55 protein-coding genes and 2 tRNA genes (2 of these 57 cut by a window edge) are annotated in these 57,671 nt (G+C 43.6%); 29 read left to right on the forward strand and 28 right to left on the reverse strand.

Annotated features, from left to right (window positions below; translation table 11 throughout):
• A protein-coding gene (alr, locus tag NLG07_RS10750; RefSeq protein ID WP_254855448.1) for an alanine racemase crosses the window boundary here: on the forward strand, positions 1-812 show its 3' portion. It extends 322 nt beyond the left edge of the window; 812 of the gene's 1,134 nt are visible here — the last part of the coding sequence; its start codon lies beyond the left edge, outside the window; it ends in the stop codon at positions 810-812.
• Between the two features lie 109 nt (positions 813-921).
• Entirely contained in the window at positions 922-2,697 is a 1,776-nt protein-coding gene (locus tag NLG07_RS10755; RefSeq protein ID WP_254855449.1) for a choice-of-anchor I family protein, read from the forward strand.
• A gap of 72 nt (positions 2,698-2,769) precedes the next feature.
• Here NLG07_RS10755 and rpsO read toward each other — a convergent pair whose 3' ends face one another.
• The 8 genes from rpsO to NLG07_RS10795 all read right to left on the reverse strand — a co-directional run bounded on the left by rpsO (position 2,770) and on the right by NLG07_RS10795 (position 9,767).
• A complete protein-coding gene (gene rpsO / locus NLG07_RS10760) occupies positions 2,770-3,039 on the reverse strand; it encodes a 30S ribosomal protein S15 (protein WP_254855450.1) in 270 nt (89 codons plus the stop codon).
• Between the two features lie 103 nt (positions 3,040-3,142).
• Positions 3,143-4,063, reverse strand: a complete 921-nt coding sequence (gene truB, locus NLG07_RS10765; RefSeq protein ID WP_254855451.1) for a tRNA pseudouridine(55) synthase TruB — start codon at positions 4,061-4,063, stop codon at positions 3,143-3,145.
• Between the two features lie 2 nt (positions 4,064-4,065).
• The gene (gene rbfA / locus NLG07_RS10770; RefSeq protein ID WP_254855452.1) at positions 4,066-4,479 is read right to left on the reverse strand and encodes a 30S ribosome-binding factor RbfA; all 414 of its coding nucleotides are present in this window, start codon (positions 4,477-4,479) and stop codon (positions 4,066-4,068) included.
• Between the two features lie 60 nt (positions 4,480-4,539).
• A complete protein-coding gene (infB, locus tag NLG07_RS10775) occupies positions 4,540-7,140 on the reverse strand; it encodes a translation initiation factor IF-2 (protein ID WP_254855453.1) in 2,601 nt (866 codons plus the stop codon).
• 23 nt (positions 7,141-7,163) lie between these two features.
• A complete protein-coding gene (gene nusA / locus NLG07_RS10780) occupies positions 7,164-8,648 on the reverse strand; it encodes a transcription termination factor NusA (RefSeq protein WP_254855454.1) in 1,485 nt (494 codons plus the stop codon).
• Positions 8,649-8,677: 29 nt separating this feature from the next.
• Positions 8,678-9,139, reverse strand: a complete 462-nt coding sequence (gene rimP / locus NLG07_RS10785) for a ribosome maturation factor RimP (protein ID WP_303049206.1) — start codon at positions 9,137-9,139, stop codon at positions 8,678-8,680.
• A gap of 126 nt (positions 9,140-9,265) precedes the next feature.
• Positions 9,266-9,342 (reverse strand) — tRNA-Met (locus NLG07_RS10790).
• 122 nt (positions 9,343-9,464) lie between these two features.
• Positions 9,465-9,767: a 4a-hydroxytetrahydrobiopterin dehydratase gene (locus NLG07_RS10795; RefSeq protein ID WP_254855455.1), complete on the reverse strand. Its 303-nt coding sequence runs from the start codon at positions 9,765-9,767 to the stop codon at positions 9,465-9,467.
• 113 nt (positions 9,768-9,880) lie between these two features.
• On the opposite strand from NLG07_RS10795, the gene NLG07_RS10800 reads away from it, so the two are divergent.
• Positions 9,881-10,795, forward strand: a complete 915-nt coding sequence (locus NLG07_RS10800) for a LysR family transcriptional regulator (RefSeq protein WP_254855456.1) — start codon at positions 9,881-9,883, stop codon at positions 10,793-10,795.
• Here the strand turns inward: NLG07_RS10800 and NLG07_RS10805 are convergent.
• From NLG07_RS10805 to NLG07_RS10815, 3 genes are read right to left on the reverse strand one after another with little or no spacing between them, the layout of a single operon-like run.
• Positions 10,792-11,298, reverse strand: a complete 507-nt coding sequence (locus NLG07_RS10805) for a DUF3106 domain-containing protein (RefSeq protein WP_254855457.1) — start codon at positions 11,296-11,298, stop codon at positions 10,792-10,794. The two genes, NLG07_RS10800 and NLG07_RS10805, sit on opposite strands and share 4 nt — an antisense overlap.
• Positions 11,295-11,645 (reverse strand): hypothetical protein, encoded by a 351-nt coding sequence (locus tag NLG07_RS10810; RefSeq protein WP_254855458.1) that lies wholly within the window; start codon positions 11,643-11,645, stop codon positions 11,295-11,297. Before NLG07_RS10810 ends, NLG07_RS10805 begins: the two co-directional genes overlap by 4 nt.
• Positions 11,629-12,168 (reverse strand): RNA polymerase sigma factor, encoded by a 540-nt coding sequence (locus NLG07_RS10815; RefSeq protein ID WP_254855459.1) that lies wholly within the window; start codon positions 12,166-12,168, stop codon positions 11,629-11,631. Before NLG07_RS10815 ends, NLG07_RS10810 begins: the two co-directional genes overlap by 17 nt.
• A gap of 176 nt (positions 12,169-12,344) precedes the next feature.
• Here NLG07_RS10815 and hemN point away from each other — a divergent pair, with 176 nt between their 5' ends.
• Both hemN and NLG07_RS10825 read left to right on the forward strand, forming a co-directional pair.
• On the forward strand, positions 12,345-13,691 hold the full coding sequence (gene hemN, locus NLG07_RS10820) for an oxygen-independent coproporphyrinogen III oxidase (RefSeq protein ID WP_254855460.1): 1,347 nt from the start codon (positions 12,345-12,347) through the stop codon (positions 13,689-13,691).
• 73 nt (positions 13,692-13,764) lie between these two features.
• Positions 13,765-14,418, forward strand: coding sequence for a dUTP diphosphatase (locus NLG07_RS10825; protein ID WP_254855461.1), 654 nt, complete (start codon positions 13,765-13,767; stop codon positions 14,416-14,418).
• Between the two features lie 22 nt (positions 14,419-14,440).
• On the opposite strand, the gene NLG07_RS10830 is transcribed toward NLG07_RS10825, so the two are convergent.
• Together NLG07_RS10830 and NLG07_RS10835 are read right to left on the reverse strand one after the other, a co-directional pair.
• Positions 14,441-15,763 carry a DUF3422 family protein gene (locus NLG07_RS10830; RefSeq protein WP_254855462.1) on the reverse strand — a complete coding sequence of 441 codons (1,323 nt, stop codon included), beginning with the start codon at positions 15,761-15,763 and terminating at the stop codon, positions 14,441-14,443.
• A gap of 96 nt (positions 15,764-15,859) precedes the next feature.
• Positions 15,860-17,533 (reverse strand): AMP-binding protein, encoded by a 1,674-nt coding sequence (locus tag NLG07_RS10835; RefSeq protein ID WP_254855463.1) that lies wholly within the window; start codon positions 17,531-17,533, stop codon positions 15,860-15,862.
• A 217-nt stretch (positions 17,534-17,750) separates the two neighbouring features.
• On the opposite strand from NLG07_RS10835, the gene NLG07_RS10840 reads away from it, so the two are divergent.
• The gene (locus tag NLG07_RS10840; protein ID WP_254855464.1) at positions 17,751-18,473 is read left to right on the forward strand and encodes a DUF3307 domain-containing protein; all 723 of its coding nucleotides are present in this window, start codon (positions 17,751-17,753) and stop codon (positions 18,471-18,473) included.
• A gap of 40 nt (positions 18,474-18,513) precedes the next feature.
• Positions 18,514-20,217: a Zn-dependent hydrolase gene (locus tag NLG07_RS10845; protein ID WP_254855465.1), complete on the forward strand. Its 1,704-nt coding sequence runs from the start codon at positions 18,514-18,516 to the stop codon at positions 20,215-20,217.
• A 63-nt stretch (positions 20,218-20,280) separates the two neighbouring features.
• Here NLG07_RS10845 and NLG07_RS10850 read toward each other — a convergent pair whose 3' ends face one another.
• Positions 20,281-20,448, reverse strand: coding sequence for a hypothetical protein (locus tag NLG07_RS10850; RefSeq protein ID WP_254855466.1), 168 nt, complete (start codon positions 20,446-20,448; stop codon positions 20,281-20,283).
• A 208-nt stretch (positions 20,449-20,656) separates the two neighbouring features.
• Positions 20,657-22,702 (reverse strand): S9 family peptidase, encoded by a 2,046-nt coding sequence (locus NLG07_RS10855; RefSeq protein ID WP_254855467.1) that lies wholly within the window; start codon positions 22,700-22,702, stop codon positions 20,657-20,659.
• Between the two features lie 487 nt (positions 22,703-23,189).
• Here NLG07_RS10855 and NLG07_RS10860 point away from each other — a divergent pair, with 487 nt between their 5' ends.
• The 8 genes from NLG07_RS10860 (at position 23,190) to NLG07_RS10895 (ending at position 30,334) form a co-directional block, all read left to right on the forward strand.
• A complete protein-coding gene (locus NLG07_RS10860; RefSeq protein WP_254855468.1) occupies positions 23,190-24,374 on the forward strand; it encodes an acetyl-CoA C-acyltransferase family protein in 1,185 nt (394 codons plus the stop codon).
• 95 nt (positions 24,375-24,469) lie between these two features.
• Positions 24,470-25,888: a leucyl aminopeptidase gene (locus tag NLG07_RS10865; protein ID WP_254855469.1), complete on the forward strand. Its 1,419-nt coding sequence runs from the start codon at positions 24,470-24,472 to the stop codon at positions 25,886-25,888.
• Between the two features lie 110 nt (positions 25,889-25,998).
• A complete protein-coding gene (pqqA, locus tag NLG07_RS10870) occupies positions 25,999-26,070 on the forward strand; it encodes a pyrroloquinoline quinone precursor peptide PqqA (RefSeq protein ID WP_254856861.1) in 72 nt (23 codons plus the stop codon).
• 81 nt (positions 26,071-26,151) lie between these two features.
• Positions 26,152-27,072: a pyrroloquinoline quinone biosynthesis protein PqqB gene (gene pqqB, locus NLG07_RS10875; RefSeq protein WP_254855470.1), complete on the forward strand. Its 921-nt coding sequence runs from the start codon at positions 26,152-26,154 to the stop codon at positions 27,070-27,072.
• 9 nt (positions 27,073-27,081) lie between these two features.
• A complete protein-coding gene (pqqC, locus tag NLG07_RS10880; RefSeq protein ID WP_254855471.1) occupies positions 27,082-27,840 on the forward strand; it encodes a pyrroloquinoline-quinone synthase PqqC in 759 nt (252 codons plus the stop codon).
• Positions 27,841-28,104 (forward strand): pyrroloquinoline quinone biosynthesis peptide chaperone PqqD, encoded by a 264-nt coding sequence (gene pqqD / locus NLG07_RS10885; RefSeq protein ID WP_254855472.1) that lies wholly within the window; start codon positions 27,841-27,843, stop codon positions 28,102-28,104.
• Complete coding sequence (gene pqqE, locus NLG07_RS10890) at positions 28,097-29,215, forward strand: pyrroloquinoline quinone biosynthesis protein PqqE (RefSeq protein WP_254855473.1); 1,119 nt, start codon at positions 28,097-28,099, stop codon at positions 29,213-29,215. Before pqqD ends, pqqE begins: the two co-directional genes overlap by 8 nt.
• A gap of 18 nt (positions 29,216-29,233) precedes the next feature.
• Complete coding sequence (locus tag NLG07_RS10895) at positions 29,234-30,334, forward strand: insulinase family protein (protein WP_254855474.1); 1,101 nt, start codon at positions 29,234-29,236, stop codon at positions 30,332-30,334.
• Here NLG07_RS10895 and NLG07_RS10900 read toward each other — a convergent pair.
• Both NLG07_RS10900 and NLG07_RS10905 read right to left on the reverse strand, forming a co-directional pair.
• The gene (locus NLG07_RS10900) at positions 30,314-31,699 is read right to left on the reverse strand and encodes an MFS transporter (protein WP_254855475.1); all 1,386 of its coding nucleotides are present in this window, start codon (positions 31,697-31,699) and stop codon (positions 30,314-30,316) included. The two genes, NLG07_RS10895 and NLG07_RS10900, sit on opposite strands and share 21 nt — an antisense overlap.
• The gene (locus NLG07_RS10905; RefSeq protein WP_254855476.1) at positions 31,696-32,592 is read right to left on the reverse strand and encodes a WYL domain-containing protein; all 897 of its coding nucleotides are present in this window, start codon (positions 32,590-32,592) and stop codon (positions 31,696-31,698) included. Before NLG07_RS10905 ends, NLG07_RS10900 begins: the two co-directional genes overlap by 4 nt.
• Before the next feature lie 148 nt (positions 32,593-32,740).
• Between NLG07_RS10905 and NLG07_RS10910 the strand changes: the two genes are divergently transcribed.
• Positions 32,741-33,247, forward strand: a complete 507-nt coding sequence (locus NLG07_RS10910) for a DUF3087 domain-containing protein (protein WP_254856862.1) — start codon at positions 32,741-32,743, stop codon at positions 33,245-33,247.
• A 23-nt stretch (positions 33,248-33,270) separates the two neighbouring features.
• Here NLG07_RS10910 and NLG07_RS10915 read toward each other — a convergent pair whose 3' ends face one another.
• On the reverse strand, positions 33,271-34,362 hold the full coding sequence (locus NLG07_RS10915) for a TRAP transporter substrate-binding protein (protein WP_254855477.1): 1,092 nt from the start codon (positions 34,360-34,362) through the stop codon (positions 33,271-33,273).
• Positions 34,363-34,591: 229 nt separating this feature from the next.
• Between NLG07_RS10915 and pqqA (NLG07_RS10920) the strand changes: the two genes are divergently transcribed.
• On the forward strand, positions 34,592-34,663 hold the full coding sequence (pqqA, locus tag NLG07_RS10920) for a pyrroloquinoline quinone precursor peptide PqqA (protein WP_254856863.1): 72 nt from the start codon (positions 34,592-34,594) through the stop codon (positions 34,661-34,663).
• A gap of 353 nt (positions 34,664-35,016) precedes the next feature.
• Here the strand turns inward: pqqA (NLG07_RS10920) and NLG07_RS10925 are convergent.
• Positions 35,017-35,093 (reverse strand) — tRNA-Pro (locus NLG07_RS10925).
• Between the two features lie 282 nt (positions 35,094-35,375).
• Between NLG07_RS10925 and NLG07_RS10930 the strand changes: the two genes are divergently transcribed.
• The 6 genes from NLG07_RS10930 to NLG07_RS10955 all read left to right on the forward strand — a co-directional run bounded on the left by NLG07_RS10930 (position 35,376) and on the right by NLG07_RS10955 (position 42,208).
• Positions 35,376-36,065, forward strand: a complete 690-nt coding sequence (locus NLG07_RS10930) for a pirin family protein (protein ID WP_254856864.1) — start codon at positions 35,376-35,378, stop codon at positions 36,063-36,065.
• A gap of 102 nt (positions 36,066-36,167) precedes the next feature.
• Positions 36,168-37,037 (forward strand): protease HtpX, encoded by an 870-nt coding sequence (gene htpX, locus NLG07_RS10935; protein WP_254855478.1) that lies wholly within the window; start codon positions 36,168-36,170, stop codon positions 37,035-37,037.
• Between the two features lie 86 nt (positions 37,038-37,123).
• On the forward strand, positions 37,124-37,810 hold the full coding sequence (locus tag NLG07_RS10940; RefSeq protein WP_254856865.1) for an ABC transporter ATP-binding protein: 687 nt from the start codon (positions 37,124-37,126) through the stop codon (positions 37,808-37,810).
• Entirely contained in the window at positions 37,795-39,747 is a 1,953-nt protein-coding gene (locus tag NLG07_RS10945; RefSeq protein ID WP_254855479.1) for an HlyD family secretion protein, read from the forward strand. The genes NLG07_RS10940 and NLG07_RS10945 overlap by 16 nt, the downstream gene beginning before the upstream one ends.
• The gene (locus tag NLG07_RS10950; protein ID WP_254855480.1) at positions 39,744-40,949 is read left to right on the forward strand and encodes an efflux RND transporter periplasmic adaptor subunit; all 1,206 of its coding nucleotides are present in this window, start codon (positions 39,744-39,746) and stop codon (positions 40,947-40,949) included. Before NLG07_RS10945 ends, NLG07_RS10950 begins: the two co-directional genes overlap by 4 nt.
• A complete protein-coding gene (locus tag NLG07_RS10955) occupies positions 40,949-42,208 on the forward strand; it encodes an ABC transporter permease (RefSeq protein ID WP_254855481.1) in 1,260 nt (419 codons plus the stop codon). Before NLG07_RS10950 ends, NLG07_RS10955 begins: the two co-directional genes overlap by 1 nt.
• 2 nt (positions 42,209-42,210) lie before the next feature.
• Here NLG07_RS10955 and NLG07_RS10960 read toward each other — a convergent pair whose 3' ends face one another.
• On the reverse strand, positions 42,211-43,107 hold the full coding sequence (locus tag NLG07_RS10960; RefSeq protein ID WP_254855482.1) for a mechanosensitive ion channel family protein: 897 nt from the start codon (positions 43,105-43,107) through the stop codon (positions 42,211-42,213).
• 17 nt (positions 43,108-43,124) lie between these two features.
• Complete coding sequence (gene dcd / locus NLG07_RS10965; protein ID WP_254856866.1) at positions 43,125-43,718, reverse strand: dCTP deaminase; 594 nt, start codon at positions 43,716-43,718, stop codon at positions 43,125-43,127.
• Positions 43,719-43,823: 105 nt separating this feature from the next.
• Here dcd and metG point away from each other — a divergent pair, with 105 nt between their 5' ends.
• Positions 43,824-45,866: a methionine--tRNA ligase gene (metG, locus tag NLG07_RS10970; RefSeq protein ID WP_254855483.1), complete on the forward strand. Its 2,043-nt coding sequence runs from the start codon at positions 43,824-43,826 to the stop codon at positions 45,864-45,866.
• A gap of 2 nt (positions 45,867-45,868) precedes the next feature.
• Here metG and NLG07_RS10975 read toward each other — a convergent pair whose 3' ends face one another.
• Entirely contained in the window at positions 45,869-46,624 is a 756-nt protein-coding gene (locus tag NLG07_RS10975; RefSeq protein WP_254855484.1) for a class I SAM-dependent methyltransferase, read from the reverse strand.
• A gap of 18 nt (positions 46,625-46,642) precedes the next feature.
• On the opposite strand from NLG07_RS10975, the gene gloB reads away from it, so the two are divergent.
• Together gloB and NLG07_RS10985 are read left to right on the forward strand one after the other, a co-directional pair.
• Positions 46,643-47,518, forward strand: coding sequence for a hydroxyacylglutathione hydrolase (gene gloB, locus NLG07_RS10980; protein ID WP_254855485.1), 876 nt, complete (start codon positions 46,643-46,645; stop codon positions 47,516-47,518).
• Between the two features lie 60 nt (positions 47,519-47,578).
• The gene (locus NLG07_RS10985) at positions 47,579-49,204 is read left to right on the forward strand and encodes a LysM peptidoglycan-binding domain-containing protein (protein WP_254855486.1); all 1,626 of its coding nucleotides are present in this window, start codon (positions 47,579-47,581) and stop codon (positions 49,202-49,204) included.
• 55 nt (positions 49,205-49,259) lie between these two features.
• On the opposite strand, the gene cysS is transcribed toward NLG07_RS10985, so the two are convergent.
• Positions 49,260-50,639, reverse strand: a complete 1,380-nt coding sequence (gene cysS, locus NLG07_RS10990) for a cysteine--tRNA ligase (protein ID WP_254855487.1) — start codon at positions 50,637-50,639, stop codon at positions 49,260-49,262.
• A gap of 150 nt (positions 50,640-50,789) precedes the next feature.
• Between cysS and NLG07_RS10995 the strand changes: the two genes are divergently transcribed.
• On the forward strand, positions 50,790-51,290 hold the full coding sequence (locus NLG07_RS10995; protein ID WP_254855488.1) for a peptidylprolyl isomerase: 501 nt from the start codon (positions 50,790-50,792) through the stop codon (positions 51,288-51,290).
• Complete coding sequence (gene lpxH / locus NLG07_RS11000) at positions 51,290-52,024, forward strand: UDP-2,3-diacylglucosamine diphosphatase (protein ID WP_254855489.1); 735 nt, start codon at positions 51,290-51,292, stop codon at positions 52,022-52,024. The genes NLG07_RS10995 and lpxH overlap by 1 nt, the downstream gene beginning before the upstream one ends.
• Here the strand turns inward: lpxH and miaE are convergent.
• Complete coding sequence (gene miaE / locus NLG07_RS11005; protein WP_254855490.1) at positions 52,021-52,797, reverse strand: tRNA isopentenyl-2-thiomethyl-A-37 hydroxylase MiaE; 777 nt, start codon at positions 52,795-52,797, stop codon at positions 52,021-52,023. The two genes, lpxH and miaE, sit on opposite strands and share 4 nt — an antisense overlap.
• A 312-nt stretch (positions 52,798-53,109) precedes the next feature.
• On the opposite strand from miaE, the gene NLG07_RS11010 reads away from it, so the two are divergent.
• Entirely contained in the window at positions 53,110-53,706 is a 597-nt protein-coding gene (locus NLG07_RS11010; RefSeq protein WP_254855491.1) for a Yip1 family protein, read from the forward strand.
• An 82-nt stretch (positions 53,707-53,788) separates the two neighbouring features.
• On the opposite strand, the gene purF is transcribed toward NLG07_RS11010, so the two are convergent.
• The 4 genes from purF to folC form a co-directional block, all read right to left on the reverse strand.
• Positions 53,789-55,306, reverse strand: coding sequence for an amidophosphoribosyltransferase (gene purF / locus NLG07_RS11015; protein ID WP_254855492.1), 1,518 nt, complete (start codon positions 55,304-55,306; stop codon positions 53,789-53,791).
• 11 nt (positions 55,307-55,317) lie between these two features.
• The gene (locus tag NLG07_RS11020; protein ID WP_254855493.1) at positions 55,318-55,815 is read right to left on the reverse strand and encodes a CvpA family protein; all 498 of its coding nucleotides are present in this window, start codon (positions 55,813-55,815) and stop codon (positions 55,318-55,320) included.
• A gap of 86 nt (positions 55,816-55,901) precedes the next feature.
• A complete protein-coding gene (locus NLG07_RS11025; RefSeq protein ID WP_254855494.1) occupies positions 55,902-56,582 on the reverse strand; it encodes an SPOR domain-containing protein in 681 nt (226 codons plus the stop codon).
• Positions 56,579-57,671: the 3' portion of a bifunctional tetrahydrofolate synthase/dihydrofolate synthase gene (gene folC, locus NLG07_RS11030; RefSeq protein ID WP_254855495.1), read on the reverse strand. It continues 209 nt past the right edge of the window; the window shows 1,093 of its 1,302 coding nt (coding positions 210-1,302); its start codon lies beyond the right edge, outside the window; the stop codon is at positions 56,579-56,581. The genes NLG07_RS11025 and folC overlap by 4 nt, the downstream gene beginning before the upstream one ends.

The raw sequence follows: 57,671 nt of genomic DNA on the forward strand, positions 1-57,671 counted from the left end.
GCATCAATTCAGCCTATCGAGCAAAACAGCTTAATGAGCTTTTAATAAAAGCCGACAAGACTTTATCAGTTCAAGTCGAAGTCGATACCGGCATGAGTCGCTGGGGGATTTCCGATACCCAAGCTGTTGAGTGGATAACGACGCTAGCAACCGACTATTCGCAGCTACGCTTAGAAGGTGTGATGAGTCATTTTGCGATGTCAGACGAGGCGGATAAATCTTTTGCGATGCATCAGCTAGCTCGGTTTAATAAGGTGATTCATCATCCAAATGTACAACAGCTTGATTTACCATATATTCACATGAGTAATACCGGTGGATTATTAGATTTGCCAGATGCACACTTTAGCATGGTGAGAACCGGTATTTTACCCTTTGGGATCTATCCATCGTTGGTATGTAATCAATATCCTGGCCTAAAACCTGTGATGTCAGTTAAAGCCAAAGTCATGACACTGCGTGACTTGTCGGTTGGCGATAAAGTCGGCTATGGCATGCATTTTACGGCCACCCATCCCATGAAAATAGCCGTACTTCCCATCGGATATGGCGATGGCTATCCACGTGTCAGGAACAATGGCTATGTCTTAATTAAAGGCAGTCAGTGTCGTGTTGTCGGTGGTAATGCGATGGATGCAATGATGGTCGATGTCACCCATTTACCTGAAGTAGCCTTAGAGGACGAGGTGGTACTGATGGGGCAACAGGGGCAGCAATATATTGGTCCAAGAGATTTAGTGCCATGGAAACAGACGGTGTGTTATGAGATTTTGACCAATTGGCGCTCAAGACTACCGCGCATTGAAGTGTAATTATCCATCTCATCCTCTTGGCTTAACCAAAATTTCATTTTTCTGTATCGAAATTGTCATCTTCATTTAGTTTCATTAACGAGATTTTTAGTTAAAGGAATATCTCATAATGAAAAAAACACTATTAAGCATAGCAATACTTTCTTCACTTACATTAACAGGTTGCTCCTTGGACGGAGATGACGGTACTGACGGGGCTCCAGGTGCCCAAGGTCCAGTAGGTCAGCAAGGGATTCAAGGGGCAGCGGGAAATGATGCGAGTTTAGGCATTGAACTAGCACTCACCGCAAGAAGTGTATTAAGCGCTGATGGGGCCGCCGAAATCATTCAATACCATGCAGCTTCACAAACTATCTTTGCTACCAATGGCGCAGATGATGCAATTAGCATGATTGATATCAGTGGGATCACTAGTCAAGCATTAACGTTGCCAAGCAACGACAATTCATTAGTCGCGACCTCTTTATCATTGCCCACTGAACTCAATGGAATTGCTCTTGGTGGTCTTACCAGTATTGCGATTCATGACGATTTGCTCGCAGTCGCTATCCCAGCTGATGCACACGCAGATGATGGCGTGATTGCGTTTTACAATAACCTATCCACGGCTCCAACGTTAGTGAAAGCCGTCACCGTAGGCAATTTACCTGACATGGTCACTTTTACACCAGATGGTAGCAAAGTCCTTGTGGCAAATGAAGGTGAGCCCAGTGATGATTACTCAGTTGACCCTGAAGGCTCCATTGCCGTTATCGCAGTAACCAATGGTATACCTGCAGACACTGCAACGATTATTGATTTTAATGACTTTAACGATGATGCTGCAGTTCTAGCCAGTGCTGGCGTATTATTCCCTAATCCATCCGGTCGCACGATTAATGGCGTGACTATAAACACAACTGTTGCACAAGACTTAGAGCCAGAATACATCACGGCAAACAATCAAACAGCCTATGTATCTATGCAGGAAAACAATGCGCTTGCAGTGGTCAATCTTGCCGATAATTCGGTTGAGATTGTTCCGTTAGGTTTAAAATCTTGGGCAGGATTAGACATCGATACCGTAGAAAATGGCGAAGTAAGCTTTGCACAATTTAACGGTTTATTTGGTGCATATCAGCCAGATTCCATCGCGCAATATCAATGGCAAGGACAAACGATCATTGTTACAGCTAATGAAGGGGATGCACGTGAATATTTCTTTGCTGTAGCTGATGAAGCCTCGTGCACAGCAGCTGGCGGTCAAGACTATGACGTAAATGATGGCTGTCTAGCGTATACCGATGAATTCAAAATTAAAGATTTAGACGCAGCACCAGGCTCTGCCTTTGAAGCGTTAAGCAACGATGACCGTATTCGTAACCTGCGTGTGACTCGTGCTGGCGGTGATACAAATAATGACGGTGAATTTGAGTTTGCCGTCGCTTATGGCGCTCGTTCCTTTACACTTTGGGACCAAAACGGACTTGTGATTTATGACTCTGGCGATGACTTTGAACGGATCACTGCCACTATCTACGGTTCTCAATTCAATAATACCGATGATGAAAATGCGTCAGATGATCGTTCAGAAAACAAAGGCCCAGAACCAGAGGCCTTAACAGTTGCAACTATTGGTAACCGAGTCTACGCCTTTATAGGCTTAGAACGCACTGGTGGCGTGATGATCTATGATGTTACGAATCCTTTCTCGGTGAATTTTGTGGACTATGTGAACAATCGTGACTTTACTGAAGGATTAGCCAATTCAGACGGTATTGGCGATCTTGCACCAGAGTCTTTGATTGTTATCTCTGCAACCGATAGCCCTACAGGTAAACCGATTCTTGCAGTTGGCAACGAAGTGAGTGGTAGTGTGTCGTTGTGGGAAATCACTCAGCGTTAAGCACTTATTGATTGTGTCCAAATAAAAAAGCCAGTTCAAGTGAACTGGCTTTTTTGCAATTTAAAACAAGTCTTAGCGACGTAGGCCTAAGCGCTTGATCAAATCTTGGTAAGCTTCTAAGTTACGACCTTTTAGATAGTCTAGTAACTTACGACGCTGAGAAACCATGCGTAATAAACCACGACGTGAGTGGTGGTCTTTCTTATGTGCTTTAAAATGTGACTGTAACTTGTTGATGTTATGAGTTAACAAAGCAACTTGTACTTGAGGTGAACCAGTGTCGCCTTCTTTAGTCGCGTAATCAGCAACGATAGCTGCAGTTTCTTGAGTATTTAGTGACATAATCTTCTCCAAATGTTGATTAAGTAAGCCCGATCACTAATTCAGGTCTTACGAAGAGCGCGTATTATATAGCATTTTGATGCCTTTGCAAGCTGTTGATAATTTAGTTATGCACTAAACGCTTAACGTAAATATGAGAATCTGCGCGTAAGTCTCCTACTCCAAGAAAACGTCCTTCGCAATACATCCGATACTCACCAATCTCAATTCCACCAGTCAGTCGTTGTGCTTGTCCATATTGTATCCCTACCCGCTGAGCAGGTGTTAATTCACATTTTGGTAAACTTGCAACAGGTGAATCCGCTGGCAATAGGTATTGATCAATGACCTCAAAACGCTCGTCTTTGTGTTCATCTGCGAGTGCCTGCAGCGCATCAAAGGTCAACATTTTCTCCGTCGGATAATCCGCAACACGTGTGCGTCGCAGTTCGGTCACATAAGCACCGCACCCCAAATCCTGCCCAATATCATCGACCAATGACCGAATGTAAGTACCTTTCGAAACTCGCACTGTGAGCGCAAATTCATCATCAGTAATGTCATCTACCGACATATCAAAGATGGTAATTGGACGAGCAGGACGCTCGACTGTGATATCCTGTCTTGCATACCAATACAGAGGTTTGCCTTCATGTTTGAGCGCAGAATACATCGAAGGCACTTGTTCGGAATCACCTAGATAGGCAAGGCATGCTTGTTGGATTTGCTCAGGACCCACTGTCACTGGACGTGTTTCAACCACTTCCCCATCGGCGTCAGAGGTGTCTGTGCGAATGCCTAGCTTAGCACGAACATAATAGGTTTTGTCTGCATCTAACAAATACTGCGAAAACTTAGTCGATTCACCCAAACAAATGGGGAGCATGCCGCTAGCGAGAGGATCAAGGGCGCCAGTATGACCGGCTTTTTTGGCGTTAAAAATGGCTCGAACACGTTGCAAATAGCGATTTGACGATTCACCTAAAGGCTTATCCAATAAAAACACGCCATCAATGGCACGGCCACTTTTGCGACTACGCGCCATGCTTATTCGTCCTCATCCGAATGATTAATATCCTCAGGCTCACCCGATTTTTTAGCATCCTCGCGACGCACTTGAGACACCAAGTTCGAGATGCGCATGCCTTCAGTGATGGAACTGTCCTGAATGAAACGCAATGCTGGAGTATTACGCATTTTGACACGACGTCCTAATAAACCTCGGACAAAACTTTTGCCTTCATCGAGCAGTTTCATTGATGCTTTATTTTTTGCTTCATCCATTTCTAAAAAGGTCACAAACACTTTGGCGTATGCTAAATCTCGTGACACTTCTACACCCGACACCGTTACCATGCCGATTTCAGGTACTTGGTGTTTAAACTCATGGTTAAGGATATTGGCAATCTCTTTGTGAAGTTGTTGCGACACTCGGGCCGTTCTGGAAAATTCTCTAGCCATATTCTTCTCTTAGACAAAAACGGAGGCTGTAGCCTCCGTTGCAATTGTTAACCGTGGTACTTAAATTTCGCGAGCCACTTCGACCACTTCGAATACCTCGATTTGGTCACCCACTTTTACGTCGTTATAATTCTTAACGCCGATACCACATTCAATGCCTTTCTTAACTTCTTGTACATCGTCTTTGAAGCGACGTAATGACTCAAGCTCACCTTCGTAAATAACCACGTTTTCACGTAGTACGCGAATTGGGTTGTTACGCTTGATAATACCCTCTGTTACCATACAGCCTGCAATGGCACCAATCTTAGGCGATTTGAAGACATCACGAACTTCAGCCAAGCCAATGATCTGTTGCTTGAATTCAGGTGAGAGCATACCGCTCATGGCTGCTTTGACTTCATCAATCAGATCATAAATGACCGAGTAATAACGCAAGTCAATTTCTTCTGACTCTAATACGCGACGAGCAGATGCATCAGCACGTACGTTAAAACCAACCACAATCGCACTTGATGCTGCAGCTAAGCTAGCATCCGTTTCAGTAATACCGCCGACACCAGAGCCAACTATGTTGACCTTGACTTCATCTGTAGAAAGTTTGATTAAGCTTTCAGAAATCGCTTCAACTGAACCTTGAACATCCGCTTTTAATACAACATTCAATTCAGATACATCACCTGCTTCCATGTTGGCAAACATATTTTCAAGCTTAGCTTTTTGTTGTTTTGCAAGTTTCAATTCTCGTTGTTTGATCGAACGTTTGGTAGCGACTTCTCGAGCCTTACGTTCATCCTTGACCACCAGCGCATCTTCACCAGCAATTGGAACACCTGAAAGGCCTAATACCTCAACCGGTGTTGATGGACCTGCGGTCTTGATCTCTGCACCGTGTTCATCGCGCATTGCACGAACACGACCATATTCCAAACCACATAACAAAATATCACCAGGGTGGAGTTGACCTTCTTGAACCAACACCGAAGCCACTGGACCACGGCCTTTGTCCAAACGTGATTCGATAACAATACCACGAGCAGGGCCATTATCGACGGCTTGTAAGTCTAGCATTTCAGCTTGCAAACTGATGGCTTCTAGTAACTCATCAACACCTTGACCAGATTTCGCTGATACATGAACGAATTGGTGTTCACCGCCCCACTCCTCTGGAATAACTTCTAGTTGAGATAGTTCTGTTTTGACGCGTTCTGGATCAGCGGCTTCTTTATCAATTTTGTTCACGGCAACAATCAAAGGCACACCAGCAGCGCGAGCGTGCTGTACCGCTTCTTTAGTCTGAGGCATCACACCATCATCGGCAGCCACTACGATAATAACGATATCCGTCGCGGTAGCTCCACGGGCACGCATTGCGGTAAATGCAGCGTGTCCAGGAGTATCTAAAAATGCGATACGACCATTATCTGTTTCTACAGAATATGCACCAATGTGCTGAGTAATACCACCGGCTTCGCCATCGGCTACTTTAGATGCACGAATATAGTCCAGCAAAGATGTTTTACCATGGTCAACGTGTCCCATGATCGTCACTACTGGAGCACGACTCACCTTCTCACCGTTGCCTGATTCAGCAATCAATTCATCTTCTAGTGCGTTCTCATTAACCAATTCATATTTGTGCCCCATTTCTTCGACAACCAACGTTGCGGTATCTTGGTCTAGCACTTGATTAATGGTTGCCATTTCACCCATTTTCATCATGGTTTTAATGACTTCATTTGCTTTAACTGCAAGTTTATTGGCTAACTCACCAACAGTGATAGTTTCGCCAAGTTTAACTACACGCTCTACTGGCGCAGCTGGCTTGTTGAAACCTTGCTTGAGGTTGTCAGCGGCTTTTTTCTTCTTACGACGACGACTGCCACGCTCAATTTGCATGTCTTCTTCGTCTTCCGCTTCTTGCGCATAACGGTTAGAGTGCATATGCACTTCTTCCGCTTCTTGAGCTTTACGTCGTTCTTCTTCTTCTTTCCAACGACGTTCGTTTTCTTCTGCTAGCTTACGTGCCTCTTCAGCCGCTTTCTTAGCATCTTCTTCGAGTTTACGCTGGGCTTCTGCTTCTTGTTGTTTGCGGATCTTTTCAGCTTCTGCACGAGCCGCTTCTTGGGCGGCTACTTCTTCTGGAGAGAGAACCGCTTCTTTTTTCTTGCGTTCTTCAGCTTCTTTCTTCGCTTCAGCAGCGCGTTTTGCTTCTGCTTCTGCAGCCTTGCGACGTGCTTCTTCCGCTTCACGTGCTTTGGCTTCGGCAGCCTTTTTAGCTTCTTCAGCTGCTTTTTGCTCTGCTTCTAATTTAGCTTGTTCTGCTGCTTGACGATCCGCTTCTTCTTTGGCTAAGCGAGCTTCTTCTTCTGGTGAACGCTTAACGAAAGTGCGTTTTTTGCGAACTTCAACTTTGACGTTTTTGGAACGGCCAATATTTAAGGTCGTTGTTTTCTTTCGTGTTAACGTCATTTTCTTCGGGGCAACGTCACCATCGCCACCGTGCTGCTTGCTCAAATGCTCAAGCAGTTTTTTCTTTTCTTCTTCTGTGACGCCTTGACCGATTTGCTTGTCAATGCCAGCATCTTTAAATTGTTGCACGAGTCGATCAACATTGGTGCCGATATCACTTGCTAGTTTTTCTAAGGTTACCTCAGACATATGCTCTCCCCTATGTTGATATATTACTCATCGCCGAACCATTTGATATTACGTGCTGCCATGATTAACGCACCTGCAGAAGCCTCATCAAGCCCCTCAATATCAATAATGTCATCGACACCTTGTTCAGCTAATTCTTCGAGATCGGTTATTTTGAGTTTGGCTAACTCCGCAGCAAGCTCTGCAGTCATGCCTTCAAGGTTTAGTAACTCTTCTTGAGGCTCTAATGATTCTTCATTCGCCAATGCTTTGGTGGTAAGGTAAGCACGTGAACGATTGCGTAATTCCTCGACAATATCTTCGTCAAGGCCGTCGATTTCAAGTAACTCACTGACAGGTACATACGCAATTTCTTCTAGTGAACTAAAGCCTTCATCCGCTAGCACGCCCGCAAATTCCTCGTCAATGTCTAACGCTTCAACGAATAAATCAATGACTTGTGAATTCTCGGCAGCTTGTTTTGCCTCTAGATCCTCAACCGTCATCACATTTAACTCCCAACCAGTAAGCTGGCTAGCTAGACGTACGTTTTGACCAGACTTACCAATAGCTTGGGCAAGGTTGTCGGCTTCAACGGCAACGTCCATTGTCATGGTATCTTCGTCTGCGACGATACTAGCAACTTCTGCAGGTGCCATGGCATTAACCACAAATTGCGGCGCTTCTTCGTCCCACAAGACGATGTCTACACGCTCTCCACCTAATTCATTGGTTACTGCCTGCACACGTGAACCACGCATACCAACACAAGCACCTACTGGGTCTAGACGTTTATCATTGGTTTTGACCGCAATCTTAGCACGAGAACCTGGGTCACGTGCTGCAGACTTGATTTCAAGAGTTTCTTCTTGAATCTCTGGGACTTCTAAGCGAAACAACTCAATGATCATGTCTGGGTTGGTACGAGAAATCAATAATTGCGGGCCACGTGCTTCCGGACGAATGGCATAAAGTAAGCCGCGAACACGATCACCTGGACGGAAGGTTTCGCGAGGCAACATATCGTCTTTATAAATAGCACCTTCTGCATTGTTACCTAAGTCAACAATAATCATATCACGAGTGGCTTTCTTAACCGTACCGGTGACAAGCTCACCGACTTTATCTTCGTATTCAGCAACCATTTGAGCACGTTCAGCTTCACGTACTTTTTGGAAAATAACTTGTTTAGCAAGTTGAGTAGTGATTCGGTCAAATGTTACTGACTCAATCTGTTCTTCGACGTAATCACCCGCTTGAATCTCTGGCTCATCGATTTGTGCTGCAGATAAAGTGATTTCTGCGTAAGGATTCTCTTGTTCTTGATCGTCCTCAATGACTAACCATCGACGGAAGGTATCAAAATCACCTGTTGCTCTGTCAATGCTTACACGCACTTCGATTTCGCCCTGGTTTTTCTTTTTAGTAGCAGTAGCTAACGCAAACTCAAGCGCCTCAAAAATGCTCTCTCTTGGCACCTGTTTCTCATTGGAAACTGCTTCAGCAACTAATAAGATTTCTTTACTCATAATGCTATATCCCGTTTCGTGCGTGCTACTTAAAAAGTTGGCACAACATTCGCTTTTTCTATGTTATTGATGGCCAATGTGTACTCTACACCATCGACGTTTATTGTAATATTTTGGTCATCCGCTTGCACAACTGTGCCCTTGAATTTACGGCGATTGTTTTCAACCGGCATTCGAGTTCGGCATTCGATCACTTCATTGATTACTTCAGCATAATGCGCCACAGTAAACAAAGGCCTATCCATACCTGGTGATGACACTTCTAGGTGATATTCAGTCGCAATCGGATCTTCAACATCTAATATTGCGCTGGCCTGATGTGATACATCCGCACAGTGATCCACCGAAATCCCCTCCGGGTGATCGATGAAAATTCGCAAAATAGAGTGTTTACCTGCTCGAACAAACTCCAAGCCATAAAATTCAAACCCCAACGACTCTGCGGCCGGAGCAAGCATTTCAGTGAGTTTTTGTTCTAATTGTGACGCCAATCTAATCTCCTAAATCAATTTTTCTGAGTCTAAAAACGAAAAAAGCCCCTTTCAAGCAGGGGCTTTTCAATACTTCTTGGACCCTAGTCCACCATCTATCTGAAAGATTTCAGATAACAATGTAAGTGGTTGCGGAGGCAGGATTTGAACCTACGACCTTCGGGTTATGAGCCCGACGAGCTACCAGGCTGCTCCACTCCGCGCTTGAAACCTGGATGAAAGACTTGCGCCTCTCAAGTGGTGCGTATTATACATCTCTAAACTTAGTTCGCAAGAGCAAAACCGTTTTATTTTGGATATTTTGATTGTTTGCCTATTAAGTGAACTATTTAAACTGTTCCATCTTGTTCGCCAGTTTAAAGTCTAATTCACTGATGCCGTCAACATCATGCGTCACCAAATCTACCTTAACCTTGTTATACACGTTTGTCCATTCAGGATGGTGATTGAGCTTTTCTGCCCAAATGGCCATCTGACTCATCCAACCAAATGCTCGGATAAAAGAGGTAAACACAAATACTTTGTGTAACTTCCCATCGCTCACCCGCCATTTTTCGGCTTCTGGAATCGTCGTGTTCAATTCAATCAAGTTGGCTTCAATTTGTGTGGAACTGAGTTTTTCTGCCATTTTGTCTTACACCTTTTATTAATATTACGTTGTCATTTACATTAAGATCCTTGATGTTTCATTAATCCTGCTTATAGTATGTAAAATCAATCATAAACATAACTAATAATAACATGAACCTACATCGTATTGATTTGAACTTATTCGCTGTATTTGATGCCATTTATAGTGCCGGAAGTCTGACCAAAGCAGCGGATATTTTGTGTATAACACAACCTGCTGTCAGCAATTCTTTAGCCAGACTTAGGGAATTATTTAATGACCCTCTATTTGTGCGGACCGGTCACACTATGACCCCAACGCCCGTCGCACAAAATATGATAGTACCCGCTCGAGAAGCACTTAACCTGATGCGCAAAAGCATTCAAGCCAGTCATGAATTTGACCCAAGACAAGCCGTAAAACAATTTACCTTCGCTAGTCGGGATCTAATGGAAGTCAGTATCATACCTAGGTTACTGTCTTTACTCGAAGATGTAGCGCCATTGGTTACCTTAGCGAATTATGATATCCCACAATCTAAGGTAGTTTCCGAAATGGCAAACGGTCGATTGGATTTTTATGTCGATTCGAGTAGCTTTACCGATCAACATCTCAAAAAAAGACGCATCGCCTCAGATCGTTATGTGTTGATTGCACGGCAAGGCCACCCTTTGCTAACCAATGGGTGTAATTTGCAAACATTTTTGAGTTTAAAGCACATTAGTGTGAAACATGCCAATGAGCTTGAAGGGGTCGATCTTGCGTTGGATAAGTTAGGATTACAACGCAAAATCGGTTATCAATCTCAACATTTTTTGACAGTACCCAGTGCTTTATTAAAAACAGATATGGTGGCTTGTGTCCCGTATCACCTAGCAAAACATTATGACGTCGCAATCTATGAATTACCGGTTACGGTTAATCCTCTCGAGTATTATTTGTACTGGCATGTTTCTGTAGAAAATGACAAGGCGCATCAATGGATGCGCCAAGAACTATTCAATATTTGTCAAAACTACCAAAAGCAACTTCTTCCGGAAGATTAAACATTTTGCTTGAGATACGCCAATTTTTCCTGAGGTGACATGTCTTTAGTTGCCTCACGAAGCACTTTGCGTTGTTCGGGTGAAAGCGCTTTTAACTTGTTTTTCATGGCACGAAGCGCTGCACGGATCTGATTTTTTTCCTCTTCGGGCAACGCCTTGTAAGCTTGCGCTTTTTCTTTCAGTGCACGTTTTTGTTCAGGCGATAAATTGACAAAGCGTTTTACGCGTTGTTTAACCTGCTCGCGTTCTTCAGGCGACATCTCACGGAGTTTACCCATACGTTCCTTGGCTTGTTTTTTTCGCTCAGGTGGTAACTCCAGCCAACGATCGGCACGTTTAATCAGTTTCAGTTGTTCGGGTTCACTTATATCTTGCCAAGAGAACTCGTACTTTTGCAGTGCTTTTTGTTGACCTCGAGTCAGCGAATTCCATTCAACAGCAAAGGCTTGGCCGGCACACAATAAACTGGCTAGCAGAATCGCTTTCATTACAGGTTTTTTCATGGTTTTTCTCCATCTTCACGGTTATTTCCGTGCTCTGTGATAATAGGCTTGGTATTGTTTTCTATTTCAATTAAATCATCGCGAATGACGACAAATATCGGCTCGTCGCTAAGCATGAGCTCAAATTCGGCTTCATCAACCAAAGGCAGAGGTTCTATGGCATAACTTTGTGAGGTCATAAATATGGCAGCACCACCTGCTACAATCGCGGGTATGAGCCAACTTTTAACCCTACGTGAGTGTACAGTTTGCTCTCGGATCTGATTAAGACGGACATTCACCGAACCTTCTAGAGCCTTGGATTGGACATCAAAATATTTTTTAATAGGATCATGCTGCGTTGTCATTAGCGACTCCTAATTCATTTAAAATCGTTGTTTTTGCGCGGTGCAGGTGGGTTTTGACGCTCCCGACAGATATATTCAAAACTTGTGCGGTATCTTTTTCACTTAATCCATTCAACGCCCTTAATAACAACACTTCTCTTTGTTGCTCACTCAACTCTCGTACCACAGTATAAAAACGTTCCATGAGTTGCTGAGCGACCAATTCATCCTCTATTCCCACCAATAATTGTAGATTTTGGTAATTCAACACATCATCTAAATTCGTTTCGTCTGAATGGGTTTGCCAAAAAAACAGAGTTTGTTTCAACTTTGCTTTGCGCTTGAAATCAATCATTGTGAATTTGACAGTGGTAAAAAACAGCGCAGGCCATTCAGTTTCCGATTTATCCGAATACCGCTTAAAGCATTTAAGCATGGCATCTTGTAACACGTCATAGGCATCCTCAGTGGGTAAGCCCTGATAGCGGCAATACAAAAACGCTTGCTGTTGATGCGTTTTAAAAAACGCGTCCATCGCAGACATGTTATTCCTGGTTTGTGCTACTCATACTATTAATAACGCAGATATATATGATTGGTTGACACGCATTGCCATTTTTTTATGTCCTCTAGTCTGTATTTTTCAAAAAAATGTTGTGGTAGATCAATTTACGTTTCTTCAATCTAAAGTATCTTGTACACAAAGTAAAAGGGTGTCACATGCAACAAGGTCAGTCATTAATAGAATCTTTATATCAACGACAAGTTCCGCGATATACCTCCTACCCTACGGCTCTTGAGTTTCGCAACAAAGACCTAAGTCAGACATTACATGATGCGTTGCGCAAAGCTCAGTCTCCTCTTTCTTTATATGTTCACATTCCATTTTGTCGTTCCCTCTGCTATTACTGTGGCTGTAACAAAACCATCACCCAAAACACCGACAAAGCTGACCATTACCTAGAGGCTATTGCCACTGAAGTGGCACAAACCACATCTGATTTAATTGAGCCAAGCGCCTCTCATTTGCATTTGGGGGGTGGTAGTCCAAGCTTTTTGTCCCTTGCGCAACACAGGCAACTACTTTCTATTCTGCAAACACATATTCAATGGTTAACAGATTGCCAGATGAGTATTGAACTCGACCCAAGAAATTGCGATCAAGAATATATCATTGGACTTGCTAAACTGGGTTACAAACGCTTGAGTTTTGGCGTGCAAGATACATCCTCAGAGGTTCAGACAACTATCAATCGAGTTCAGTGCAGTGAGCATATCGCAATGTTAATCAGAACGGCTTACGAGGCTGGGTTTACCAACATCAATGTTGATCTGATTGTTGGATTGCCGAATCAAAGCCTATCTAGTATTGCCCTCACCATACAAGAGGTACTTAGTTGGGATGTCGAACGCATTACCGTATTTAACTATGCTCACTTACCGCATCGGTTTGCTGCCCAGCGCAAATTTCGCGAGGATCAATTACCCGCTTCAGAAATTCGCCAAAGCATGTCGAAATATATTAATCAGCATCTGAACAGCAAAGGCTATGTAAACATCGGCATGGATCACTATGCTAAACCTGAGGATCCACTGGTCAAAGCCATGCAACAAGGTGCGCTACAAAGAAACTTTCAAGGCTACACTGCGGATAATAATTCGAACATCTTGGGTTTTGGGGTCAGTAGTATTTCGACTATCGAAGATGTCGTTGCGCAAAATCCAGTTAAACTAAAAGATTACTATGCTGCTCTACAAACACAAACTCTGCATAATAAAGGTTTAGTCCTGTCTAAAGACGACAGAGTGAGGCGTCAAATCATCAGTGAGCTAATGTGTAACTATCAATGCGATTTGCAAGGTATTTGTGCTGAATTTGCTGTTGATATGGCTTTGTATTTTGCTGATGAATTAGCCACTCTAGTTAATTATCATCATCAAGGATTACTCGAATTTGAGCATGGAAAAATCAGCGTAAAACAAGTGCATCGCTCTTTAATTCGAGTGATTGCCAGCACATTTGACGTTTATTACATCCCACAAAAAGGCTTTTCTAAAGTAATTTGAGTACTTCACCTATGTATCACAACAAGGTACACTCAAATGCAACAAAATCGCAAGAATAAAAAAAGGTATGTGCATGCTCACTAAAGCTCAACTCAACACCATGTTGACTTTGCAAGATAATATGAACAAAAAAGTAAACCCTGACTGGATCAATGCAGGATATGGGTATTTGCGCGCCGCCATGGTCGAATCGGTTGAAGCCATTGAACATCACGGTTGGAAGTGGTGGAAAGCGCAACACAAAGATTTGCCACAGTTGCAAATGGAATGCGTCGATATCTGGCACTTTGCGCTGTCGCATTTGTTGATTGCACACAATGGAGAGGTTGCAGCCACTGCTGTGGCTTTAGAAAATGAACTTATGGCCAACCACCAATCGCTCACTTTTGACGGAGACGATTATGTTTTCGGGCAATCCGATCTACTTGCCAATCTTGAATTGATGGCGGGACTTGCTGCAGCCAAGCGTTTTGATGTCAGTTTGTTTTTGCGCATTATTGAACAATGTGAGATGTCATCAGATGAATTGTTCCGCCAATATGTTGGCAAGAACATTTTGAACTTCTTCCGTCAGGATCACGGTTACAAAGAAGGGACTTATATCAAAGAGTGGCATGGGCGAGAAGACAATGAACACCTCGTTGAAGTACTCAATGCGTTAGACGCGAATGCAGATGGTTATGCAGACATGGTTTATCAGGGCCTTCTAGAGCGTTACCCAAGTTAAATTATTGGAGAGCACTTGTTCATCAACGAGCAAGTGCTTTATATTTATTCTTAATCCGACGAGTCAACCACCAAATACCAACAACGACCACAGGTATACTGATACCAAGCACCCACTGTTTATTGACCAAAATTCCAAGTTCATAGAGTGAGTCGATCATTAGTTTCAAGAGCCCAATTGTATAATAACTAATTGCTGCGACCGATAGGCCCTCAACGGTATGCTGCATAGCTAACTGAATCCGAGAACGACGTTCCATAGCACTGAGTAATTGTTGGTTCTGACTATGCACCGACAATTCTACTCGGGTTCGAAGCATATCGGACGCTCTGTTTACCCGACGTGATAAACTTTCTAAACGTTCCTGTGCTGAGGTACATGAATTGACAGCCGGTGATAACCTTCTTTTCAAAAATTCTTTCAACGTCAAATGCCCTGAAACCTCATTTTCTTTCAATTCTTCGATTCTCGCGACCAATACATCATAATAGGCCAGGCTGGCGTTAAATCTGAATGTGGTTTTTGCTCTAATATTTTCTATGGAAGCCGCCAAATGGGACAAGTCGTTCAATAACAGTTGATCGTCACTTTGACATCCATGCGCTAATTCATCGGTAATGCTGGCTAATGCTTGATCCATTTTTTTAAGATCCGAGGTTAAAGAGCGGGCTTTCATGTATCCAAGAAGGGTTAATAAACGGTATTGCTCTATTTCGATCAGACGCTGAACCATTCGTCCCATCTGACCTTTCGTCATGTTCAAGTTAAATACCAAAAAACGCCCAAATCCATCTTCATGGGTTTGAAAGTTTGTCCATATTTGCGCATCACCATTTTGCGGTAAACTGCCAACCATCAGCGTATTGGCAAAATACGTTTTTAATGTCTGAGGCCTAGGTAATGAAGCGGTAGGAGTGAACACGATGTGCAAATGAAATGCTGCGATAACACGACCAGGGAATCGTTCAAACCAGTCACCTGGCAGTCTTTGTAGCGCACTTTTTGAAAATGGGGCGACACTACTTAATGAATGTTGATGTTCGGTAATAGTCAACGTTGTGAATTCTAAGTGCTGCTCGTAGCGAATTAATAAATCATTCGTTTGATATACCTGACAACTCCCCTCACAGCACTCTACATCAATTGATAACTCTTGCAAAAAAGACAATAGGGTCTCTTGTTGTTGAACGCGTTGTGTTTCATTACTCAGCAGCGCTATATGCGTTATTAAAGCATCGGTTTGTATTATTTTAAAAGGACGTGAATGAAGCTCAGCATAAAGTTTGTCTCTTTCTGGATGCCAATCTATTGAGCCAGGAGAAAATGAATGAGGTAAAGATGACATAAAATGAGGCGTTTGTTAAATCTACTCTCATCTTATGATGAGGTGAGTGACAAACAAATCCCTCTTTAGAACGATTTTTGGCACTCACCTTTGCGGTTAAGACACGAACACAACCTTGTCCGTATGCGAGGATTCAATCAGGTTTTTAAATCGCTCCTCCAAAACATGGCGTTTGACTTTTAACGTCGGCGTCAATAATTCGTTTTCAATTGACCACTCTTCTTTTAATACAACGAAATGGTCTAAGCGCATGTGACTTTCTAATGTTGCATTGACCTGCTCAAGTGTGGCTGAGAAGGACTCTCTTAACTGATCTTGAGAATGCTTGGCTGCTTCTTCAGATAAGACCATCAAAGCGATGGGTTGAGGCAGATTATTACCTGTCACACACACTTGTTCGATATTAGTGTTTTCTAAAATCTTAGCTTCAATTGGTGCTGGGACAACGTATTTGCCTTTTGACGTTTTGAAGATTTCCTTCAGCCGCCCAGTAATGCGGACGTAGCCTTCTGCATCAATCTCACCTTTATCACCTGTGCGTAAATATCCGTCTTCGGTAAACGTCTCAGCGGTTTTCTCAGGTTCAAGATAATAACCTAACATATTACAAGGTGCTTTAACTTGAATCTCACCTTCTTCAGACAAGCGAATATCGACACCAGTGTATGCTTTGCCGATGGTACCAATTTTATCAGCACGAAATGGCAATTGAGCCGTTCCAAATGCTGCGTTTTCGGTCATCCCCCAGCCCTCAGAAATATTCACACCAAGTTTGGCAAACCAGCGAATAGTTGCAGGAGCTAGTGGCGCTGAACCACTGGCCCAAGCGCGAGCCTGGTCAATCCCCAATGCAGAGGTGATTTTCTTGCGGATGACGTTATTCAAAAATGGGATTTTTAATAACAAATCGAGTTTCTTTTGAGGCATTTTTGCTAAGACACCCATTTGGAACTTGGTCCACAGACGCGGCACAGATACAAATAAGGTCGGGCGATGTGCCGCAACATCACGAGTGAAACTGTCTAATGATTCTACAAATGCAATCTGCGCACTGGAGTAGAAACTCGACAATTCAATGATCACGCGTTCTGTAATATGCGCTAAAGGCAAATAACTCATAATTCGGTCATTGTTATCAACAGAGAGCTCATGCAATGAGTTTTGTGCAGCCCAACAAATGGTCGCATAACTGTGCATCACCCCCTTGGGCTGACCGGTACTCCCTGATGTATAAATAATAGTCATCAAATCATCAAGGTCTCGTTTGGGATTATCCGAGATAGCCTCGATATTCAGGTAGTCTGTCCAAGTGTAAGTGCCTTTGAGATCATGATAAGGCAAGATAACTGATGGTACAGAGTCGGGAATATGATTAAAGCTTTGTTCCGCTGCGTCAAACTTGCCAACGAAAACAAGCTTCACATCAGCATGTTGCAAAACATACTCTACTGTTTCTTTACCAGCAGTTGGAAAAATTGGCACAGACACGTGGCCGGCAAGCATTATCCCAAGGTCGATAATGAACCACTCTGCACAGTTTTTGGAAAAAATACAAATACGACTGCCTGGCTCTAGCTCCATCGCACGTAATCTCGCAGCTATTTTTCGGGCTTGTGAGCCTACATCATTCCAAGTGAAGTTTTTTAGCACGCCGTTGATGGGCTGACGTAAGTAAATTTGGTTACCTGCAGTTTGTTCCCAGTGATAGAGCATCTCTAAGGGGGTTTTTAATTCTGTCGTCATAGTGATACCTGTATGGTCTAGTGGCATTCTTATTATTCCTTTAACACATGATTATCTGTGTTCTTGCTCAGACTTTTAATTTTTGTTAATTAGAAACGAAAAAGCCCTAGCTTGCAACTGTAAGAATATACAAAGGGATCGCAACACTAATCAAGTATGACATATCTTCTGCTGTATTTACGAATAGCACTCTAGAAATAGACAATGTAAAATAATTAGACACGTTGCACAAGGTGGTAGCAGTATGCTTCTTCTGACTAGTTTATTGATTGCACATTTCGTCGCAGATTTTTATTTGCAACCTCATGCGTGGGTCATGGATAAAGTGCAATACCGCGAAAAATCTTTTGGCCTGTTTAAACATATTTGCGTTCATATCTTGCTAACTTTTAGCGCTATTATTTTGAGCATTGCGACATTGTCGTGGGAAGTTTGGCTCGGCTTTGCTTTTATTATTTTAAGTCACTATGCCATAGATATCTGGAAGACATATCAATCGTTTCAAATTAAATATTTTCTCATCGACCAAATCGGACATTATGTTGTCATTACCGGAGTAACAATGTGGTGGTTGTCACTCGATAGCCTCACCTTTCATTTTCCTTCTTTCTGGTTTGAAGCGGAAACTTGGCTGGCAATTTTGGCCTCAGTTTTGGGATTCGTATTTCTTTATAAACCAGTTGCTCTGACCCAGATCCTAGTGCTCAATGCGTTAACTTTAGACGATAATCCGAATTATCAGTTTGACACACGGAGTATATTTCGGCGGGGATTGGTATTTGTGTTTTCCATCACCTTATCGGTTTTATTCATCATTGCCGAAACGGTCATTCAGCTTTTAGAAAGCTATTATGAATACAAACAAAAGAATGACGTTACGCTATTACGCAAACGAATAGCAGTCATCGTATTCAACACATTTTGTGTTGCTCTGGCTTATATTTACTTTAAAGAAGTCGCCGTTTAGGCAAATGATTTTATCTCTACAATAACAACAAAGGTTTATTATGAAATTCCGAATTACCACACTGAAGGCAAGTATTTTGTCCTTATATATGTTGACTGGATGTCAGCCTGCTAGCGAGCCTCTAGTTCACAGCCCTGCACAAGACACATCGCCAACAGCTCAAGCAACAACCTCTCAACCGCAATTATTGATCGATGAAGCCCGTTTAAATATATATTACCCTGTTGATCTAATAGCCGATCTAGATCATCTTAGTGACAATCAAAAAGAAATGATTGGTTTGCTCATTGACGCCTCAGAGATCATGGACGATTTATTTTGGCAACAAGCGTTCGGCGAGGATAAAGAGGCATTCTTAGCAAAACTCACCGACCCAAGGGTCAAGCATTTTGCTTCGATCAACTATGGACCTTGGGACAGATTAAACGCAGATAAGCCTTTCCTTGCTGGTTATGAGGCAAAATCTAGTGGCGCTCAATTTTACCCTGCGGATATAACAAAAGACGAGTTACTCAATAGCTCACTTGGTGACAAAACTGGGCTCTATTCTGTCATTGAGCGCGCTGAGAATGGTGAATTAGTTGCTATTCCATATCATCAAAAATACGCAACAAAATTACAACAAGCGGCATCTTTACTGCGCCAAGCCGCTGGTTTAGCTGAAGATCCTGATTTTTCTAACTATTTATTATTGCGCGCCGATGCCTTTCTCTCCAACCAGTATCAACTTTCAGATTTGGCTTGGATGGATGTTAAAAACAATCAAATAGATGTCGTCATTGGCCCGATTGAAACGTATGAGGACCAATTACTCGGTGCACGAACGAGTTTCGAGTCGTACGTTCTGATTAAAGATATGGCGTGGAGTGAGAAACTCGCGCAATTCGCTCAGTATCTCCCAGAGTTACAGCGAGGGTTACCGGTTGCTGAAGCCTACAAAGCTCAAATGCCTGGAACCAATGCAGATTTAAATGCTTATGATGTGATTTATTATGCCGGTCACTCTAATGCTGGGAGTAAAACCATTGCAATTAACCTACCTAACGATGAAGAAGTACAACTGGCTAAGGGCACCCGTAGACTGCAACTAAAAAACGCAATGCGCGCCAAATTTGACCATATTCTATTACCTATTGCTGATGTGTTAATCGTGCCTGAGCAAAGACAACATATCACCTTTAATGCTTTTTTCGCCAATACCATGTTCCACGAAGTCGCTCATGGTTTGGGTATAAAAAACGTGCTGAACTCTGACACTACGGTTCGTGAGGCTTTGCAAGAACACGCCTCGGCTTTGGAAGAAGGCAAAGCTGATATTTTAGGTCTATATATGGTCGAGCAACTTTTAGAACGTGAAGTGATCAGCGAAGGGGTACTTGAGGATTATTATGTCACCTTTATGGCTGGGATTTTTCGTTCTATTCGCTTTGGCGCAAGTTCGGCACATGGCAAAGCCAACATGGTGAGATTTAATTACTTTGCAGAAAAAGGCGCGTTTACTCGTAACGAGCTTGGGCAATACGCTGTGGATATGCCCAAAATGCGCGAAGCCGTAAATACTCTATCGAATCTTATTTTGACATTACAAGGTGATGGAAATTATGCAGGGGTCGCGTCACTGGTCGCAGCCAAAGGAGTAATTGGTACTCAACTCCAAGCCGACCTTAGCCGACTTACTGATGCTAATATTTCTGTCGACATTCACTTTAACCAAGGTAAAGACATCCTAGGTTTAGCCAAGTAAATCGATTTAAAACACTTTATGATTAAAGCCCAATGAGATCAATGTGTCATTGGGCTTTATTTATTAATAAGCGTAAGGGTCGGCCTTTACTCCTCGAGATTTGCGACGTTTATCTGAGAGTGATTTACTCTTGTCGCGCTTGTGAGATTTTGCTGAAAATTCTTGATCTTCGAAACCACCGAAATCCGAATAATCATCATCCATTTGATTGTGTCTTTGTTTTTTGTTCATAACCTTATACTACAAAAAATAATTACTTCCTTCATTGAGCATTATCGTACCTTTTGAGATTTTTTAAATAGGATAAACATCATTTTTTGCTGTAAATGGGTCTAGATGGCAGTGCGTCGGAAGATAGTAATGGTCAGAGTATTTTTGAAGAAATCAGGCAGACAATAGTTCAGTTGCAAAAAAGGGAGACCAAAGTCTCCCTTTCAATTTAATCTTCTTTTTTGAGTTTATCTGCCAAGCCCAAATCAAACGGCGGTTTTGCTGTTTGACGAGTCGCATCCTCAGCCAAATACGTATCCATCCAGCGCATCAAACGCAATGCATAATCGTATTGAGCCGCTGCATGACGGTTTCCATGTCCTTCATTTGGATAAAACACCAAGCGTACTGGGGTATCGGTTCGCACTTTAATTGAGCGATATAATTCCATCGATTGTGATGGGTGCACGCGAGTGTCCTTTTCACCATGCAAAATCAAAATCGGTGTATCGGCTTTGCCAGCATGGAAAATCGGTGAACGCTCTAATAAGTTCATCCAGTTATCTTCCCATGGCCATTTGAGTGAATGCACAAGATGCATTTCATTTGGAATATCAGACGTACCAAATTTCGATACCTGATTTGAAATCCCCACAAACGCCACCGCTGCAGCAAAGTGTTCAGTTAACGCTGTTGCACCCCACATCGAAGCATAGCCACCATATGAGCCGCCCGTGATCCCAACACGATCACGATCAATAATACCAGCTTTGGCAAGGGCGTCCACGCCATCCACTAGGTCATTGAACTCTTTGCCTGCATAGTCATTTTGATGCTGTTTGGCATAAGCCACCCCGCGACCAGTTGAACCGCGATAGTTAGGGTAATACACAGCATAGCCTTTAGCCGCGGCATATTGCCCAGGCATAGAGTACGCCGTCAGCCAACCATCACTATAATGCGCCTCTGGACCTCCGTGAACCATCAAAATTAATGGCCAACCTTTCTCGGGAGCCTCACCTTTAGGCGTGATCAAAAGACCTTCGACTTTTTCACCATCTCTGGCTTCATACATAAACGTCGATTGTGGTGCTAATGCTATGTCGTTTAGCCAAGTATTGTGCTGAGTGACTTTTCTCGCTTTATTGCGGTTTACTGCAAACACAGCTCGAGGATGAGAAGGGCTATCTGCAATGAGTTGTACCGTATCATCACCTACCGCAACACTGCGCACAACGATATCCTCTGGCGTATTAATGGTGCGTTTTACTTTGCCTTTCTTGTCGTATACCGCAACAGAAGATTCCACCCCGCGATGCGCTACAGCAAGAATATCTCGTCCTTTCCATGCGATATCAACGATGTGTTGCAAGGCATCAGCGGTGAGTTGCGTGAGCTCTGCTGAATCAGCTTGCGCCACCATCAACACGCCATCTGATGAATCACTAATGTCTGCGCCGCCGATAATCGCAATGTCTTTATCGTTACTGTGCAGTACAAACTCACCCAGTTTGCCTGGCATATCAATTGTATTGGTGATTTCACCAGAACTGACTTGAATGGTGTGAATATTACGTTCCATCAATGAATCATCGACAAGATTGGTCGGGGCAACGGCCGCTAACACAAATTCCCCGTCGCTTGATACATCGATGTCAGAAACGTGTCCACCACTGAAGATTGAAGTTGCTTCACCACCTTTTATAGAAACAGACCAAAGCTGATTTAAACGAGTGTCTTCTTCATATACTTTTGCATTGAAGCCCTTGTCTTTAAAGTCTTGCGCATCGTCTTTGGCTTTTGCTACAAAAAATAACGTATCATCGACGACCTCATAATCGCCAATTGCCGTTTCAAAACCAAACATTTTGTAAGCTTCACCGCCATTCACTGAAATGGCATACAAAGAAGTATGTTTGTCATCGCCACGTTTAGCGCGGAAATACAGCGTATCACTCGTTTGATTAAAAGATAGACTTGAGATACTTCCCTCGCCGCCGATGAATAAGCGGCTGGTGCCTTTTTCATCAAGAATATACAAATGCGTATCCGCACGACCATCTTTGTTACCCGCTGTCATATCGCGCGGTACAGATAGAGTGTATGCTGATAGTTTGCCGTTTGGTGCAACGGTAATGTTCCCTGCATGTTGTACTTTGGGGAGGTGTTCTATTGTGAAATGGTTATGTTCCCCGTGCTCGTGGGCTATGGCAGACACACTCATTGCAGCAGTTGCTACAAGTAAAGCGCCAAGCTTAGATAAAGTCAAAGGCATAAATGCTCCCTGTCGATTTTGGTTATTGTTTTATGTGTTACGTAAACACGCTAGACAAGGAGCAAAATATCCGATTGAACTGAAAAGCACAAGTCGATAGGCTAACTTACATACATGACGATGAAGTACAAAATAGCGGCCGTTGCCATCATGGATGCAATGATTTTAAAAGCTTCTTTTGGTTGACTCATTTATGTCTCTATTAGATTTGTTTTTGTGACGTCGACTATACGCTTTTAGTCTTATATTTACAAATAATTAACATTAATCTAAAAATAAAAACACATATATAAAAATAATGATTTACTAATGCGCAAATAATATCCCAAATACCACTAAGGTCTACCACCAACACCCTATCCATTATAGACAATAAGCTATAATCTAAGCTAGTGGACGTGAAAAGCGTCTTAAGATACAAATAGGATTTGAAGTAGCAAGTAACCATTCAAGTTCATCGTTTTTTCATAGGATTTGGGATAATAAAATGAGCCAAAATAGTGTTGTTGTATTAAGTGCTGTGCGTTCTGCCATCGGTACATTTAATGGAAGTTTAAAAGGCATTGAGCCAGCTGAGCTAGCAGGCCAAGTCTTAAAGCAAGGTATTGAAAAATCAGGCGTAGATGCCGAGAAATACCAATCAATTGTCGTCGGTAACTGTATTCCGACTGAATCGCGTTTTCCTTATGTGGCACGTGTTGCCTCTATTCAAGCAGGTATGAGCTTAGACTCAACGGCCATGGCATTGAACCGTTTGTGTTCATCAGGTCTGCAAGCTGTAGTTAGCTCTGCACAAGGGATCATGCTTGGCGATCACGAACTAGCAATCGGTGGTGGTGTTGAAAACATGACCCGTGGTGGCTATTTGTCTCCTGCACTACGCAACGGAGCGCGCATGGGCGATACGCAAATGATCGATATGATGGTTGCAGCGCTTACCGACCCGTTCGGTGTTGGCCATATGGGTATCACAGCTGAAAACCTAGCCGACAAATGGGAACTATCTCGTGAAGCACAAGATGCATTCGCAGCAGAGTCTCATAAGCGTGCAGCGGCTGCCGTTGAGGCAGGTTACTTCAAAGACCAAATCGTGCCAGTTGAATTAAAGAGTCGTAAAGGTAGCACCTTCTTTGATACAGATGAGCATATCAAACCAGCAACCACCGCTGAAAGCCTAGCCGGTATGCGTCCAGCATTCAAAAAAGACGGTACCGTAACAGCCGGTAATGCATCGGGTATCAATGACGGTGCGTCGTTCCTAACGCTTGCTTCTGAAAACTATGCTAACCGCAATAACCTACAACCCATGGCACGAATGGTATCCTATGCTGTTGCGGGAGTGCCAAATCACATTATGGGTGAAGGTCCAATCCCTGCTTCTATCGAAGCATTGAAAAAAGCCGGACTATCAATCAACGATATGGACGTTATTGAATCAAACGAAGCCTTTGCCGCTCAAGCACTTGCAGTATGCCGTGGTCTTGATTTGGATCCAGCCAAACCAAATCCAAATGGCGGGGCTATTGCATTAGGTCACCCAATTGGTGCATCAGGTGCGGTGATTGCGACTAAAGCCATCCACGAACTACAACGCGCACAAGGTCGTTATGCGCTTGTCACCATGTGTATTGGTGGTGGTCAAGGGATTGCGGTAATCTTCGAACGCATGTAATGCACAATTCTCTTTAATGTTATAAGCCCATATGCCTTGATGTATGGGCTTTTTTGTAGGTATCATTCACGTATAATGTCAAAAGTTAAGCTCATATGTCCTGCAATTTTTCTGTGCGTCCGATAACGGATCCTCACCTTATTCAAACTGATGTCCTGATCGTTCCTGCATCCTCAGATGAGCTTGCCAAGTTGCAACTCACAGCAACCAAACCCGATGCTATCACTAATGTGTTTAGACCTGATGGATGGCAAGCAAAATATGTGGTTTTGTGGCCCCAAGATAGGCATCAATCCAACGTAAGACCCCACCAATTTCGCAAAGCCCATGATGAGCTATTCAAGCATTTAGACACGCTTGATTTTGCAAAGGTCGCGTTCACTTGGCAATGGGTGGAAACTAATTGGCAACCGTATTTTTCTGCAAGAATTCTCGATTTACTCCAACGCACTTATGTGTTTCTCCAGTATAAGACCTCTCCGGTTTCTAAAAAGTCCATTACTTCCTTAGAGATTTATGCGGACGCAGTAAAGCAAGATACTGTCGCCAAAATTAAGGCAACGCATTTGGGGACGACTTGGTATCGCGATATTGCCAATCAGCCTGCAAATGTTTGTACGCCAGATTACTTAGCTGAAAAAGCACTGCAGTTGGCTCAAGAGTATCGAACGATTACGACACAAATTTTAGATGAAGAGGCGCTAGCAAAAGAAGGTATGGTCACGTACCTAGCCGTCAATCGCGCTTCGGCCCTACCTGCCTCGATGCCCATAATGCATTATCGCGGAGGCGTTCCGGGCGATGCACCAATTGTTTTGATTGGTAAAGGTGTAACGTTTGATACCGGTGGCATCAGTATTAAAACTGCCGCAAATATGCATGGCATGATTTACGATATGTGTGGCGCAGCGTGTATGTTGGGTGTGCTCAAGAGTGTTGCTGAGTTACAACTCCCACTTAATGTGACCGTCATATTGGCCACAGCAGAAAATCATGTTGATGGCAACGCCTATCGTCCAGGCGATATCTATCCAACGAAAGATGGGCAAACGGTAGAAATCATCAGTACCGATGCCGAAGGCCGACTATTATTATGTGAAGCCATGGCCTATGCCAGAACGCTTAAACCCAAAGTAATGATTGATTGTGCCACCTTAACCGGGGCTGCGATCACCAGCCTTGGGCACGTTTGTAGTGGTTTGATGGCTAATGATCAACAGCTCGCTAAAGACTTGATACAAGCAGGTCAGAGCTCGGCTGATTATGTTTGGCAGTTTCCACTTTGGGATGAATATATGCCGGATTTAGAAAGTGAGCACGCCGATTGGCGCAACTCTGGGCGCAATAGTCCGGGTATGATAACAGCCGGCATGTTTCTCAAAAACTTTGCCCACGATACCCCTTGGGCGCATTTAGATATAGCTGGTACGAGTTTTCATTATGGTACGCAAAACTCTACTACTGGACGCCCTTTGTATTTGTTACTAGAATACTTGAATAAGTTAAATGCATAAAGTCACAACTAAAGTTAATACTTTTCTCCTCCCTAAGTAGGATGGTGTTTTCATGTGTTAGGCATATAATCAATTTTACCGTTAATCAATTGTTAAAAAGGATTGCTACTATGTGGACAAAACCAGAATATACTGAAATGCGTCTAGGCTTTGAAGTAACTTTATACATCAGCAATCGCTAAGATTGATGAGTATTTAGAATTCGAAACAACAAAAGGTTGCTTAGGCAGCCTTTTTCATTTTTTTAATAAGAATAATCACGTATGCAAGTCTTAATATTAGGTGCAGGTGCTGGGGGCGGTTTTCCTCAGTGGAATTGTCACTGCGCAAATTGCTCTGGTCTGCGTCAAGGCCAATCTCATTTTCAAGAACGCACACAATCGAGTATTGCTGTATCGGTCAACGGCAAGGATTGGGTGCTCATTAATGCTTCTCCAGATTTACGCCAACAGATCAATGCCAATCCTGAATTATGGCCAGAAGAAGGTGTTCAGCGTGGTACGGCGATCCGCTCTATTATTCTGACGGATAGCCAAATTGACCATACCACTGGGTTATTAGATTTGCGCGAAGGCTTACCTCTACCCGTTTACTGTACAGAAGTGGTGCACGAGGATCTCACTACGACTTATCCATTATTTACCATGCTTAAACACTGGCATGGCGGATTAGAACAACACATTATCTCCACTGAGCACGATGATGGGTTTACAGTAAAAGGCGTACCTGAATTACTGTTTCAACCGGTGGTACTTGAATCCAATGCCCCGCCCTATTCTCGCTATCGCGATAACATTGTGCCGGGCAACAACATCGGCCTCAAAATCACCGATACCACTAATGGCAAAGTCGTGTTTTACGCGCCAGGTTGCATGCAAGCGAACGACTTAGTCAAAAATATGATGGCACAAGCCGATTGTGTTTTGTTTGATGGCACTTTGTGGCTAGATGATGAGATGATCGCAGGTGGCTTTAGCCAAAAACTGGGTACTCAAATGGGCCATATGCCAGTAAACGGTGAGCACGGTACGATCAATCTGCTCAATCAATATGATATACAACGCAAAGTACTGATCCACATCAATAATACCAACCCTGTTCTCAATGAACAGTCTGAGCAGCATTGTGCCCTAGTCTCACAAGGCATAGAATTGGCTTATGACGGCATGAAAATCAATTTATAAGGAAAAGACATGAGCAACACCACTGCATGGACAAGAGAAGAATTTGAAGCGCAACTTCGTGCGAAAGGTCAGTATTACCATATACATCACCCGTTTCATAAAAAAATGAACTCAGGTCAATGTACCAAAGCACAAGTGCAAGGTTGGGTGGCTAATCGCTTATATTATCAAATTGCTATTCCTGTAAAAGACGCAGGTATACTTGCAAACTGTCCTGACCAAGCCACGCGCCGCAAGTGGATCCAGCGCATCATCGACCACGATGGACGAGAAGGCGACGAAGGGCTAGGTGGCATAGAAGCTTGGTTACGTCTTGGCGAGGCCGTTGGTCTGACCCGTGAAGAATTATTGGATGAGCGACATTTGTTACCGGGTGTCAAATTTGCAGTGGGTGCTTATGTGAATTTTGCCCGTCGCGCAACCTGGGAAGAAGCGGCTTGTTCGTCTTTAACTGAGATGTTTGCACCAGAAATCCATCAAAGCCGCCTTGATACGTGGCCCGAACATTATGATTGGATTGATAAAGAAGGGTTTAAATATTTCCAAATGCGTCTCTCTCAAGCGCGGCGTGATGTTGAACACGGTCTTGAAATCACACTGGATCACTTTACAACTCGTCCTCAGCAAGAAAAAGCCCTGAATATTTTGCAATTCAAAATCGACGTATTGTGGTCACTTGCTGATGCCATCAGCTATGCGTATGATTACGGACAAGTACCGTATGTTGGCATCGCTGATCAATCCATCAGTCATAAAGGAATGCTATAAATGAGCACGTTATCCTTAAACCCCTTATATCGCTTGCAGTTTGAGAAAGCGCAAGATTGTTATGTGCTGCTGTTTCCAGAAGGTATGGTAAAATTAAACCCTTCTGCAGCTGAGATATTACTGCAAGTCGATGGAAACAAAGACGAAGCGGACATTGTTGCAGCTTTGCGTACAAAATTCCCTGACGCACCTGAAGATATGGACGCGGATGTCGCTGATTTTGTTGCTAAAGCGACTGAAAATAACTGGATCACTCATGGCTAAACCGCAACCAGGCCCCCCACTATGGTTACTTGCAGAAGTGACTTATGCATGCCCTTTGCACTGCCCCTACTGCTCCAATCCAACAGAGCTCGGCGATAAAAAGGATGAGATTGACACGCAAACTTGGCTCGATACTTTGAGTCAAGCACGGGAGCTGGGGGCTGTTCAGTTAGGCTTTTCCGGTGGTGAACCCTTGTTGCGCCAAGATTTAGAAATCATGGTCAAACACGCGTCTGACCTTGGCTTTTACACCAACCTCATAACCTCAGGTATTGGCTTAACCGAAAAACGTATTAAAGCATTAAAAGACGCCGGTCTGGCGCATATCCAGTTATCATTTCAAGGTGCTTCACCTGACATCAATGATTTGGTCGGTCAGCGCAAGCACTCATTTGAGCATAAACAAAAAATCGCTCGTCTCGTCAAACAATACGACTACCCTATGGTGCTGAACTTTTGTATCACAGCGACCAATATCCATGAGATCCAAGAAATATTAGAACTGGCGACCGAACTCAATGCTGACTTTGTTGAACTCGCAACTGTGCAATACTACGGCTGGGCGTATCTCAATCGCGATGAACTCCTGCCAACCAAAACGCAATTAGAAGAAGCAGAGGCCAAGGTCAATGCTTATCGCGATGCGCAAACGAGTGGGCCTAAGTTTATCTTTGTCACACCGGATTATTATGAAACTCGACCAAAAGCCTGCATGAATGGCTGGGGCTCGACGTTTCTTACCGTGACACCAGATGGAACAGCGTTGCCTTGCCACAGTGCTCGGATGCTGCCCTTACAATTCCCAAACGTGAAAGACACCTCTTTAGAAACCATTTGGTACGGTGAAACCGATTTTGGGTATTTTAGAGGCGATGATTGGATGCCATCACCTTGTAAAACGTGTGATGAAAAAGACAAAGACTTCGGTGGCTGTCGCTGTCAAGCCTACATGCTAACCGGTGATATGCATAAGACAGATCCAGTATGTGATAAGTCTCCAGACCATCATCTGATCCAGACGGCTATAGCCAAAGCAGGACAAAGTCAGAAAACGCTTGTCTATCGCGATCCCAAAAACGCCATTCCAATCTCTATTGCCGAGACGGAATAGGTTTGGAGTAGTCGCTCGATGTCACTGCAGTTATTTGACTGGAATGAACAAGATTATGCTGCGGTGTGTATTGTGCCTACCCCAAGCATCGATGCATCCGGCATTGCTCACTTAGTTGAGCATCTAGTCTTTCGATATTCAGATAAATATCCTAGCGGTCACGAATTATTTGTTGCCAACACATTACTTCCAGTCAAAATCAACGCAACGACACAAGATGGTTATACTTTGTTTTATGTTGTGAGCCCAGAGCAGGAGGTGTTTTTGGCTTGTCTGGACTTTTTGGTACATGGCCTAGATCAGTTAGATTATCCCGAGCAAACTATTGAGCTCGAGCGCGATGGCGTATTGCAACGTGAATTACAATGGCTTGAAAGCCTTCCTGAGTACATGTCTGCAGCACTAATTAATCGTACCAATCCTTCCTGTATACACGCGGGTGGTTACAGTGATTTGATGCCGTTCAATAACATAGGTAATGTGGAAGTATACAAAAGAATTTGCTATCTAAGGTCCCATCGACAATGGCTGGTAAACGGTAAAGACCTGAAACAGAGTGATTTAGCCTGTCTAGGTTCGCCCACGGCTCTTTTCTCTGACTCTCTTACCACTAGTCAATATGATGTTCAAAAGCTACCAGAAGTGATCCAAGAATTACTATCTCAGAGCGTGCCAGCTGCTTATACCGAAGCATTGTTGCAATCCGCAAAAGAGCAACTTATGCAAACACTGGCAATGCGTTTTCTTGAACCAGGCCAACCTGAAATACTTCCCTATCAGTCTAAACCAATGCCATGTCCTAAGGAGTGTGTCCAAAAGACAATGTCATTACTCGCACAAGCATGTCAATGCCATATCAGCAGTGAAAATATCCCACCATTGCCTAATTTTATTCAATCCCAAGTTGCCGAATATCCAATGTTGTTATTGGGACAACCCTGCCAAAATATTGTATTGAAAAAACTTGATGAACTTGAAATCGAGTTGGTCACCCAAGCCGATTTTTGGCAAAAACGCTTACAAGGACAGTGTTATGCGATGGGGATTGGGCGTTTTGAGGAAGATATTTATCAATATGTTTTTGCTGAAAACACGAAACTATCGTCCTCTAGCACCTGACGCAACGCAAGCACACAAGACCATTCCCAACGATAACATCAATGCGAATTCAACGGTTTTAGCTATGTTGTCCAGTGGAGCTATCTCGATGGGTATATCTCCAATAATGATGTGAATCATGGTGTTGACGATGCTCATCCCAATCAAATTGCCTACGGTTCTACCAAGATTCATAGCTGCGGAAGCGACTCCGATTTCAGCCTTTGAGACACTGCTAACAATTGAATTATTATTGGGTGTTGAAAATAGTCCAAAGCCAATTCCGAGGATCAGTAATGCCAGACCAATCCACCACGGTTCGGCCATAATAAAGGGCAAATTCAACAAAAAAAGTCCTACTGCAACAATACTACAGCCAATTGTGGCCACTACTCGTGAAGCAAAACGATCGGCTAATTTACCCGCTAACGGTGCCATAATGGCCATCGACAATGCCTGAAATAATAAGATATTACCAGCTTGAGATGGCGTTAGATTGTGTATAAATTGCAGATAGACACTCAGTAAAAACAGCAGTGCAAAGTTACTCCCATACATGAACAGAGAGCTGGTGAGTGATAAGGAAAACAAGCGATTTTCACGAAACATCTGGACTCGAATCAAAGGCGTTTTAGCGCGCGCTTGTACACAGACAAACGCCCATAATACTGCAAAAGACGCAATGACGGTGAGTATCCCATACCATGATGGCAAATCAGCCATACCCAATACAAACAAACACGAAAATAATGCAAAAATTGCCGTGCCTACCCAATCGACAGCATGGGTTTGCGCATCTTTCCAATCTCCCGGGAGTTTCAAAGCAATAAAAACCAGTAACATCAGAATCAACGGAACTTGAAACCAAAAAACTGACCTCCAGCCCAAAAATTCCGTCAAATACCCCCCAACCACTGGCGCCAGTGTCAAGCCCACATACACACATGACGCAACAATACCCAACGCCATACCGCGTTTATTAGCAGGGACGATAGAGGAAACGATTGCCACCCCCGTGCCAAAAATCATCGCAGCAGCAATGCCCTGAACGAACCGCAATATAAGTATGATATCCATATTATCGGTTAGGCTCGATGCCGTGGCAGCTAAACCATTAAGCCACAAACCATAGACGAACACGCGTTTGCGACCATGGCGGTCAGCCAAGCGGCTAGCGGGTAAAAAGCACATAACACTGCTGAGAATATATACCGTTGGCAACCATCCCACTTGTTCGGCAGAAGCCTGCAAATCAAGCGCTAATGCAGGAATCGCCACGTTTACCGCAGACAGTCCCATTGGCGCAATCAAATATCCGGCGCAGACGGTGATGAGCGCGATTAAAATTGATTCTTCTGATGAAATAGAGGACGATTCAGAACTCATGAGTGTAAGTGATATCCTGGTGCAATGGTTCTGTTGTCGGCTTCATCAAGGACTTCAAGATTAGCAAGTTGTAACTGATACTCAGCGCCTTTTAGTGAAGCATGGGGCGAACAGTCTACATTCCAACGACGTAACAAGTACCCCGCCATTGCTTTTCTAACATGGACAATGAGCTTACCATCAGTCATGCCAAAATCTAATTCAATTGCAGTGGGGTGTGAGATATTTTTGCTATGCGGAATCAACGTGAGTGGAAGTAAGGTCTGCCATTGCTCATCCGCAGCTTGCTCCTCTGCATAAACCGTTTCATCATCCAGCATACTCACATGGGATAAACGCGTGAGAACAAAGTCCCTAAAACTCTGGGATTTGCGGTCGAATGCCCGCACATGCCAGCGCTGACCATTGTCAACAATGCTATGCGGAACCAGCTCACGAGCACCAGAACCGCTCGATAAGGATGTGTATATCACACTTACTACTTTGTGCTGTATCATGGCTTGGGATAACGTCGCAATGACATCGATGTTGGGTGTGTTAAGGTTAGATGGCTTTTCTACTGGAAAAGCAACTTCACCAATTGCATCAGAACCATCACTGATTTGATGTGCTAATTTAATGAGCGTTTTATGTGCATCATGGGTGAATAAAGGCGAAAACTCAGGCGTGATAAAATATTTTTTGACCGCGTTGTCATAGTGCATATTATCTGGCTTTAATGATTTATAAAGATTGATGTCACGTGTCGCCGCCGCTAAACCCAGCTCAAAATGCTGAACAATTTGACTGCGTGTCATCATTCCCGTGAAATAAAGAGTAAAGTCAATATACGCCAAGCGTTGTTTTTGTGCGAAGCTCATTTCTGGTAGGGATTCATTCAACGTTTCAGCCATGTGATTGCCTATCTTAGAGTTTGAGTATGTATCAAAATAATATGTATCATTTTGATATCAATGTCAATGCATTCAGTCATAACACCGTATGACACACACAACAAAATATGGCATGATCCCATCTAGGGTTCGTTTTACATCTATCATTATGGAATTAATCCAAATCAATAAATCGCGTTACCGTAAACGTCTCAATGTGGTGATCGTCTGTTGCATCATTGCACTAACATCGGGTAGCTTAGGCATCGCGCAAACTCTTATTGCCGTATTCCCCGATCCAGATGGCAGTCATTTTCATTGGAATCTCTTGGGCGTTATTGTGACAGCCCTGATAATTGGCGGTATTTTGGGTAACATCAAGCAACACCCTTTTATGACAGAAGTGGTCTATGTTTGGGAGCTCAAACAAGTCCTGAACAAACTTACCCGGAAAATGGCAACGTTAAAACGCGCAGCACAGGACGGAGATATCAACGCGATGAATGCGATTCAGTATAGTTATGCCGGTTCTCGCTTATTGTGGCAACTCGATGACAATACTCTCGTCATGGATGAATTATCCATTGCTCAAGCCGAACTTGATGCATTAGCCAAACACCACAACGTGACTTTGGATGCGTCATCATTTCAGATATCACACCTCAAACAATATTAAGTCTTAATTAGACCTAAAGAAAATTACTCAAGGGCATTGAGATAAGCCTGATCTGAAATTTGGGTCCAATGACGCACCATCTTTAGGTAGCTCTGTTGAGATTCAATGATTTCTTTGGTTAGCGGATCACGTGAAGCAAACTCAGAGAGTAATTTGTCATTTGCCTCACGCAATGCTCGCATCACCGGTTTGGGGAAGGTTTTGATTTGCACGTTTGGGTAATCTCGTTGCAACGTCGCCAAATTCACGGCACTTTCGTGATAGGAGTAGGCATACATTTCAAAGGCGGATAACCGCATTGCATTCACGAGGACCGCTTGTAAGTCGGAAGGTAACCGCGCAAAACTGCGTTTGTTGATCAAAAACTGTAAGTCGGCTCCAGGTTCATGCCAGCCGGTGTAATAGTACTTAGCAATCTGCTGAAAGCCCATGCGCAAATCCAGCGACGGGCCGACCCATTCAAGGGCGTCTATTGCACCGCGCTCCAGTGCAGTATAAAGCTCCCCTGGCGCGACATTTGTTGGCTTTGCGCCAAGTTCTGCCATGATCTCACCAGCAAACCCAGGAATCCGCATTTTGAGCCCCTGTAAGTCTGCGACCGTGTTGATTTCTTTTTGAAACCACCCTCCCATTTGATTGCCCGTGTTTCCTCCGGGAAAGGACATCAAACCAAATTTATCATAGACCTTATTCATCAGCCTTTGCCCATCTCCACCATAAAACCAAGCGAATTGCTCGGGGCTAGTGAGTCCAAACGGCATAGTAGTGAAGAACATCGTATTGATATCTTTGCCTTTCCAGTAATACGATGAGGTATGACCAAGGTCATATTGTCCAGAACGCACCATATCAAATACACCTAGAGGCGCCTTATGCTTATTGGCAGAGTCGATGCGGACGATCAGTCGACCATTCGACATCTCTTTGGCATATTGAGCCATATTCTGCACAGACTCACCAAAGATAGGAAAATCTTTGCTCCACGTTTGCGCTAATTTTAATGTATAGACCCGGTCATTTATTGTTGATGATTCATCGACTTTTTGCTCCTGACTGCAGCCCCAAAGGAGTCCGACTGAACACAACACGATACACGTACGAAGGATATGAAGCATAAATTTCACAGCTAACTAATGAACTAATTAGAGATAGTTTACCGTTTGCGGCTTCAATAAGAAATAGTGACTGAACCGGCAGTAAAATAATAACCATATGATGGCAAAATGCTCAACGACAAGAGACTATCCAATGTACCGCTTCTATTTTTCCTACTATTGAAGGGTATAGATAATCATTAAATCCGCCTATACTTATCGATAGTTTTTAACAAATGGAGTAAAAACTATGTGGACTAAACCTGAATATCATGAAATGAGATTAGGATTTGAAGTTACGTTATATATTAGTAACCGATAATATACGTCTGAATAAAAAAGGTTGCTCATGGCAACCTTTTTTTTTGCGGTCCCATTATAAGCTATATAGTGTTCCTCATAACGGATTAAATTTAACCAAAAATGCGGGTTCATGAGACCGTATTAGGTATATTTGAGACTAGTGGATTTGTTCGAATAATCACGGAGCAGAAGAAATTGGTCGGTGTGATAGGATTTACTCCGCACATCCTGTGCTCCGCCCTTCGGGCCGCGCTAAAGCGCGTGCCAAAACGTTCCAGACGTTTTGGTGAACCTACAAGACCGCTTCGCGCTCTCGTCGTAGGTAAGTCAACATGCTGTGGATTCGTTTGAGATTGTGGGAAAGCAGATAAATGGTCGGTGTGATAGGATTTGAACCTACGACCCCTGACACCCCATGACAGTGCGCTACCAAGCTGCGCCACACACCGACCGTAGGCAATGCATTATAGGGATTTAGATAGAATTTGCTAGTGATTTTTTTACTAATTCACACGCCAATTCACCATTTGTGACTTTTCGACACACATACCATCATTTACGCATAAATATCTTCTACTTACCAAGGTGGTCATAGCAACATTTTTTATAATTGACAAAATGAAACCCAACCTCATAACGACTATAAAATCGAACGTTTTATCAAATAATTTTCGCTTTTTATTCTTTTTTATAGATCTATACTCATGTGTGTAAACACATTTAGGAGTCTAATTATGTATATACGCAGAGCGGAAGAACGCGGTAAAGCAAACTTTGGCTGGCTCGATAGCAAACACAGCTTTTCATTTGGTCAATACTATGATCCTCTGCATATGGGCATTTCGGTATTGAGAGTGATTAATGACGATATCGTATCAGGCGGTGCTGGGTTTGGTATGCATGGTCATCAGGATATGGAAATTATCTCGTATGTGATTGATGGTGCTTTGGAACACAAAGACAACCAAGGTAATCAATATCGTGTGACCGCCGGGGAGGTTCAACGCATGAGTGCTGGATCAGGCGTTATGCACTCTGAATACAATGCGTCGCAAACAAATGATGTGAACTTTTTGCAGATTTGGATCCTACCCAAGAGCAAAGGGATTGAGCCTGGTTACGAGCAAAAACGAATCGAACAACAGCAATCCCTTACTCCATTAGTCACACCAGATGGTTCTGATGGTTCAATTAGCATGCATCAAGATGCCAGTATTTACCGTTTACGTCTAGCATCGGGAGAATCCCATGAGTTATGTGCAAGGCAAGGCTATTTGCATCTCATCAAAGGACATGTAACGAGTGAGGGACTGACCTTTCGACAAGGTGACGCCGTTGCCCCCACCTCCGGCAGTGAGCTGAATATCGTTGCCCAATCTGATGTTGAGGCGTTGTGGTTTGATTTGCCTATATCGTCATAAAATAAATATTTTATCATTGCCATTGAATCGCCATAAAAGCCCTTTATATTGTAATTAGTGTGCCTCATAGTGAGGCGATTTTTACCGTTGAGGACATTTTAAATGCTACGTATTGCCCTATTTATCGCCACGAATATCGCGATAATCGCATTGATATCAATTACTTTTAGTCTATTAGGTTTCCAAGGATTACTTGCACAAAACGGCGTTGATTTGGATCTGACGGCTCTTTTGGTGTATTCCGCGGTCATTGGTTTTGCGGGTTCATTCATCTCATTGTTGCTCTCAAAGTTCATGGCCAAACGGGCAATGAATGTGCATGTGATAACCGAGCCTCGCAATCAAACCGAAGCGTGGTTACTCAGAACCGTCAGACGACAAGCTGAACAAGCCAATATCGGTATGCCTGAAGTGGGGATTTTTAACAGTCATGCACCTAATGCATTTGCTACCGGATGGAGTAAAAATAACTCATTAGTAGCAGTATCCACTGGTCTCATCGATGTAATGAATCAAGCAGAGGTGGAGGCCGTGCTAGCCCACGAAGTGGCTCATGTGGCCAACGGCGATATGGTCACGATGACATTATTACAAGGTGTGGTGAATACGTTTGTTATTTTCTTATCTCGGATCATTGGCCACACAGTAGATAGGGTCGTTTTTAAAGTAGAGCGTGGACATGGCCCTGCGTTTTGGATTGTCTCAATTATTTGTGAAATTGTCCTTGGTTTCTTAGCACACATGATCACCATGTGGTTCTCGCGCAAACGCGAATATCGAGCGGATGCTGATGCGGCCAAGATGGTCGGAAACACGGCTATGATAAATGCTTTGTTAAAGCTTAAAAATCCCAGAGTTGAAGAGCCCCTTGCCGATGAAGTGGCCGCTTTTGGAATCAACAGCAATGTCAAACAGCTATTTTCTAGTCATCCTCCAATCGATGCCAGAGTTGCGGCTTTACGTCAGCAATAAACCGTTACAACTTGTCCCTCGACAAGGCTGATCAAAAACCTTAGCTTGTTGTGTATAAAGGAATAATAACAATCGAGATGAGTGCTATGATCAGCCTGCGTCAAATAAGCAAAACCTTTAGCAATGGTGATGAAACCGTAACGGCCTTAAATAACGTTTCGTTAAATATTAAAAAAAACGAGTTCGTTGCTATTATGGGTACATCGGGTTCAGGAAAATCGACCCTTATGAATGTGTTGGGCTGCCTAGATAGCCCGACAACCGGAGATTACTTTCTCAATGATCAAAATATTGCACAGTTAGATGATGATACGCTCTCAAGTATCCGCAATCGCTACATTGGCTTTATTTTCCAAACCTTTCACCTGCTCCCTAAACTCGATGTAGTGGGTAACATCACCCTGCCCTTACGATATACTGATGTGTCTCAAAGTGAAACGCGCACTCGTGCCAATGCGTTAATTGAACGAGTGGGGTTGTCTCATCGTAAACATCACAAACCATTTGAAATGTCCGGTGGTCAAAGACAACGGGTGGCCATCGCGCGCGCGTTGATTAATCAACCTAGCGTGATTTTGGCCGATGAGCCAACGGGTAATCTGGACAGCAAGACCTCAGAAGAAATCATGGGGCTATTAACTGAATTACACCAACAAGGCCAAACCATTGTCATGGTGACACACGAAGCTGACATTGCAGAATACGCACAGCGCGTGATTCGCATGAAGGACGGTCAAATTATCGAGGATACTCAAACATGTTCCGCTGCATAATTACCTTTGTTTTATGTTTCAGTGCTCTGACATGGGCGCAAGATGTCCCATTGGTCTTGTCGGGTAAAGTCAGCTCTGCGGCCAAACAAATTGTCAACGCCCCACGCTCTAGTAGTTGGCAGATCCAGATCCAATGGATGGCAGAAGAAGGGGATATTGTACAAAAAGGGGAGCCTGTCGTGGTATTTGATGGCGCTGCAACCCAAGCACAACTCGAACAGAATAAGGAGCGCTTAGATACCTTAAACCTCGAGTTCAAACAACTAAAGATGCGCTTAGAACAAGCGGTTACTGAAGCTCAAGGTCGACTCGCTGTGGCCCAAATGCGCGTGGCCAAAGCACGCATCCCAGTATCCATCGTATCGGATACCATTAATGCTTATCAACGTGGGCAAAATGAACTCACCTTAGAACGCGCTCTGATGGAACAAGGTAAAGCTCGAGAGGCAGTCATTGAAGCAGAACAACAGCTCAAAGCTGGGCTAGAAAAAAAACGCATCGATATATTACAGGTCGAAGACGAAATTACTTATTTAGCGGGGTTAATGGAAAAACTCAATGTCACTGCCCAACACACTGGGTCGGTGAGTTATGCATTACACCCTTGGTATGGCCGAAAACTGCGCTCAGGTATGAATGTCCAGCAAAGCTGGAAAGTGTTAGATGTGCAAGCATCAACCGACTTACAAATCGAATCATACGTGCATGAGATTGACGCCTTAATCCTCAAAGAAGGCGATCCAGTCACACTGACGTTTGATGCCTTTCCCGGATCTTATTATTCAGGCACTATTGCATCAATCAGTCGTCAAGCAGAAAAAAACCCTCAGTTGAGTAACGCCAGTTATTTTCCCGTAATCATTGAGTTTAATGAGGTACCAGAACGAGACCTGATGATCGGGATGAGTGTGCGTATTGATACACGCAAAGAATTTGTCTCTACATTAATAAGAGATTATGTTGGGCCTTCATCCTTGACCGTTGCAGCTGAGCTCAAATCTTTACAAGACCTCAGCTTCGGTCCACCTTCTATTTCACGCATGTGGAATTACAAAGTACAAAAATTAGTAGCTGATAACCAAAGTATTCAACAAGGTGATCTACTTATTCAATTTGACGGTCAAGACTTGCGCAATCGTCTGGTAGGTCAGCAAGCAGATTTGGATGCTGCGACTAAGGAGCTTGAAAACATACAACTGCAGGACAACGCCAGAGAAAAAGACTTAGAACTAGCGCTTGCCGAAGCTCGGATGAACGAAGAAAAAGCTCAACGCAAAGCAAAGATCACAGATGCTTCTCGCTCTGAGATTGAGCGTCGCCAACAACAAGCCGATTGGGACATAACTCGCGTCTTGAGCGAGCAAGCTCAGCAGCGTTTGGACGAGCATCGCCTGCGCAAAGTACTCAACAAACAAGTGCAACAAGCTCGCATTGCCAACCATGCCTCACGGGTAAAAGAAATTCGCCAAAACATGGCAAAACTCCAAATCAAAAGCCCGGTGGATGGTATCGCTATCATCAACAAAAATAATGACGGTGATCGATATGCCGTAGGTGATAACGTGCACATGGGAAATACCTTAGTCAATGTGCCCTCATTGGACAAACTTGCTGTCAAAATGGAAATAGACGAATCCGATACTCAAAAAGTCGCGATTGGTCAGCGCGTGGACATTGTCTTAACGGCCTATCCTGAACGAACGTTTAAGGGCACCATCACAAATAAAGGCAAATCTTATCGAGCCAAATCACAGCGAAACCAACGCATTATTTTTGATGCTTGGGTAACGTTTGATGAGATCGAAAATGCCATCATGCGGCCTGGAATGCAGGCAAACGTGACCTTGCCTTTAAACGAAGAAGGCCTCGCGTTAGTGCCTGATGCCAACGAGGAACTTGTTTTCACAGAGACTCTCACAGCGGAGACTCAACCATGAAAAAACTCAACATGTGTCTCTTATTTTGCTTAGGACTCACAGGTTGTGGCGACACAATGGATACCCAGATCCCAACCTATACCGTGACCGAACAGGAGTTTGTTATTGCCATCGACGCCTTTGGTGAAGTAGAACCCGCCTCAGCGGAACGCATTACCACTCCAGGTCGTCGGCCAATGGTCTTATCTTGGTTAGTCGACGAAAATACTCTAGTCAAAGCGGGCGATGTCATTGCTCGATTTGATTCAGAACGCATTATGCGCCAAAAACTAGAAGAAGAATTTGCCATACGCAAAATTCAGCAAGACATCCTTGCCGGAATCGCTGAGCAGACCCAAGAAAAAAGTGAGATTGCCGTTGAGCAAAGCTTTGTCGATGCGGAATTTCAGTTTGTCGAACAGTTCGCCATTGACGACTTAAGACTTTATTCTAAATTAGAAATCATAGATACCATGGCGAATCGCGATTTTTTGGAAGCCAAAGATGGTTTTCTCGATTGGAAAGCATCTTCAGTAGACGAACAACATGCCTCAGAACAATCTGTTCTAGATATCCGAAAATCGGGTCATGCCAAGAAGTTAAAACAACATCAAATGGCCTTGAATCAACTCGAAGTCAGAGCACCTAGTGATGGATTAATTTTGTATATGAAAGACCGACGTGGCGAAAAACCTGCTGTCGGCAATACCGTTTTTCCTGGCAGTCCGATTGCGCAGATCCCCGATTTAAGCAATTTACAAGTTTCTTTATATGTACTTGCCAATGAAGCCATCGAGTTAGATAAAGGGAATCAGATTGAATTTCGTTTAGATGCTTTTCCTGAAAAAACATTCACTGGTCAAATTTTGGAAGTTGCCAAATTTCCCAGCGAAATCCAACGAGGTGATCCCACCAAATACTTTGCACTCAGCGCGAATATTGACCAACAAGATGCGTTAGAGCTCCAACCGGGTCGCAAGTTAACGGCCAAAATTACGGTAGAGACTGGAAGAACGACACTAACAGTGCCATTGCAATCCGTCATTTATGAGAATGAGCAATCCTATGTATATGTTCAAGATGGCAATGACTTTAGCCGTCAAGTCGTCACAACGGGACGCAAAAACCTGCACTTTATTGAAATACTTGAAGGCATCGAGCCTGGTACCAAAATCGCGCTGAGCGGAATTGTTGCTTCACAAAACAATCAGGAAGTTAAGTAATGTCACATCAAGCCAATATTATCTCGACATACATACAGTTAATTATCGATGCGTTACACGAGCTATCCGCACAAAAACTGCGCACATTCTTAACCCTGTTGGGGATGATTTTTGGTGTGGGTGCGGTTATCGCCATGCTCAATATTGGTGAAGGCGCTGAACGCGAAGCGTTAAAGATGATCGATTCGATGGGGGTGAATAACATCATTGTCAACGCGGTCGAATTTACCGATGATGAGTTAACCGAAATTCGTGAGGAATCGCTTGGCCTCAACACTGGTGATGTCGAAGCAGCCGTTGCGACTCTCCCCTTTGTGACAGAGTTCTCGGCCAGTAAAACCATCAAAACATATGCCTTATACTCAGACTTCGCAAAATCAGATGCACAGGTTGTCGGCATCACACCAAGCTACTATGAACATGGCAATTTGACTTTGGCCGATGGTCGCTATACCTATTCTGAGGATGATATTCGCTTGGCTCAAGTGGCTGTCCTAGGAGCTGATGCGGCAAAAGAACTTTTTCCCAATCAGTCTGCAGTAGGCCAGATGGTTAAGGTGAACCACCTGTGGCTTCAAGTCGTTGGTGTGTTACAGCCACCTGCTGGGGATAAAAATGAATTTCAAGGTGTACAAATTGGTGGCGACCGCTATCGCGTATTTGTTCCTCTCAATACCGCTAAACAAAAATTTGCGTTCAATCCGCTTGACAGTGAGTTAGACAGTTTCAAACTCCAAATCTCAACTGAAACCAATCCGGTTGTTGCCGCCAAAGCTGTGACGCACTTGATGGCTACTCGTCACAATAATATTGACGTATACGACATCATCATTCCGGCAGAATTATTAGCTCAGCAAAAACAAACTCAGCAAATATTTAATATTGTTATGGCCTGTGTGGCAGGGATTTCATTGTTAGTTGGGGGGATTGGCATCATGAATATTATGCTGGCTAACGTCATGGAACGCACCACAGAAATTGGCCTACTCAGAGCCGTCGGTGCGACACAACGCGATATTCGCCTACAGTTTTTGGCGGAGAGTTTTACGATTTCTTTACTCGGAGGCATATTGGGTATTGTGTTTGGTTTAGTGCTATCAGAAGTGATCGGATTTTATAGCGAATGGGCAGTGTCATGGTCCCTCTCCGCTATTGTCTTATCTTTATCCATCTGTATGCTGGTCGGTGTAGGCTTTGGTGTCTTCCCTGCGATCAAAGCCTCACAACTTAACCCAATTGAAGCACTGCACTCAGATTAGTGTTAAGGAGAAGTATGAATCGGAGCTGATATGGATGGATTGACCAATAAGGATTCAGCTCCTGTTTGTGCTTTGAGCTGGGCGAACCACATTCGCATAAATTCTTTGCCTAACATATCTTCAAGCTCACCGCGTTCGTTCGTTGGGCAGAACAAACTCACTGTCACCACGGTTTTAGCATAGCGATTGGTTTCAACGGTAATGTGTGGATCCACATCGATAAACTCAGCATCCAAACTGTGCTCAATGAAGGATTTATAGCGCAACGCAACCTCGCGGAAATGCGCACATTGTTCACGCGCAAATGTCGCAAAATCTTCGACAAATTCATATACATTAACGGTCGGCTCAGTAGTGATAGTAAACTGATGCAACGAATAGCGTTTAAAAAAATTGAGATTCTTTACCGTTTGCGAAATGAGCTTGTTATTCGGCACATAGATGTGCTGACCGGTGTAATCATAATGTTCAGGGTCGATTTCTAACAAGACAGTCTTGACCCAATCGATCTCAACCACCTCACCGGCCACATTATCAACTTTCACCCAGTCCCCAACGCGAAACGGTCTGACCGATACATAGTAAAAAAATCCGATCACACATTGGATAAATTCGCGCATTGCCAAAACAATGGCCACCATAAAGGCCGCAATGGATAAGGCGAGGTTTTGCATTTCGTTGGCCCAAAACGCAATAACAACAAACGCCAAAATGGCATTGACGATATTCTCAAATGTGTTGATAGAGTTCCGGTGATCGGTTTTGAGTTTCTTACTGCGCTTTTTGGCCCACTTTATTATGGCATGCTTTATCAGTAGCACCACCGTAATCAAGCCAATGGTGCTAAGCACCTTATATTCGTGAACCCACAGCCAAACTAGAACAAGCCAGTTCTGCATTTGTGTCCAATCCAACATTAATCCCCTACTTGATCTTGATTGATTCGAGAAGCGATAGCACCATCTTGGTTTTTGTATTTAGCATCAACACGAGCATTGTAGGGCTTCTCGGCTGGCGCCGATAATACCTCAAACGACAAAGCGCCGATTTTCATCCCCGGTTTTAGTGCCAATGGCAGTTTGCCTGAATTAAAAAACTCCAAAACAATATTTCCCGACCAACCCGGGTCAATTCGATGTGCTGTTACATGCACCATTAAACCTAAACGCGCCAATGACGAACGGCCATCTAACCAGCCGACAATGTTGTCTGGAAGGGTTACAGATTCGTGAGTGATGGCTAATGCTAATTCACCTGGATGCAAGAAAAAAGACTGATCTTCTGCAATCGTAATCTCGTCACTCATGACTGCTTCAAGCTGATTCTGCACATCTGACTTGGCACCGGATAAATCGATATAAGGTGCAGCGTGATCTTCAAATACGCGGAACTTGTTGCCCAAGCGCATATCGACCGTCAGCCCACTAATATGTTCATAAGAGGGTTGTGGCGATATAGTGATTTTACCCTGTTGTAAATACGTCCAAATATCTTTGTCACATAAGCGCATAAGCGTCTTGTTCTCAATGGTATTGCAAAATGTCCAATGTACACATAGTAACATTTAAGCTAAAATCGCACACCATAAATTTGAGGTAAAAAAAGAAAGCAAACTATGAGTCAATCTTCCCGCGACATCCTAGTCACCAGTGCCCTGCCGTACGCCAATGGTTCAATTCACTTAGGACATTTACTCGAGCACATACAAACGGACATTTGGACCCGATTCCAGCGTATGCGTGGACACAACATCATTGCCGTCTGTGCCGATGATGCGCATGGCACGCCGGTAATGCTCAAGGCGCAAGAACTAGGCGTTAAACCAGAAGATATGGTTGAAGCAACTCGTCAAGAACATTGGCGTGATTTACAGGGTTTTGGGATCAGCTATGACAATTATTACTCAACGCATTCACCTGAAAACACGCAATTCTCTCAAGATATGTATAATCGCCTCAAAGCGAATGGTTACATCACTAAGAAAACCATCAATCAGCTTTATGATCCAGAAAAAGAAATGTTTCTTCCCGACCGCTTCGTCAAAGGTGATTGCCCAAAATGCGGAGCTGAAGACCAAAATGGCGATAGCTGTGATGTCTGTGGCGCGACTTACTCTCCAACCGAAGTCAAAAACCCACGTTCTGTGGTCAGTGGCGCAACTCCGGTACTAAAAGACTCTGAGCATTATTTCTTTGATTTGCCTCAATTTACTGAGATGTTGCATGAATGGATTGGCTCTGGATCCATTCAAGCTGAAATGGCCAACAAGCTCAACGAATGGTTTGAGGGTGGCTTGCAGCAGTGGGATATTTCTCGTGATGCGCCGTATTTTGGGATTGAGATCCCTGATGCGCCAGGTAAGTTTTTCTATGTCTGGCTCGATGCACCCATTGGCTACATGGCGTCCTTCAAAAACTACGCTGACCAGCATGGGATTGACTTTGATCAGTTCTGGGCCAAAGACTCTACCGCTGAAATGTATCACTTTATCGGCAAAGACATCACTTATTTTCACTGTTTGTTCTGGCCAGCCATGCTCGAAGGTGCAGGTTACCGTAAGCCTACCGGCGTTAACATTCACGGTTTTGTGACGGTCAACGGGGCTAAGATGTCAAAGTCAAAAGGGACTTTTATTAAAGCGAGCACCTATCTTGAACATTTAAACCCAGAATATTTGCGATATTATTTTGCTTCTAAACTCAATGATAGCGTGACGGATATTGATTTGAACTTTGACGATTTTTGTCAAAAGGTCAATGCTGACTTAGTCGGTAAAGTAGTGAATATTGCCAGTCGCTGTGCTGGATTTATTACCAAGCGTTTCGCTGGTCAGTTGTCTGAAAATGTCATGGATCCTGAGCTGTTAGCTCAATTCCAAAACAAATCCGATGCGATTGCCCAATATTTTGAAAAACGTCAATATCATCATGCAATTCGTGAAATCATGACACTGGCCGATGCCGCAAATCAATTCATCGATGCGCAAGCCCCATGGGTCACCATCAAAGAAGAAGGCAAAGAACAGTTCACGCATGATGTCTGTTCTATGGGTATTCACTTATTCCGTATTCTAGCTATTTATCTTGCGCCGGTGGTGCCAAATTTAGCGCAAAGCGCTGAGGCGTTTCTCAATGACACATTCACTTGGGAAGCAACCAGTAATACGTTAACCGGTCACGGTATTAATAAATTCAAGGCCATGTTACAACGGGTGGATAAAGACAAAGTGGCTGCTATGGTGGAAGCATCAAAAGAAAACCTTGCTCCCAAAGCGGCCCCTGTAAAGAAGCCGGCAAAGACAGCGAAACTTGCATCAGACGACGAACTTGCTCCCACAATTCAGTTTGAAGATTTTGCCAAGATTGACTTACGCATCGCCAAAATAGTCTCTGCCGAGCACGTTGAAGGCGCTGATAAGTTATTGTGTCTGCAACTTGACATTGGCACTGAAACGAGACAAGTCTTTGCCGGGATTAAATCCGCTTATTCTCCGGAACAGCTATCCGGAAAACTGACTGTTATGGTGGCTAATTTAGCGCCTCGCAAGATGCGTTTTGGGATGTCGGAAGGAATGGTCTTAGCTGCAGGTCCAGGTGGCGATGAACTCTACATTTTAGAACCGCATGAAGGTGCCAAGCCAGGTATGCGCGTCAAATAACATCAGCGTCTACTGGCAGTATTTAAGTGAGCCGCGGCCGGTCTGAGTCGCGGCTTTATTTTGACCAATTTTGGTGCTATCAAATTAAGTGGCGTCTCTCTTTTCCTTGCAATAATCACATACATACTGCGTAAGCATGCAAGCGATTCGAATCGTCCCAGTGCTTTGTCTTTTTGGCTTTTTGCCAAAAGGTTGTGACCTGCAAAGTATTCAGTGTGAATCACTTCAAAATTTAACAACGATAACCAGTCCTTTACGCGAAGTGCACTAAAGTACCGAGCGGATTTTAACGGGTTTTGTTTGAACCACGGAGATAGATGCGCTAAGCCTGACAGGCTCGTTGGGTTAAAGCCTGTCATTATTAAATATCCATCCGACCTCAATACCCTATCAAACTCCCGCAATTGAGTGTGGGGATCAGAGCTAAAATCTAACGCATGCAATGCCAAAATGGCGTCCATACCATGCTCCTGAATCGCCAAGGAGTGATAGTCACTGTTGCATAGGTAGCTATTTAAATTGGCTGACTCAGATGGTGCATTACATAAAATATTGAGTTCTCTGCGCAGACTGTGTTTATTCCAGTCTAGCTGTTGACTCAATGGCCCGATTCGCAACAAATAATCACCGTACATCGTCGGCCCAAATTCGTTCAGAATATCGATGAGTTTTCTTTGCACCGTTTGATAACGACTGATACACTTCCAATCCATTGGGTAATCAATTTTTCGTGATATTTTAGCCGGAAACAGCATCATGAGCCTGTTCAGTCCTTTATGAATTTACACAAAAAAACCAACTTTGTTAATTTGTCGGTACAGCTAGAAGATAGCGCGTTGCAATTATTATTACAACAAACTCAAGCAAATGCAGGCTATTCAAATAACATTCACATTCTGCCTTTACCTGCTTTTACCGACAATTATATTTGGGCAATGTTCAATAACACTCACTGTGTCGTCGTTGACCCAGGAGATGCAAACGTCGTCATTGATTTTGTCGAGCGTTTTGGGTTGGTACTTTCTTCCGTTTTGATTACGCATCACCACCCTGATCATACCGGGGGATTAAAAGCACTCAAAGCATACAATTCTGCGTTATCCGTATTTGGCCCTCACTCGGCCAAAATTCCAGAAATCACCACCCCATTGGCCAGTGAAGATTGTGTCTTTCTCAATGAGTTTGGTGCAGAGTTTCGTGTGATGGAAGCCCCTGGGCATACTCTTGACCATATTTTATATTACGCCAATGATGTCCTGTTTTGTGGTGATACGTTATTTTCAGTGGGATGTGGACGTATTTTTGAAGGTTCTTTCGCGCAAATGCACCAGAGCTTACAACAGATTGTGAGACTCCCACCATCAACCCAGATCTACTGTACGCACGAATATACACTGGCTAATATTGCTTTTGCCTTAACAGTCGAACCCGATAATCCTGACCTGAATCATTATAAGGCGTGGGCAGAAAGGCAACAGGCGAGTAATATACCCACCATTCCAACGACGTTATCTCAACAGCTTAAGTTAAACCCTTTTTTACGGGTTAAATTCTCACCAGTGGTAAAATTCGCTGAACAACGTTCTGGACATAAAGGTCTTGATAATGTTGAAGTATTTACGCAGCTAAGACTGGCTAAAGACGAATTTTAGTAGCAAAAACAACCAAAAATCCGTACACTTCACGCACATTTATTTGTGTGAGGGTATGATTTGAGAACGGTGTTATTGCTGCTGTGTGGAGTATTGTCTGTTGTCACAATCAGCGGCTGCGTAAGTACTGATGGTAAAAGCGCATTTGGCTTATACGCTAACAAGACAGCCTCACAATCTCCAGTGCAGGATGAAACCGATCCTGACATTGTACATCCTGTTGCTGAAATAGCTGAAACGCTCGATAACATTATTGTTGAAACACCTCAATCTGAGCTCCCAAAAGCCATTAAGCCTACCAACGATTTATGGCAATACATCGCCCAAAACTTAGATACCTTAGCAATCGACAAACAACAAATTCAGAGCCAAATTGATTGGTATGCAAAGCATCCCAACTATATGAAACGCATTAGCCAGCGCGCTAAATTTTTTCTTTACTACATAGTGCAAGAGCTTGAGGCGAACAACATGCCATTAGAGTTGGCCTTGCTTCCCATTGTCGAAAGTTCGTTTGACCCCTTTGCATATTCACATGGTAGCGCTGCTGGTATGTGGCAGTTTATTCCTGGCACAGGAAAGCGCTTTGGTATGCAACAAACCTGGTGGTATGACGGTCGCAGAGATATTATCGCTTCCACACAAGGAGCAATTGATTACCTTCAATATTTGCACAAGTTTTTCGATGGCAACTGGGAGCATGCACTGGCCGCATACAACTCGGGAGAAGGGCGAGTTCGCAACGCAATTCGCAAGAACAAACGCAGTGGTAAAGCAACGGATTTTTGGTCTTTAAAATTACCCAAAGAAACGCAAGGTTATGTGCCGAAGTTGATGGCATTGGTCGTACTGCTCAAAGAAGCTGAAACATATCAAATGGTTTGGCCTCATATACCTAATCAGCCTATGATTGATGTGGTTGAGATTGACGGTCAGGTTGATCTCGCTAAAGCTGCCGAGCTTGCAGGTCTGAGTGTGAATGAACTACATGCTTTGAACCCGGGGTTTAACCGCTGGGCAACTGATCCCAAAGGTCCTCACCGTTTGGTTTTACCTATAGATAGAACTGAGCAATTTACCCGTGAATTTGCAGCGCTATCTGAATCAGATAAAGTCCAATGGGTACGGCATAAAGTTCAACCTGGTGAAAGTCTTGGTGTATTAGCTCAAAAATACGCTACAACTGTTCATGTTATTAAGGACATTAACGATCTTAAAAGCAACGTCATTATTGCTGGAAAGCATCTGCTTGTGCCTCAGTCTCTAACTTCATTAGAGAATTACGGGCTTTCTGAAGAGCAACGAACAGCTCGATTACAGAATCGCAAAAAAGCCGATGTGAATATCAAACATGTGATTCAATCAGGTGACACCTTGTGGGATCTTGCACAACAATACAAAGTGTCTACACGAGAAATTGCCAGTTGGAATGGTCTTTCGCCTAAAGATTATCTCAAGCCAGGGCAAACCTTAGTGATTTGGTATGAAGCTGATAAGCCGGTTGGGATCCAGCGCAAAGTGACATATACCGTGCGTAGAGGTGATTCTCTAGCTCAGATTGGTCAAAAATTTAATGTCAAAATAGCCCAAATTAAACAGTGGAATAATCTATTTGGTCAGAAATATTTGCAACCAGGGCAAAAGCTGACCTTAATCGTAGACGTAACACGAACCGGTACAATTTAAATCTACTTCGCCCATGGCTCATGCTATATTGGCTTAGGCTTTGCGTCATGCAGCCCTAAGCTTTACGCCATGTTGTTCCTTGGGCACTGTCTTCGATAACAATTCCCATCGCCGTTAGAGCATCTCTTGCCGCATCTGCTGCCGCCCAATCCTTATCCAAACGAGCTTGTTTTCGTTGCTGAATGAGAGCTTCAATTTGTTCGACATCGACATCATCCCCCGCTTGCAAAAACGCATCTGGTGCACTTTGTAAACACCCTAAGATCTCACCAAGCCCCAGCAATACCCTAGCTAGTTTAGCCGCCTCTTCCGGCTCTGAAGCTTTGGCAATATTCAGCGCTCGTGCACAGTCAAACATCACTGACATCGCAACTGGCGTATTAAAATCGTCATTCATTGCTGCTTCGAAACGCTCAAGGTATCCACCATAACTTAGATCAGTATGTGCATCAGGCGTCACATCACGTAGTGCTGTATAAAGACGCTCGAGTGACGCTTGCGCCTGAGCAATGTTATCTTGTGAATAAGAGAGCTGGCTGCGGTAATGCGCAGACATCAAGAAAAATCTCAGTGTTTCTGGATGATGTTCAGCCAACACGTCGCGCAATGTAAAAAAGTTACCCAAGGATTTGGACATCTTTTCATTGTCGACCTGAACCATACCAGTGTGTACCCAGTAGTTTACATAAGGCGTATCAAAGGCACAGCAAGATTGCGCAATTTCGTTTTCGTGGTGTGGGAAGGTCAAATCAGAACCGCCCCCATGAATATCGAAATGCTCGCCCAAATGTTTGTGATTCATTGCTGAACACTCAATATGCCAGCCCGGTCGCCCTGCACCCCATGGTGAGTCCCAGAATGGTTCACCAGGCTTCACCGTTTTCCACAACACAAAATCCAGTGGATCGCGTTTATCTTGGTCTACATCGACGCGAGCACCGGCTTGCAATTGCTCCAAATCCTGTTTGCTGAGTTTGCCGTAATCTTTATAAGATTTAACCGAAAATAGCACATCACCATTATCAGCCACATACGCGTGCTTTTTGTCAATCAAGCGTTGGATGACATCGATAATTTCATTCATGTGCGTGGTAACCCGAGGTTCAATATCAGGTGGTAACAAATTCAGCGCTGCAAAATCCTCATGCATCATCGCAATCGTTCGCTCGGTTAATTCCGATGTAGACTCATTATTGGCCATTGCGCGAGCAATGATTTTGTCATCGACATCGGTAATGTTGCGCACATAATTCACTTGAAAACCCAAATGACGTAAATACCGCACCATGATGTCAAAGCTTAAATAAGTGCGGGCATGTCCCATATGCGACAAATCGTAAACAGTGATACCGCAGACATACAAACCGACAATACCTGGCTGACGTGGTTTGAATATGGCTTTTTCTCGGTTTAACGTATTGTATATTTGTAACATAGGTTTGGCTTAAGTAATTAGATAGAAGGAGATTTGTCAGGATTATACCATTAATGCAATTAGTTGAAACTGGCAAAAAGTCTGCTTTGGCTTGCAAGCAAACGATTTTTAAGTATTATTGCGCCCTTATCAACGAATTGGAGCGTCCTTATGACTACCGTTACTTTAGAAACAAACCACGGTGCAATCACCTTAGAATTGAACGCAGAAAAAGCGCCAAAAACGGTCGAAAACTTTTTATCTTATGTTAACGATGGTTTCTTTGATGGGACTATCTTCCACCGTGTAATCAAAGGTTTTATGATCCAAGGCGGTGGTTTTACTCCAGATATGGAACAAAAATCGACTAAAGATGCCATTGACAACGAAGCCAACAACGGCCTGACCAACGTCAAAGGCAGTATTGCCATGGCGCGTACAAATGATCCGCATTCCGCTACGTCGCAGTTTTTTATTAACGTTCGCGATAATGACTTTTTGAACTTTAGCTCTGAATCAGGCAGTGGTTGGGGCTATTGTGTATTTGGCCAAGTCACAGCCGGTATCGAAGTGGTTGAAGCAATTGAAAACGTGGCGACCGGTAATCATGGTTTTCACCAAGATGTGCCTTTAGAATCAGTTGTAATTGAAAAGGCAACTGTCTCGGCTTAATGGGCGAATTCACTTACTTCATCTCCGATCTGCATTTGTCTGCAGATCGGCCCGATATCACTCAATGCTTATTACATTTTCTTGAACATGAAGCGCCGCATGCCGACGCGCTTTATGTGTTAGGTGATTTGTTTGAGGTGTGGCTGGGAGATGATGATATTACCCCATTTAGCGAGCAAATTGCCTACGCGTTTAAGGCGCTCTCTGTCTCAACTCCTGTGTATTTTTTACATGGTAATCGCGATTTTGCTCTCAAAAAACGCTATGCCAAACGCGCTGGATTTACCTTACTTCCGGAACAGGTCGTCATTGACTTATATGGTACACCCACCGTGTTGTTACACGGCGATGAGATGTGTACTCTTGATGTGGAGTACATGAAGTTTCGCAAAAAAGCGCGTTCTTGGTGGTGGCCAAGGCTCATGCTTGCCCTTCCCTTATCTGTTCGACGTCGAATTGCAGAAAAAGGACGAAATGTCTCCAAAAACAATAAACAACAGCTTGCGAGGGATATCATGGATGTCACACCAAGTGAAGTCATTAAGGTGTTTGGCAAACACAATGTGCACAGAATGATCCACGGTCACACCCATCGACCGGCCATTCATCTGCATGAGGTCAACGGCCAGAAAGCAACTCGAGTGGTATTAGGAGATTGGTATACTCAAGGGGCTGTGTTACGCGTTAGCGCCACTGGTATTGAGTTAGAGACAAGAACCTTTCCGTCTAGTTAAGCCACTCTCAACGCTTGCGCTGGCGTGCCAGAATGAAACTTAAAATCGTCATCTTCATCCGTAATCGCTTTGGCTTCAATGCCACCAAAATACGCAATACGATCACTGATATCTGTTTTGGCAAAACTTTGCGCTAAACTCAGATAATCTTGGTAATGACGGGCTTCGGACCGCAACAAAGAAATGTAAAACTCGCCTAATTGGGGATCAACATGCGGTGCTAACCGGGCAAATCGTTCGCAAGAGCGTGCTTCGATATAAGCACCACAGATGAGTTTATCAACGAGCGCAGCTGGCTCGTAAGTGCGCATATGGCTCAATAATGTTTTGGCATAACGAGAAGACGTCGTGTACTCATACTCCACACCATACACTTGCATCATCTCTAATACTTGATAGAAATGGTGCAACTCCTCTTTGATCAACAACACCATTTTATCAATCAAATCTTGATTCTCGGGCGACTGAGCGCGTGGGATCATGGTTTTCTTTAACGTATTGCAGTTTGCGAGGTCTTGCCACTGCCCTTTTTTGCGATACGTAAAATCCTCATAAGGTTTTAACCACTCCAATAACGCATCAGAAGATGCATCATCTACCGCATATTTGCGGATCAACAACATCGCGGTTTGTGCAGCTTTTAGCTCACAGACCATATGATCACGTAATACAACAGATAAGTGTTCAGGACGTTTTGCCATGTCAATCCAAGCTTGTGGTGTGTCACAATGCAAAAAATCGGTTACTGGCTTTAATAAATGTTCAATATTCATGATTTTGATATCAAAATAATGGTTTTAATTTCACGACTTTATTTTACCATCATTTTCATTAGAAATAATCGATAGGACGTATATACAAAAAATTGATTTGACTTATGGCGATTAAAACACCATATTTGTTATACGTTTGTTAACAAAATAATATCAATATAACATTCTACTGTGCATTTAATGCACTAAAAGCAAGAACCCTGTAGTGACGCCATGCGGTATTCCAGATATTTGACTCATGTGATGTGTCTTTGGAAGCGGTACAAAGTGAAGGATGGCAAAGCTACATTAGCCCCTTAAAGGAGTAACTTTATGTTATTGAACCATTTGTTTGGACTGTATACCCACCCCAAAGAAGAATGGCAAACGATTGATCGCACCAAAGAAACATTCGCTTATCCACTCAGTCACATCGCAATTATTTCATTGATACCCGCAGTGTGTAGTTATATTGCCTCCGCCAAAATTGGCTGGAGTATCGGTGCTGGTGACTTAATCAAAATGACCAACGAATCGGCGTTGTTTATGTCTGTTGGAATGTATTTCGGATTATTTTTAGGCGTGATTTGCTTAGCGTTTATGATCCAAGATTTGGCAGAAGTGTTTGATGCAAAGCCAACGATTACCCAATCACTTGAGTTGGCAGCTTACACGGCAACACCTTTATTTATGGTCGGTTTTGCGGCCCTATATCCCGTCTTGTGGTTTGTCGCAATGGTCGGTTTAGCAGGGTTAGCCTACTCCGTTTACTTACTGTATTCAGGCGTACCCATCTTAATGCATATTCCTGAAGAAAAAGGCTTTATATACGCTAGTACCGTAGTGACGTGTGGATTGGTTCTATTATCGATACTTATGGCTTTATCTGTGATTTTATTACAGTCTGGTTCGGCTATTACCTACATCTAAATTCATACGTATTAACCAAAAAAGCCCGATGACTGTTGTTATCGGGCTTTTGTTTTATCTGTATTGGTTGCGTCTCGACGCATCAATCCGTAAGGTTATGCACCTCAATATTACTCAGCTCGGCTTGAATCGTGGGCGATTTTTTGGCACCTTCTGAGCGAGCATTGTCTACGCGCTCAAGATACGCTTGATCGACATCGCCTGTAATATATTGACCGTCAAATACTGAAGTTTCAAAACGCGATACTTTTGGGTTTTCTTCTCGAACCGCATCTACTAGGTCACCGATATCTTGGAAAATCAAACCGTCAGCTTGAATTAAAGCCGCAATTTGCTCGTTTTCTCGACCGTATGCAATCAATTCATTAGCAGATGGCATATCAATACCATACACATTGGGGAAACGGATTTCTGGAGCAGCCGACGCAAAATACACCTTCTTGGCACCAGACTCACGTGCCATCTCAATGATTTGTTCTGACGTAGTACCACGCACAATAGAGTCGTCGACCAAGAGAACGTTTTTGCCTCTGAACTCAGAACTAATGGCGTTGAGCTTACGGCGCACGGACTTGCGTCGCTGAGTTTGCCCAGGCATGATGAAGGTTCGGCCGATGTAACGGTTTTTCACAAAACCTTGTCGATAAGGTAATTCTAACGTGTTTGCTATTTGTAAAGCTACGTCCATGGACGTTTCTGGAATCGGGATGACTACATCAATATCAATATCCGCCCATTCACGTTTAATTTTTTCCCCGAGTTTCTTACCCATGTTCACTCGTGATGCATAGACCGAAATGCCGTCGATATATGAGTCTGGTCGAGCAAAATACACAAATTCAAAAATACATGGAGAATAAATTGGATCAGCAAAACACTGTTTGGTGTGCAACTCACCCTGATTCGTAATATAAACAGCTTCGCCAGGTTCAACATCGCGCATAAACTCAAAACCAACGGCATCAAGCGCGACACTCTCAGAAGCCACCATGTACTCAATGCCAAACTCGCTATGACGTTGCCCTAAAGCAAGTGGACGAATGCCATGTGGGTCACGAAACGCCACCATACCATTGCCAATGATTGCAGCAACAACCGCGTAGGCACCGCGAATTTGTTGATGCACTCGAGTGACAGCGGTAAACACTTCATCCGGCGAAATCGTCATATCCCGACAGTGTCCTAATTCGTGAGCAAATATATTAAGTAAAATCTCAGAATCCGATGTTGTGTTGATATGACGTCTGGCTTTTTGTGATACTTCTTCGGCAAGCTCGTGGGCATTGGTCAAGTTACCATTATGCGCGAAGGCGATGCCATAAGGTGAGTTAACATAAAACGGCTGTGCTTCGGCTGAGCTTGATGAGCCTGCCGTCGGGTAGCGACAATGGCCAATCCCTATGTTCCCGGTGAGACGCTTCATATGACGTGTATGAAATACATCACGAACCAAACCATTGGCCTTTCTCAAATGAAAATTACCATGATCTATGGTCATGATACCAGCGGCGTCCTGTCCGCGGTGTTGTAGCACTGTAAGCCCGTCATATATTTCTTGAGCAACGGAGCTTTTACTAACAATACCGACTATGCCACACATGTTTTACCTACTTACGATTCTGCTGGGGGTTGTAAAAAAGTTGAGTTTTGTTGTACGTATTCAAAAAACCATCGAATCACCACATCAAACTCAGGGATCAATACCGATGCTTGCCACGCATCGGCTTTTGCTAAACTGGTAAACGTATCAACAAAAAACAGTACTGCTGATACAATCAAAATACCGCGGAGGCCACCAAAAACCATACCTAATATTCGGTCTGTTCCTGATAATCCAGACACTTGGACAAGCTGACCCAATGTATAGTTGACAAAGGAACCCACTAAAATCGTCGCGACAAACAATATCGCAATCGCGGCACCGTTTTGCCACATTGGGTTCTGGATTTGGGTAAGAAACGTTGCAACTTGAGGATAAAAATTTGATGCAACAAAAAAAGCGGTTAACCAAACAATAAGAGAAACGGCTTCTTTGACAAATCCGCGCACAAGACTAACGACTGCAGATAAGCCGATAATACCGAGAATTGTAAAATCTACCCAATTCATGAATTCATCTTATTGGTTAAACATGCCTAGCTGGCTTGTTTGTTAACGTGCGCGCATTTTACCAGAAGCTTGCACAGTTGCCACTGTTATTTGATCTCAAACGGTGTAATTCGACCGGTTAATCCAGTGATTTCTTTTAGATGAGGCAAGGCTTCGTCTAATTTTGATTGGTTAATTTCAGGTCCTACAAATACCTTTGTGAGCTTACCAGAAGGTGTTTGAATTGGACGGGTAAATGTACGATATCCTGCTTTTTCAACCTTGCGCACTAAGTCTCGAACATTCTTTTGATGTTTGAAACTGCCAAGTTGAACCACCCAACCTGCACCTTCTTGTTTGGTTTTGGTCAACAACGTTTGTTGCGCGAGGCTTTCATCTACCTCAACGGTTTCAGGAGACTGAATAGTTGGCTTAGCAACATCAACTTCTGAACTAGACTTTGGTTCAGCGTTATTGTCAATTTTTTGAGCTAGGTTTGATTGTGGTTCACCGCTATTGGATTCGGCTTTGTCTGATTGACTTTCACTCTCGAGATCCAAAGCGCTTTGATTGTGAACTTCAGGTTTGTACGTCGCTTTATCAATCACTTCAGCACTGGAAAGAGATAAATTACGGCTTTGTAACTCTACTTCGGGTGTTGGTGGAATCACGACTTGAATATCTTCACGCACGCGCTTTTTCCCATCCAAATATTCAGGTAAAAATATTACGGCTAGCGCAACTAATATAAAGGTGCCGACTAGACGATTTTTTAAAGCCGTATTCACTTATCCACCTGTGAATTATCCTTCGAGTTAAAATCGATTAATGCTTGTTGAACCGCACTTACGGTAAAAAACGACCCTAATACTACCACTAATTCCACTTCATGTGCAGTTTTGTTCACCCCAACCAGCGCCTCTTGTGCATTGCAATAAACAGGCGTCTCTTCCACTGTCAGTTCATGCAGGTGTGTCAACAAAAGTGATTGCATGCTTTTAGCTGGTAACGCTCTGGGGATATCCAGTGATAAACAGTGCCATGACTTCACCTTGTCAGCAAGAGGTTGCAATGTACCCCACACATCTTTGTCGGCCATCATTGCCACGATCACACTAATGTTGGAAACATTCTTAGCCTCAAGCCATGTCTTTAAATATTTTGCAGCATGAGGATTGTGCGCGACATCGAACAATATTTTATCTGGTTCACCATTCAGTGATGCCGTTTCCAATCTTCCTTCCATCTTGGTTTGCTCAATCACAGTGGTCAATTGCGAGTCACTAATATGCCAGCTAAGCACATCTATGACGGCCACACTGGTGGCTACATTATGATGAGGCATTTGGGGAATAGAAGTCGAAAATTGACGATTTAGACTATGGTAATGCCAGCGACCATCACTTACTGCGTGAGAAAAATCTTGGCCAACCCAAAAAGCGTTTGCTTGGTGCACTGTGACCGCTTTACGTAAGGTGTATGGTGGTTCACACTCACCAATCACGGCTGGCTTATACGGGCGCATAATACCTGCTTTTTCAGTCGCAATAAGTTCTCTGGTATCGCCAAGAAAGGCTTGATGATCAAGGCCAATCGAGGTGATTACTGCAAGGTCACAGTCGACGACATTTGTGGCATCTAACCGCCCACCTAAGCCTACTTCCAACAACACACAATCAAGTTTAGCCTGTGCTAATAGAACCAATGCAGCGAGCGTACCAAACTCAAAATAAGTCAATGGAATATCGGCCCGAGCTTGCTCAACTACCCAAAACGCTTGAGCGTGCTGTTCAGCAGATAGCTGCTGCCCGTTTACGCGGACACGCTCCTCATACTGATGAATGTGCGGGGAGCTATAAACGCCAACAGAACGCAGA

Source organism: Alteromonas sp. LMIT006, assembly GCF_024300645.1.
Classification (GTDB): Bacteria; Pseudomonadota; Gammaproteobacteria; order Enterobacterales; family Alteromonadaceae; genus Opacimonas; species Opacimonas immobilis.

What these genes read in the sequence shown, in the direction of transcription:
- htpX (WP_254855478.1), top strand. Translation starts at nt 36,168, where the DNA reads ATGCTACGTATTGCCCTATTTATCGCCACGAATATCGCGATAATCGCA.
- NLG07_RS10850 (WP_254855466.1), bottom strand. Translation starts at nt 20,448, where the DNA reads ATGAACAAAAAACAAAGACACAATCAAATGGATGATGATTATTCGGAT.
- NLG07_RS10900 (WP_254855475.1), bottom strand. Translation starts at nt 31,699, where the DNA reads ATGAGTTCTGAATCGTCCTCTATTTCATCAGAAGAATCAATTTTAATC.
- NLG07_RS10950 (WP_254855480.1), top strand. Translation starts at nt 39,744, where the DNA reads ATGAAAAAACTCAACATGTGTCTCTTATTTTGCTTAGGACTCACAGGT.
- NLG07_RS11020 (WP_254855493.1), bottom strand. Translation starts at nt 55,815, where the DNA reads ATGAATTGGGTAGATTTTACAATTCTCGGTATTATCGGCTTATCTGCA.
- NLG07_RS10915 (WP_254855477.1), bottom strand. Translation starts at nt 34,362, where the DNA reads ATGCTTCATATCCTTCGTACGTGTATCGTGTTGTGTTCAGTCGGACTC.
- NLG07_RS10945 (WP_254855479.1), top strand. Translation starts at nt 37,795, where the DNA reads ATGTTCCGCTGCATAATTACCTTTGTTTTATGTTTCAGTGCTCTGACA.
- NLG07_RS10865 (WP_254855469.1), top strand. Translation starts at nt 24,470, where the DNA reads ATGTCCTGCAATTTTTCTGTGCGTCCGATAACGGATCCTCACCTTATT.
- NLG07_RS10805 (WP_254855457.1), bottom strand. Translation starts at nt 11,298, where the DNA reads ATGAAAAAACCTGTAATGAAAGCGATTCTGCTAGCCAGTTTATTGTGT.
- infB (WP_254855453.1), bottom strand. Translation starts at nt 7,140, where the DNA reads ATGTCTGAGGTAACCTTAGAAAAACTAGCAAGTGATATCGGCACCAAT.
- NLG07_RS10795 (WP_254855455.1), bottom strand. Translation starts at nt 9,767, where the DNA reads ATGGCAGAAAAACTCAGTTCCACACAAATTGAAGCCAACTTGATTGAA.
- NLG07_RS10960 (WP_254855482.1), bottom strand. Translation starts at nt 43,107, where the DNA reads ATGCAGAACTGGCTTGTTCTAGTTTGGCTGTGGGTTCACGAATATAAG.
- NLG07_RS10860 (WP_254855468.1), top strand. Translation starts at nt 23,190, where the DNA reads ATGAGCCAAAATAGTGTTGTTGTATTAAGTGCTGTGCGTTCTGCCATC.
- NLG07_RS10830 (WP_254855462.1), bottom strand. Translation starts at nt 15,763, where the DNA reads ATGTCATCTTTACCTCATTCATTTTCTCCTGGCTCAATAGATTGGCAT.
- rbfA (WP_254855452.1), bottom strand. Translation starts at nt 4,479, where the DNA reads ATGGCTAGAGAATTTTCCAGAACGGCCCGAGTGTCGCAACAACTTCAC.
- purF (WP_254855492.1), bottom strand. Translation starts at nt 55,306, where the DNA reads ATGTGTGGCATAGTCGGTATTGTTAGTAAAAGCTCCGTTGCTCAAGAA.
- NLG07_RS10995 (WP_254855488.1), top strand. Translation starts at nt 50,790, where the DNA reads ATGACTACCGTTACTTTAGAAACAAACCACGGTGCAATCACCTTAGAA.
- NLG07_RS10955 (WP_254855481.1), top strand. Translation starts at nt 40,949, where the DNA reads ATGTCACATCAAGCCAATATTATCTCGACATACATACAGTTAATTATC.
- pqqE (WP_254855473.1), top strand. Translation starts at nt 28,097, where the DNA reads ATGGCTAAACCGCAACCAGGCCCCCCACTATGGTTACTTGCAGAAGTG.
- miaE (WP_254855490.1), bottom strand. Translation starts at nt 52,797, where the DNA reads ATGAATATTGAACATTTATTAAAGCCAGTAACCGATTTTTTGCATTGT.
- NLG07_RS10810 (WP_254855458.1), bottom strand. Translation starts at nt 11,645, where the DNA reads ATGACAACGCAGCATGATCCTATTAAAAAATATTTTGATGTCCAATCC.
- NLG07_RS11010 (WP_254855491.1), top strand. Translation starts at nt 53,110, where the DNA reads ATGTTATTGAACCATTTGTTTGGACTGTATACCCACCCCAAAGAAGAA.
- NLG07_RS10755 (WP_254855449.1), top strand. Translation starts at nt 922, where the DNA reads ATGAAAAAAACACTATTAAGCATAGCAATACTTTCTTCACTTACATTA.
- nusA (WP_254855454.1), bottom strand. Translation starts at nt 8,648, where the DNA reads ATGAGTAAAGAAATCTTATTAGTTGCTGAAGCAGTTTCCAATGAGAAA.
- hemN (WP_254855460.1), top strand. Translation starts at nt 12,345, where the DNA reads ATGCAACAAGGTCAGTCATTAATAGAATCTTTATATCAACGACAAGTT.
- pqqC (WP_254855471.1), top strand. Translation starts at nt 27,082, where the DNA reads ATGAGCAACACCACTGCATGGACAAGAGAAGAATTTGAAGCGCAACTT.
- pqqB (WP_254855470.1), top strand. Translation starts at nt 26,152, where the DNA reads ATGCAAGTCTTAATATTAGGTGCAGGTGCTGGGGGCGGTTTTCCTCAG.
- NLG07_RS10895 (WP_254855474.1), top strand. Translation starts at nt 29,234, where the DNA reads ATGTCACTGCAGTTATTTGACTGGAATGAACAAGATTATGCTGCGGTG.
- NLG07_RS10835 (WP_254855463.1), bottom strand. Translation starts at nt 17,533, where the DNA reads ATGCCACTAGACCATACAGGTATCACTATGACGACAGAATTAAAAACC.
- pqqD (WP_254855472.1), top strand. Translation starts at nt 27,841, where the DNA reads ATGAGCACGTTATCCTTAAACCCCTTATATCGCTTGCAGTTTGAGAAA.
- NLG07_RS10815 (WP_254855459.1), bottom strand. Translation starts at nt 12,168, where the DNA reads ATGTCTGCGATGGACGCGTTTTTTAAAACGCATCAACAGCAAGCGTTT.
- metG (WP_254855483.1), top strand. Translation starts at nt 43,824, where the DNA reads ATGAGTCAATCTTCCCGCGACATCCTAGTCACCAGTGCCCTGCCGTAC.
- NLG07_RS10840 (WP_254855464.1), top strand. Translation starts at nt 17,751, where the DNA reads ATGCTTCTTCTGACTAGTTTATTGATTGCACATTTCGTCGCAGATTTT.
- dcd (WP_254856866.1), bottom strand. Translation starts at nt 43,718, where the DNA reads ATGCGCTTATGTGACAAAGATATTTGGACGTATTTACAACAGGGTAAA.
- cysS (WP_254855487.1), bottom strand. Translation starts at nt 50,639, where the DNA reads ATGTTACAAATATACAATACGTTAAACCGAGAAAAAGCCATATTCAAA.
- NLG07_RS10905 (WP_254855476.1), bottom strand. Translation starts at nt 32,592, where the DNA reads ATGGCTGAAACGTTGAATGAATCCCTACCAGAAATGAGCTTCGCACAA.
- NLG07_RS10940 (WP_254856865.1), top strand. Translation starts at nt 37,124, where the DNA reads ATGATCAGCCTGCGTCAAATAAGCAAAACCTTTAGCAATGGTGATGAA.
- NLG07_RS10910 (WP_254856862.1), top strand. Translation starts at nt 32,741, where the DNA reads ATGGAATTAATCCAAATCAATAAATCGCGTTACCGTAAACGTCTCAAT.
- NLG07_RS10800 (WP_254855456.1), top strand. Translation starts at nt 9,881, where the DNA reads ATGAACCTACATCGTATTGATTTGAACTTATTCGCTGTATTTGATGCC.
- gloB (WP_254855485.1), top strand. Translation starts at nt 46,643, where the DNA reads ATGAATTTACACAAAAAAACCAACTTTGTTAATTTGTCGGTACAGCTA.
- NLG07_RS10975 (WP_254855484.1), bottom strand. Translation starts at nt 46,624, where the DNA reads ATGATGCTGTTTCCGGCTAAAATATCACGAAAAATTGATTACCCAATG.
- truB (WP_254855451.1), bottom strand. Translation starts at nt 4,063, where the DNA reads ATGGCGCGTAGTCGCAAAAGTGGCCGTGCCATTGATGGCGTGTTTTTA.
- NLG07_RS10845 (WP_254855465.1), top strand. Translation starts at nt 18,514, where the DNA reads ATGAAATTCCGAATTACCACACTGAAGGCAAGTATTTTGTCCTTATAT.
- NLG07_RS10855 (WP_254855467.1), bottom strand. Translation starts at nt 22,702, where the DNA reads ATGCCTTTGACTTTATCTAAGCTTGGCGCTTTACTTGTAGCAACTGCT.
- NLG07_RS10825 (WP_254855461.1), top strand. Translation starts at nt 13,765, where the DNA reads ATGCTCACTAAAGCTCAACTCAACACCATGTTGACTTTGCAAGATAAT.
- rpsO (WP_254855450.1), bottom strand. Translation starts at nt 3,039, where the DNA reads ATGTCACTAAATACTCAAGAAACTGCAGCTATCGTTGCTGATTACGCG.
- lpxH (WP_254855489.1), top strand. Translation starts at nt 51,290, where the DNA reads ATGGGCGAATTCACTTACTTCATCTCCGATCTGCATTTGTCTGCAGAT.